The organism is Pseudoalteromonas sp. TB41 (genome assembly GCF_000497975.1).
Lineage (GTDB): Bacteria > Pseudomonadota > Gammaproteobacteria > Enterobacterales > Alteromonadaceae > Pseudoalteromonas > Pseudoalteromonas tetraodonis.
The window spans coordinates 1-57,671 of sequence record NZ_AUTH01000067.1 but is presented as its reverse complement, the minus strand read 5'-3'; the positions used below and the strand labels follow the sequence as shown (position 1 = coordinate 57,671).

Sequence of the window (57,671 nt, the reverse complement as noted above, 5' to 3'; positions counted from 1 at the left end):
TATTGATTTTAGCTTACTGAACTTTAGTGAAGGCATGCCACCTCAAATTATTTTTACTGAATATTACCAAGCTTTTGGCCCTGTGCGCATTCGAGTACCTGAAGGCGAATTTGCGTTATATGAAATCGATATAAATCAACAGCGACCGCTCTTTATTCGCTTAAGATTGTTGCCGGTTTGGTTAAAAATTTCTATCGCCATTATCGCCTCACTTACATTAAGCTTTTTATTTAGTCGTAACTTAATTGCCCCTATAAATAGTTTAAAACAAGCTGCAATTAGACTCTCAAATGGCGATTTAAGTGCGCGCGCGGCAATAAATAGTCAGCGAAAAGATGAGCTTGGAGTTTTAGGACGCGATTTTAACCGTATGGCTGATCAATTAGAGCAACTACTTAGCGCTCAAAAGCGTTTACTTGCCGATATATCCCATGAATTGCGCTCCCCACTAACACGCTTAAAAATGGCCACAGGGCTGGCGCAAATGCAAGCGAGTGAGGCCAGCCAATCGTATTTATTGCGTATTGAAAAAGAAGCAAATCAACTTGATAAAATGATAGCCGATGTATTGCAGGTATCGCGCTTAGAAGCCAATAGCCAACCTTTATCACTGCAGGCGCAGTCGTTACAAGTTATTGTTAACCATGTGATTAACGATGCTCAGTTTGAAGCAAAACAGCACAATAAAACGCTGCATATTCAAGGTGATGCTGAGGTAAATATAGAGTGCGACGAAATGCTGATTGCCAGTGCTCTAGAAAATATTTTACGTAATGCAATTAAATACGCACAACATACTATTAGCATCACCTTAAAACACAGTGATATCATTACTATACAAATATGTGATGACGGCCCTGGCGTTCCCGCAGCGCAACTTGATAAACTATGTGAGCCATTTTTTAGGCAATCAGACGCCCGCGATCGCGTCAGCGGCGGCACTGGGCTGGGTTTAGCCATTGCAAAAAATGCAGTGATTGCCCACGGCGGAAATTTAGCTTTATCAAATAAGGACGCTGGCGGGTTATGCGTTGAGATAAGCTTACCAATACAAAAGAGAGACCATGTTTTATAGCAATGAAAGCGAGCTTGAAAATAACCTGCCTGCCATTAATGAGTTTTATACTAATACACTCAAAAAAGCCTATTTAAGCACGGCTGCCGGTAAATTATTTTATGCTTACGCTAAGCCTAAACAGGCTCACACTGCCATTGTTATTAGTTCTGGGCGCATTGAAGGACTCGATAAATACAAAGAGCTGCTTTGGGAGCTTTATTGTAATAATTATGCTGTTTTTATTGTTGATCACCAAGGCCAAGGGCGCTCTTATCGGTTATTAAAAAACCCCCATAAAGGCTATGTCAAACAATTTGAAGATTACAGTCACGATCTCAATCAATTCAATCTTGAGGTGGTAAAGCAGCATTGGCAAGGTAAAAAACTACTGCTTAGCCATTCAATGGGCGGCGCTATTGCGTTTGATTACTTAGCACGTTACTCACATGACTTTAGTGGGGCATTTTTATCAGCCCCTATGTTTGATATTCATACTAAAGGAATACCAAAACCCGTAGCACAGTTTATCGCTGCCAGTGCGTCATTATTAGGGTTCTCAGGGTGTTATGCGTTAGGACAAAGCGATTATACACCTGAAGAGTTTGCGCTTAACACTTTAACCAGTAGCCAAATACGCTATGATCAATTTAGGGCAACTTATCAGCAAACGCCACTATTACAATTAGGCGGTGTTACCTATGGCTGGCTGCATACTGTTTTTTCATTTATTAAAGCGCTCGATAAACTATCCATAACAACCCCGTTATTTATAGCCAGCGCAGAAAATGACGAAGTGGTTGATAACCAAGCCCAGCATAAGCTTGCAAGCCGACATAAAAACACCCTAATAAAGCAGTTTAAAGGGGCTAAGCACGAGCTGTTTTTTGAGCGGGACGAAATTCGCCAACCATTGCTAACAAGCCTTTATAAATTTTGTGATTCAATAGGTTAACTACTAAGCGACAGCGGATCTAGGTGAATCAAAATATCAACTTCAGATTCAAATTGCTGAGTGATCATCAGCTCCACTTCATCTGCCACTTTATGGGCACGAATAAGCGGTAAATTGTCATCAAGCTCTAAATGCAGTTGAATAAACTTAACTTTACCGCCCTGTCGAGTGCGAATACCGTGAACGCCATAAACATCATTATGGTTACGCGCTATTTCAAAAATACTTTGCTTTTCTTCATCGGGTAGCTCTTTGTCCATTAAATGCGAGGCACTTTCGGTTGCTATATCCCAACTGTTATACAATAAATAACCTGCCACACCGATAGCAAACAATGGGTCGGCATACAGTACGCCATAGTAGGCGAGTAAAATAGCAAGCAATACCGCCGCATTTAAAATTAAATCGCCCTTATAGTGAACGGAGTCGGCTTTGATGGCGATTGATTCAGTGTGCTTCACGACTTTATTTTGCACAAATACAATTACCAAGGTACAAGCAATGGCAAAAATACTCACCCATACACCTAATAATGAGTGCGAAAGCTCTACTGGGTTTATTAATCGCTCGATACCGTGAAACATTAATAAACAGCCCGAGCCCGCAATAAATGCAGCTTGGCCCAACCCTGCAAGCGCCTCCGCTTTACCGTGACCAAACCGGTGGTCATCATCCGCAGGACGCAGTGCATACGATAAAACTAAAAAGCTCATTAGCGTCGCGGTAATATCCATTAATGAATCAGTGAGTGAGCCAAGCATCGACGCCGAACCCGACGCCAGCCAAGCCCATGCTTTGGTCGCAATCATTAGGCTCACCATGACCATGGTCACTATGCTTGAAGCTTTGACCCAAAATTCATAACTGCGATTATGCACGTATCTGTCCAAGTGTAAGATGTATTTAATGTTTGTAGTATATCATTTTTTATTCATTGTTCGTGTATACTGAGCCAGTCAAATTAAAGATTTTATAGGGCTTATTGTGCTGGATATTGTTTTATACCAACCTGAAATTCCGCCTAACACCGGGAATATCATTCGTTTATGTGCCAATACTGGCTATTCATTGCATTTAATTGAACCGTTAGGGTTTGAGTGGGATGACAAACGTGTAAAACGCGCTGGACTTGACTATCACGAATTTAGCCATGTACAACGCCATGCCTCATTTGATGCTTACTTAGAAAAGTGCCAACCTAAAAAAGTGTATGCTTGCACCACTAAAGGTAGCCAATTTCATCACCAAGTACAGTATGAAGCGGGTGATTGCTTAGTATTCGGACCAGAAACCCGAGGCTTACCTGATGACATGATTCAAGCACTGCCAAACGAGCAACGCGTGCGTATACCTATGCAAGCCGATAGTCGCAGTATGAATCTGTCTAATGCAGTAGCTGTGTTTGTGTATGAATCTTGGCGCCAGCTTGGCTTTGTAAACGCGCAGTAATTATTTACCAATAATAAAAAACCGACATTATGTCGGTTTTTTAATTTTTAAAGAATAGTGAAGCATTTATTCTGACTTTTGTTCACGACCTAATAACGCCATAGCAGCTGCTTTCATGTCTTTATTTTCATAGAGTACTTTGTATATTTGCTCGGTAATTGGCATTTCCACACCAGCGCGTTGAGCTAGTAAGTACACTTCTTTGGTATTTCTAAAGCCTTCAACCACTTGGCCGATTGATGCAATGGCATCATCAACACTCTCACCTTTGCCTAAGGCTAAACCAAAACGGCGGTTGCGCGATTGGTTATCGGTACAGGTCAGAATTAGATCACCTAACCCGGCCATACCCATAAAAGTTTCAGGTTTTGCACCCAGTGCACACCCTAAACGCGACAACTCTGCTAAACCACGAGTAATAAGCGCGGTACGTGCATTTGCACCAAACCCTACACCATCAGAAATTCCCGCACCAATGGCAATCACGTTTTTAACCGCACCACCGAGCTGTATACCAATAAAATCATCATTGTTATACACCCTAAACGAGCGCCCGCAATGCAATAAATCGGCTATTTGTTTAGCAAATGCCGATGATGTTGATGACACCGAAATTGCAGTTGGTGATCCCATCGCCATTTCTTTGGCAAAGGTTGGCCCAGAAAGCACCGCTAGTGGCACCTCTTCACCTAGCTCTTGCACTGCTACTTCTTGTAACAAACGCCCAGTATTTGGCTCTAGTCCTTTGGTGGCCCATGCTATTTTTGCATTTGGGCGCAAAGCAGGTTTGATTTGCTTTAATGTGTCAGCAAATGCGTGGCTTGGCACAACAACCAAAACAATATCGCTACTTTGCGTTGCACGCTGTAAATCTGCTTCAAGGATTAAGGTGTCAGGAAAAGGAATATCAGGTAAGTAACGTTGATTTTTTCGCTCAGCTGCAAGCGTCGCAACGTCTTGGCTATTGCGTCCCCATAAAGTCACTTTGTGACCATTTCGGGCTAAACAAATAGCAAGGGCGGTGCCATACGACCCCGCCCCTAAAACAGTAACAGCTGATGTGGCTGTATTCATAAATTAAGCGTCTGCTGTAGCCTGCTCAGCTTGCGCTGTGCGTTGCTGCATGTACTGTGCAAATAATGCGTCAAAGTTAACTGGCGCAAGATTAAGTTGTGGGAACGTACCACGATTTACTAAGTTAGATACCGCTTCACGTGCGTATGGGAATAACACGTTAGGGCAAAATGCACCTAGCATGTGCGCTAATTGCATTTCTTCAACGTCAGCAATCGTAAAGATACCTGCTTGTTGAATTTCACATAAAAACGCAGTTTCTTCACCGATAGATGCCGTTACAGTTAGTGCAAGCACTACTTCGTAAACACCTTCATCAAGTTTGTTAGAGCGTGTATCTAAATCTAATTTTACTTCTGGAGCCCACTCTTTTTGAAAAATAGCTGGCGAATTTGGCGTTTCAAACGATACATCTTTAGTGTAAATACGTTGAATAGTAAACTGTGCACCTGCATCAGCTTCTGCGTTTTGATTTTGTTCGTTCATTGTTATTCCTAACCTGTTATTTATTATAATTAATTAAATTAAGCACTGAGCTTAGCATCAAGGTGACCTTGCGCTTCTAGTGCCATCATGTCGTCACAGCCACCGATGTGTTCATCGTTAATAAAAATTTGTGGAACCGTGCTTGCGCCACCGGCTTTGGCGATCATTTCATCGCGAAGCTCTGGCTGAACGCCAATATCAATATTTGTGTATTTTACACCTTTACTGTCTAACAGCGCTAATGCGCGATGACAAAAAGGACAATATCCTTTGGTGTATAAAACAACGTTACTCATAATTAATCCTTAATCGGTTTAGCTAAGAGATATTAGCGACCGCTTGTTGTTGGCAGACTTGCTGATTGCCACGCACCCATACCGCCAGATAAAACATAAACTTGTTCATAGCCTGCTTTATGCATTGCGGTTGCAACACCTGAGGCAGTCATGCCTGCAGCACATACCACTATAATGGGTTTGCTCTTATACTTTTCAAGGGTCGAGAAATCAGATTCTTTAGCTTTTTCTGGGTTTAAGTGCACAGCACCGGCAATATGGCCGGTTTTAAACTCTTTTTGCCCACGCATATCAACAACCTGGCCGTCTTCGCGGTTAATAAGTAACGTTAACTGCTGAGGATTGATTTGACGAATTGCTGAAAATTTACTTTTTATTGCGCCACTAATAATAAGAAACGCAATCGCAACCCAAGCTAGGCTTAGAATTGGATGGTTTGAGACAAATTCAATATATTGATCCATTCGACTTCCACTATAAAGTTACATACTAAAACGGATGTTTTAGATATTTTAAATTCTTACCAATTGCACTTGCACAATGAGCAGTTACTCATCAGCAAATCAATAGAGCGCTGTTAGGCTACTCTGAATTTTCACCTACAAGATAGGCTTAACTTACCCCACAACCCTATTCAATACTTGAATAAAATAGAGATTAGCCGCGCAAGTATACCCAAATCAGCTAAAAATGCGAGTTTAAGCACGCTTGAAAGCCACAATGCCCTGCTCTTTTTAACTGAAAAATAACCTAGCCCTTTAAAGTTTTCAATTTAGCCAATCCTAATTGAAAATTTTTAATATCTACTTTTCATTGCTGATCCTAGCTATAAAACGCGGTATGCTAAGGCTTGGCATGTTGGCATTAATGTTAGCGTGTATTTTAGCAACGCTAGGGTCTGTTGATCTTTCAAGGTTAAATTTGCAGCAGTCTGTTTGGTATTTAGGTAAGGCAGAGCCTATGTGGTGTGGTTATTCCCCATAAATAGGCGATAACGCAGCATCAATGCCAAACAGGTGCTGCCCGAAGGGTTCTGCCTAGGGGCGATTTACTCTTTGTTGCCTACATGGATGTAGGTAAGGGGCGTGAGCAGGACGCGGAAGCTTTGCTCGGTTTTTACTTAGCCCACTAGGTTACAAACCTCGCGCCGCGATTAAACCGCCCCTAGTTTGAACAAATTTTAATCCGCAAAGGTCAACAGACCCTAATAGGAGTGACTATGACAGAGCATAAAAAACCACTGGTATTAATGATTTTAGATGGCTGGGGATACAGAGAAGATGAGCAAAGCAATGCCATTTTAGCTGCTAATACCCCTGTGTTAGATGAGCTTTGGGCAACGCGCCCTCATACATTAATTTCAGCATCGGGTTTAGATGTGGGTCTTCCTGATGGTCAAATGGGTAATTCTGAGGTTGGTCATGTTAACTTAGGTGCCGGTCGTATTGTTTATCAAGACTTTACCCGCATCACTAAAGCCATTGATGATGGCGAATTTGATACAACCCCTGCACTGCTTGAAAACATTGATAAAGCCGTTCATGCCAACAAAGCTGTACACATTATGGGACTGTTAAGTCCAGGTGGCGTGCATAGCCACGAAGATCATATTGTTGCCAGTATACAACTGGCTGCAAAACGCGGCGCTAAAGAGGTGTACTTTCATGCCTTTTTAGATGGACGCGATACACCACCGCGTAGTGCTAAAGCGTCTATTGAGCGTATTGAAGCCTTATTTAGCGAACTTAAATGTGGCCGTTTAGCCTCACTAATTGGCCGTTACTATGCCATGGACAGAGACAACCGCTGGAACCGTGTTGAAAAAGCCTATAATTTAATCACCTTAGGTGAAGGTGATTTTGATTATGAAGAAGGCGTAAGTGCACTAAATGCCGCTTATGAGCGCGATGAAAATGACGAATTTGTAGCAGCCAGCACGATCACTCCTAAAGGCAGCGAACCTGTAAAAGTAAATGATGGCGACACCGTTATATTTGCAAACTTTAGAGCAGACCGCGCACGCGAAATAACCCGCGCCTTTGTAGAACCAGGCTTTGACGGCTTTAATAAGAAAAAATCGCCCGAGCTTAGTGCCTTTGTGATGATGACTGAATACGCAGCCGATATAGATGCGCCTGTTGCTTTTGGCACCACGCCGCTTAATAACGTACTTGGCGAATGGTTTGAAAAACAAGGTAAAACTCAACTGCGTATTTCTGAAACTGAAAAATATGCTCATGTTACCTTTTTCTTCAGTGGTGGACGAGAAGATGAGTTTGACGGCGAAACCCGTGAACTTATCCCATCACCTCAGGTTGCAACTTATGATTTGCAGCCAGAAATGAACTCAAAAATGCTTACCGATAAGCTAGTAGAAGCAATAAAAAGTGGAAAATACGATGCCATTATTTGTAACTACCCTAATGGCGACATGGTCGGTCATTCAGGTGTATTTGAGGCTGCAGTTAAAGCCTGTGAGGCAGTAGATAACTGTATTGGCCGTGTAGTGGATGCATTGAAAGAATATGGCGGCGAAGCACTTATTACCGCCGATCATGGCAATGCAGAGCAAATGGCAAACCTTAAAACAGGCCAAGCGCACACAGCACATACCAGTGAGCCCGTGCCGTTTATTTATGTAGGTCGCGATGCACAAGCTTATTCAGGCAAAGCCTTGAGCGATGTTGCACCTACTATGCTGCATTTAATGGGGTTAGAGCAACCTGCAGAAATGACAGGGTCGCCAATTATGGTGTTGAAATAACCTATGAAAAAAAGCGCATACCGCGTCATTGCGTGTATCTGTGTACTGCATTCATTAGTCACTGGCGTTGCCGTGGCTAATGAAGATCGTACCAAAAAAGACCTATCCCAAGTTCAAGTGGCTTTAGAGCAAAGCCAAGCTGAATATCAACAACAGCAAAAAGAAATAGCTAAACAGCAGCAAAAACTAAAAGCACATGAACTCGCTATAGCGAAAAACGCTAAAGCACTCAATATGGCTGAGCAATCAGTTAAAAAAACACAACAACAGCAAGCAGAGCAACAACAACGCGCGATAAAGCTTGAAAAACAACAAGCCCAATTTCAGCGTGTGTTAGCAGCACAGTTAAAAAGTGCTTATATGGCAGGTAGTGATGACTATTCAAAAATGCTGCTTAACCAAGAAAATACCGCTAAATTTGAACGTACGCTTAGCTATTACAACTACTTAAATAAAGCCCGCATAAAGCAGCTTGATGAACTTAAAGCGCTGCAAATAGAAATTGCGAAAAACCAAGCTGAGCTTGAAAAAACAAAAGAAAAGCTAGTTGCTTTATTTGATGAACAAAAAAGGCGACAAGCAGCGCTTCTTGACGCTAAAAATGAGCGCCAAGCCAGCCTAAAAAATCTAAAAAAGCAGTTAAATAAAACAAAAAATTCAATTAGTTACTTAGAAGAGAACGAACAAACGCTGATCGCAACTATTAAAGAACTTGAAGAAGAAAAAACCACAAAAATTGAGCTATTGGGCCTAAATAAAAATAAAGGAAGATTAAGCTGGCCGAGTAAAGGCAAACTAACGCACAAGTTTGGCCAACGTAAGCACGGCGGAATTAACTGGAAAGGCGTATTAATTTCTGCTGCAGAGGGCACTTCAGTAAATAGCATTCATAACGGTCAGGTGGTATTTGCAGATTGGTTAAAAGGTTACGGCTGGGTGATTGTTGTGGACCACGGAGAAGGCTTTATGAGCTTATACGGGCATGCACAAACCTTGCTAAAAGACGTGGGTGATATGGTCAGAGAAGGTGAAAGTGTTGCATTAGTTGGGCAAAGCGGTGGACAAGCTGATTCTGGTCTATACTTTGAAATACGTCATAAAGGGCGTGCTGTTAATCCCATAAAATGGTGCAGGCGTATTTAATATCAAAATAACTGCATCCTAGTAGAGGCAGTTATGATAAACACACACATTTGCCAAAAAAAAGTATCGCAAACAAAACCAATGTTTTGGTTTTGTTTGCAGTTGTTTTTTTTATTGGCACTTTTTGGCTTTATAAATAATGCTCATGCCAGTTCGGTCAAAGATTTAGAAAGCCAAAAAATAAATGAAATACTGTTTAATATTCATACCTACTACGTTGATGATTTAGCACTGCATAACAGTGAATACATTGAATACAACTCGTCTCAATTTGAACGCTTATACTCTAAACTCGATCCCTACTCTAAATATTTAGATAAAAATGAGCTAAATGCGTTATTTGATAATACCAATGGTCGCTATACCGGCCTAGGTATAGAAGTAAAAAGCATCGAGCAACGCACCACGATTGTTAAAGTAATTAATAATTCACCAGCCAAACAAGCAGGACTTCGCTCAGGCGATATAATTACTGCCGTTAATCAGCACTATGTAGAAAACAGTCCGATTGATTTAGTTGCACAATACATCAAAGACAGCTCCAACAATAAAGTACAACTAAGTATTATCCGAAATAACAATCTAAAACCGCTCATATTTAACCTCAGCAGAAAACAAATAAAACTGGCCAGTGTAACTAAGCAACTACTTGATGCTGGTAGCGGTTATATTGCTATAAATACCTTTTCAAACCACACCTTGCATGAAGTTGCCTTACAAATAGCCGCTATGCAAAACCATTATGGCCATTCATTAAAAGGCCTAATTATTGATTTAAGAGATAACCCGGGAGGCACTTTAAAGAGTGCAGTTGCGGTAGCAGACCTGTTTCTTCAAGATGGCTTAATTGTAACGACCAAAGGACGTTTTTATGATTCTAATCAGTCGTTTTACGCTAAACGCGGCGATATTTTAAAAGGCGCACCTATTGTTGTACTGATTAACGAAAACTCAGCCTCTGCAGCAGAAATACTGGCTGCAGCACTAAAAGAAAATATGCGTGCAAAAATAGTGGGGAGTCAGTCATTTGGCAAAGGGTCGGTACAATCACTCATTCCATTAGGCGATGGTGATACCGCCTTAAAACTAACTACCGCACGCTACTTTACGCCATCAGGGGAATCGATTGAAGGTATTGGCGTGACCCCGAATGTGGCGATTAATCAAACAACGCTTCCACAAACAAATAAAGCCGTTATAATAAAAAATGAACAATTAGAACAAAACACCGTTTTTAGCACTGAAGATTTAGCCGATATCCAGTTAACCAAGGCAAAACAGCTACTCAACATGCACTAAATTCGGTAAATTATTTTAAACACGACAAAGATAATAAAAATTATAAAACGTGAAAACTATAAATTTAATGGTGTTAGCTGGGCTGTTTTTAGCCTTATTTGCAACATCGAGTGCTGTTAAAGCCAAGCAAATAGCCATAGTGATCGATGATATAGGTTATCATCAACGTGATTTAGAATTCCTGAGTTTACCTGGGCAGTTGTCCTATTCAATATTGCCCCACACCCCCTATTCTCAAATATTTGCAACCCTTGCTAGTCAGTCAAATAAAGAGCTCCTGTTGCATGTTCCTATGCAGGCTTTAAATGGTAAAAAACTCGGGCCTGGTGCGCTCACTTTAAATATGGATAAAGCACAACTTCAACAAACGCTCGGGAATGCGCTGGCCAGTTTACCGCAAGTTAAAGGAGTTAATAACCATATGGGCTCTGCGCTGACTCAACAAAGCCAAGCAATGAAATGGACCATGGAAGTACTCAAAAAACGCCAGCTGTATTTTCTTGATAGCCGTACAACTGAATTAAGCCAAGCTCAGAATGCAGCCAACTTTTTGGGAGTGGAAAACATTAGCCGACATGTATTTTTAGACAATATAACGACCACCGAGCAGCTACAATTAAGATTAGAAGAGCTAAAATCAAAAGCAACTAAGTATCAGTTTGCCATTGCAATAGCGCATCCCTATCCCGAAACCATCGATTTTTTACGCCACGCTTTGCCGCAATTAAGTGAGCAAGGATTTGAACTGGTGCCAGTATCGCAACTGGTCGAACGTAAATATGTACAAATAGCTCAACAACAAGCTATTTCATTAAACTGATGGGGTAAGTAAACACCCTACCCTGTCAGCTAATTTAACTCACTTACGCGCATTATATTTATAAAATAAACGTCGCTACTTTAGCATTTAAATCTGTAGCTCTGTCTTTTAATACTTCAGCTTGGCTTAAATGCGCAGTTGCTGAGGTAGTAATTTCATCGGTTACATCTTTAATGGCGACCGTATTTCGAGTAATTTCATTAGTCACTTGCGTTTGCTCTTCTGCTGCAACCGCTATTTGACCCGCCATATCAGAAATTTCATTCACTGCTAAGGTGATTTCCTCTAGTGCATGAGCTGCTGCATTAACATCATCCACACTATTGTTAGCATACCCCTTACTGCTGTCCATCAAGCTCACTGCTTTTTTGGTCGTATTTTGTAAGGTTTCTATGGTGGTGTAAATTTCTGCTGTGGAGTTTTGCGTTCTTCTTGATAGTACACGCACCTCATCGGCAACCACTGCAAAGCCACGCCCTTGTTCACCAGCACGGGCAGCCTCTATTGCGGCATTGAGTGCTAAGAGATTTGTTTGCTCAGCAATTTCTTGAATGGTAGTCAAAATACTCGATATAGCCTGAGCATGTAAGCTTAGTTCGCCAATGACGGTGGTTGTTTGGTCTATTTCACTCGCAAGTGAATTAATCGTATTTCTGGTTTTATCAACTAACAGTTTACCTTCACGACTACTTTGCGCTGACTGCTGTGATGCCGTCGCGGTATTTTCGGCATTAGCAGCAATCTCATGGGTTGCACTTGCCATCTCTGTGACCGCAGTGGCAACCATCGCTACTTCTTGTTGCTGACGCTGCAACTCACTGACACTGTTTTGATTGGTGATTAAGCTTTTCTCTGCATCAAAATCTAAATCAGTAGCTAACTGGCGAATATGGCTTATAAGTTCATGCTGGCTACTTACAAAGCGATTAAAACTATCAGCCAGCACCCCAACTTCATCTTGTGTATCAACACTAATACGCTGGGTCAAATCACCGTTACCATCAGCAATTGTTGATAACGCTTGAGATACTCGGCTTAACGGCGCAAGCAACACACTTAATAACCATGAAATAGCCAACACGCTCAATAAAAGTGCTACTGCAACCAGCACTAATTGGGTCAGCAATAAACTAATAAGCGGAGCCTCTAAAGTTTGTTTATCCAATACAAATAGCAACTGCCAATCGGTATTATTTATATTTTCACCCCAAACAAGCTTCTCTCGGCCTTCATCTTTAAAATAAAGGGGAGTAAATTCACCGTTTTGACTATTAGATAAAATGAATTGGTGATTTATTTTCGAGTCAATATGCGTAATATCTGCCATTACTTTTTTAGTGTCTTTATAGGCAATCACAGTGCCATCTTGATGCATCATGATGGCATACCCATTTGCCGGTAAAGACATAGTATTAACATCATTAACTAAAGACTCAATCGATAAATCACCCGCTACCACGCCACTTTGTGTGGTTTTAGCAATAGAAACAACCAACTGATTAAACGCAGTATCTAAATAAGGTTTGGTAATTACGGCGCCATTTTTCAGCTGTGCTTGTTTATACCATGGACGAGTGCGCGGGTCGTAGCCGGTTCGATCAATACTTGGATCAGAGTCAGTCATTTTCCCGATACTATCTCCAAAGTAAGTTAATTGAAAACCACCCGACACTTTGGCTTGCTGTAATGCGCTGAGCGTATTGCCCTCAACCTTACTCGCAACTGACTCTATGATCTGCTGACGACTAGCTAGCCAATCTTCAATACTCGCAGCTTGTTGCTTACCAGACTGACTTACATTATCAATACTGCTTTTTAACAGTAACGCTTTTTGAGAGGTGTAGCTATTCCACGATAGCAATACAATAATAACGGCTAGGGCAAGAACCACCGATAGCAAGATCTTTTTCTTTAGTGAATATGAGTTCATATTGAGTGTAAATACTCGCGTTAAATGAAATTGAAAGGCAATAAGCACAGCAATTAATAATTTAATTTAGGCTACGGTTTGAACGACAAGTCGCTCAGGTGCGCGAATATTTTCATATACCCAAATTAAAAACAAACTAAAATCATGTATTTAAATTAAAACCAAACTTATTCATTAACTTTAACTAGGGTATATTTAATTAAAAGATATACAGATGTGACTAGAGGTAAGCAAAATATGAAAAACGATACTTTTTGTTAACCTCTTTTTTTAACTAAAAAAAAGCCCCGCATTTTCATGCAGGGCTTTATAACTTTTAAAGTACGATTAACTCATCGCACTTTGTAATTTTTTCATTGCTGTTTTTTCCAGCTGGCGAACACGCTCTGCTGATACGCTGTATTTTTCAGCCAACTCTTGCAGTGTTGCTTTATCATCTGACAACCAGCGTGCGCTAACGATATCTTGAGAACGCTCATCGAGGGTTTTCAAAGCACTAAATAATCGCGTATGCGACTGCTCTTGCCATTGTTGCTGTTCAATATCATCGGCTAAGTCAGCAGAACCATCCGTTAAGTATTGCACTGGTGAGTAAGTACTCGTTGGCGCATCGTCGTTATCGTCGCCTGTTAAGTCAAAGCCCATGTCTTGGCCGCTCATACGCGACTCCATTTCACGAACTTCTTTTTCACTCACACCTAGCTCGCTCGCTACTGTGCTCACTTCAGCTTGGTTAAACCAGCCTAAACGTTTCTTGTTTTTACGAAGATTAAAAAACAGTTTACGTTGCGCTTTGGTCGTCGCAACTTTTACGATACGCCAGTTTTTAAGCACAAACTCATGAATTTCGGCTTTGATCCAATGAACCGCAAATGAAACCAAACGTACACCCACTGATGGGTCAAAACGTTTTACTGCTTTCATCAGTCCGATGTTACCTTCTTGAATTAAATCAGCTTGAGGTAACCCGTAACCCGAGTAGCTTTTAGCTATGTGCGCTACAAAGCGCAAATGCGACATAATGAGTTGCTTTGCAGCACTAAGATCGCCTTCTTCCTGAAGTTTTTTTGCAAGTTCCTGCTCTTGCTCAACTTTAAGCATAGGAATAGTACTAACAGCTTGAAGGTAGCCGTCCATACTTGCGCTTTGTTGCCCAACTGTAAGTGCCATTGCGTATAAATCTTTACTCATTTTTCACCTCGGTGATAAACATTTGAAACCATCTTAGCACTCTTTTAGTAAGAGTGCTAACTTGAATTTAAAACTTTTTTGAATCATAAATCAAGTGGTTTTTTTAGTGTTAAGTCAGTCTACACTAGACGACTGAATAACCTATGAATTGGTTTAGCCAAAGCAAAGATTAATCTTTTTGCTTTGGCTTTTTATAATTTTAAACTTAAAACATGACAGTTTTAAGAATTATATTAGGGCCCTAAACCTTATCGGGTTCTATTTCTGAGATGTAACGGTTAACCGATAAGTAAGAACCAATAAAGCCTAAGCTAGTGGCCAACAATACCAACGCGCCAAATTCATTAAGGCTAAGCCCTATTAGCGTAAAGCTGGTTTGATATACCCCTGCAACACTGCTTACCGCAGCAGATAGCCACCACATCATTAATGCTACACAAATAAAGGCAAACAATCCGCCAATCACGCCATACCAAATGCCAGTCCATAAAAAGGGAGCGTGTATAAAGGTATTGGTTGCCCCTACTAGCTTCATTACCTGTATTTCTTCTTTTTTATCCATAATAGATAAACGAATTGTATTGCCTATAATAAGCGTCACTGAGGTAAGTAATAATAGCGCAATAGTAATTACACTCTCTTTTAACAAACTTAGTAATGCATTTAGGCGCTCAAGCCAAGCAATATCAAGCTTACCAAAGTCAACTTCGCGTTCGGCTTCAAGTTTTTTAAGCAATTGCTTAGCTGCATTAGGTTGGCTATGTCGTTGTGTTGGTGTGACTAAAACTACATTCGGTAACGGGTTGGTATCTAAATATTCTAAAGCCTGACCAAAGCCAGACATTTCTTTGAACTCATCCAAAGCCTCAGTGCGAGAAATAAAAGTCACAGTTTGTATTTCGGGATATAGCGCTAAACGTTTAACTAAGGTTTGCGTTTCTTGCTCGCTCATATTTTCTTTTACAAACAAGGATATTTCGCTGGCTTGCTCAAAACCACTACTCACTTGCTGCACATTTTTTACCACTAAGTATAACGTTGCGGGCAAGGTTAAACTCAAACCCAGAACAGCAATGGTCATCATAGAGGCTAATGGCGTGCGCCACATTTCCCCAAGACTGTACACACCTTGGCGAAAAATATTAATAATGAAAAAGTAACCGCCAGAGAATACGGATTTTTTTTGTTTATCATTACTATTTTGACGGCTTTTGAACAGTAAACTCATAATACACCCTCAGCCAGTGGATCTTGGCTCATCCGGCCATCATGAAGCGTTAAGCTACGATACTTCATTCGTGATACTAACCCCAAGTCATGGGTGGCAATTAAAACCGTGGTGCCATGCTTATTAAAATCTTCGAACAGGCGTAATATTTCCATCGATAACTCAGGATCAAGGTTACCGGTAGGTTCATCAGCTAATAGTATAGGAGGAGAATTAACAATGGCTCGTGCAATCCCTACACGTTGCTGCTCACCGCCAGAGAGCGTGGAGGGATGACAGCGTACTTTATCTAACAAGCCCACTTTATCGAGCGCGCCATGCACACGCTTGGCAATTTGCTTGTGGTGAGTCCCTTCAATAATTAAGGGCAAAGCAACGTTATCGAACACCGTGTATCGTTCTAATAGACGATGATTTTGAAAAATAATACCAATGTCGCGGCGTGCATACGGAATTTGTCGTGAATTTAACTTATTTAAATCCACGCCATTGATAAACACATTGCCCGCAGAAGGGCGTTCCATCAAGCTAATAAGCTTTAAAAGTGTACTTTTACCGGCACCACTGTGGCCCGTTAAAAAAGCCAGTTCGCCTGGTTTTATATGAAAACTCACTTTTTCAAGCGCGCGATGCCCACCGGCATAGGTTTTACTTACTTGCTGAAAATTTATCATTTTTTATTATGCCAACCTCATTAAACGTCCTAACGCAATTGGTATTCCTTGCAATTAAAAAGGGAGCAGGCTCCCTTTTGGTAAATTAAACGTCGTCCTCATCTTGGCTAAATAGCGCATCAATAAAGTCATCGCTCTTGAAGGTGCGTAAATCATCAATACTTTCACCTACACCAATGTAACGAATAGGAATATTAAACTTATCAGCAACAGCAAAAATAACCCCGCCTTTAGCGGTGCCATCAAGCTTTGATAGTGTGATACCGGTTAGACCTACACATTGGTTAAATAAGTTTACTTGGCTAATAGCATTTTGGCCTGTGCCAGCATCAATTGTCAGCATCACTTCATGCGGTGCATCTGGGTCTACTTTTTTCATCACACGGGCTATTTTTTCAAGCTCTTGCATTAAGTTATCTTTATTTTGCAAGCGCCCTGCTGTATCGGCAATTAACACATCAACATTACGCGCTTTAGCGGCTTGAAAAGCATCAAATACCACTGAGGCGCTATCAGCACCAGTGTGCTGAGCTATAACAGGAATACTATTACGCTCACCCCAAACTTGAAGCTGCTCTACTGCTGCGGCTCTAAATGTATCACCGGCAGCAAGCATTACCGATTTACCTTGGTTTTGAAATTGTTTCGCCATTTTACCAATAGTGGTGGTTTTACCTACGCCGTTTACACCTACCATAAGGATAACGAAAGGTTTTTTGTCTGCTGGTATTTCTAAAGGCTGCTCTGCTGTTTTCAGCATAGTTGCCATTTCTTGCTTCATTAATTCATAAAGCGCATCACCATCTTTAAGCTGCTTGCGATCAGCGGCGTCGGTCAGGCTATCGATTAGCTTCATGGTGGTATCAACACCAAGATCGGCAGTGAGTAACTGAGTCTCTAATTCTTCAAATAACTCATCGTCAATTTTTTTACCGCTGAAAATTGAGGCAAAGCCAGAACCAATATTAACGCGTGTTTTCAGTAAGCCTTTTTTGAGGCGAGAGAAAAAACCTTCTTTTTTAGGTTTTTCCGCTTTTTTTGCTTCTTCCTCTGCAAGCTCTGTGGTCAGTCGCTGTTGCTCTAGACGCTCAGCCTCTTCTTCAGCTGCAATACGTTCTTGCTCTAAACGTTCATTCTCTGCTTGCTCTGCTGCAATGCGCTGTTGCTCTAAACGCTCATGCTCAGCTTGCTCTGCTGCAATACGCTGTTGTTCTAAACGCTCATTTTCAGCTTGCTCTGCTGCAATACGCTGTTGCTCTAAGCGCTCATTCTCAGCTTGCTCTGCTGCAATACGCTGATGTTCTAAGCGCTCATTCTCAGCTTGCTCTGCTGCTATGCGTTGTTGTTCTAAGCGCTCATGCTCAGCTTGCTCAGCTTGCTCTGCTGCAATACGCTGTTGTTCTAAGCGCTCATTCTCAGCTTGCTCTGCTGCAATACGCTGTTGTTCTAAGCGCTCATTTTCAGCTTGCTCTGCTGCAATACGCTGTTGCTCTAATCGCTCATGCTCAGCTTGTTCAGCCGCGATACGCTCTTGCTCTAACAACATTTTCGCTTCTTGTTCAGCTAAACGTTTAGCTTGCTCTTGTCTTTGCTGCTCTGCATCCGCCTGTTGTTTAGCTAATAGCTCAGCGTTAGCTTGTTCAATCGCTCGTTTTTCTGCCTCCGCCGCGCGTTGTGCTTGCGCCTGTTTTTCTTGTTCTAAACGTTCAGCTTCTGCTTTTTCAGCTGCTATACGCTCTTGCTCTAACAACATTTGCGCTTCTTGCTCAGCTAAACGTTGAGCTTGCTCTTGTCTTTGCTGCTCGGCATCTGCCTGTTGTTTAGCCAATAGCTCAGCGTTAGCTTGTTCAATCGCTTGTTTTTCTGCTGCCGCAGCGCGTTGTGCTTGCGCCTGTTTTTCTTGCTCTAAACGCTCTGTCTCTGCTTTTTCGGCAGCTATTTGTTGTTCGGCTTTTTCAGCTTGCTCTTGCGCTAAACGTTCTGCTTCAGCTTGTTCAGCTGCAATTCGGGCTTGTTCTAAACGTTCGGCTTCAGCTTGCAAACGCTCTGCCTCGGCTTTCTCTGCTGCTAAGCGCTCCTGTTCGGCTTTTTCTGCCTGCTCGTTTGCCAATGCTTGTTGTTTATCAGCTTCTGCTTGTTTTTTATCTGACTTGCCAAAACCGAGCCACGACATGAATTTACTTTTTTTTGCCATACTTGCTAATAACCACTTATAAAAATCTGATAAACTAACGATAATGATAGCGTGCTTTTAAGCCTAAATAATTGCTTTTTAGCAACACGTTATCCTCGAGGGTGCATAATAGTAACACTTTTAGCGCAGTTGAAAAATGACACGCCGTGATATGATTGCAATATTATCTGAGCTAGATCATAGATACCAATTTTTAGTGAGTTAAATGAGAAAAAAAATCACACCAAATAACACCACCCATAAATCAGTCGATGGCGTTATTAGAATCATTAGCGGCCAATTTCGCGGTCGAAAACTGCCAGTAAAAGACGTTCAAGGCTTGCGCCCTACAACCGACAGAATAAAAGAAACAGTATTTAATTGGTTAATGCACGATACCCGCGATGCGCGTACTCTCGATTGCTTTGCCGGTTCCGGAGGTTTAGGGTTCGAAGCGCTATCTCGCTTTGCTAAAAACACCACATTTTTAGAGCTTGATCCGTTAGCAGCAAAACAGCTAACGCAAAATGTTGCCACCCTTAATGCGCAAAATGCACAGGTACTCAATACTAATACCCTGACCTTTCTTGAAAGCAAAAACACCAATGACACATTTAATTTAGTTTTTATTGACCCGCCATTTCGCAAAAATTTAGCCCAATCATGCTGTGATTTATTAGAAAATAATCAATGGCTCGACCCTGACGCACTAATATATGTTGAAGTAGAAACCGAGTTAACTTCGTTCAAAGCACCTAATAACTGGTTGTTAATAAAAGAGAAAAAAGCTGGGCAAGTTTTTTGCAGGCTATACCAACGGCATATAAATTAGCACTGTTTTAGCGGTCGGGTTTCTGTTAATATTATCCTTTACATGTGGTGTTGCTTCGGATTACAATACCGCACCATTTTTGAACCACTTGATCAATGTTTGATCAACTTGAGCAACGCTCATAATTTAGGTAGGTGAATTTTTAATGCCAGTAATTAAAGTAAGAGAGAACGAACCGTTTGACGTAGCACTTCGTCGCTTCAAGCGTTCATGTGAAAAAGCAGGTATCCTTTCAGAAGTTCGTCGTCGCGAGCACTATGAAAAACCAACAGCTGAGCGTAAGCGTAAAAAAGCAGCTGCTGTTAAACGTCACATGAAAAAACTTTCTCGTGATAACGCTCGTCGCGTTAAATTATACTAATATATTAGGTCTTGTATAAATGAGCCTTTTAATAACGCTAAAAGATGCGCAAAAAGATGCGATGAGAGCTAAAGACAAACAACGTCTTAATCCTATTCGCATGGTACTTGCTGCAATCAAGCAACGTGAAATTGACGAGCAAATAACACTAGACGACGCAGGTATTACCTCCGTTATAGTGAAGCTTGTTAAACAACGTCGCGACTCTTACACTCAGTACAAAGATGCTGGGCGTGATGATTTAGCTGAAATTGAAGCCAATGAGATTACAGCACTTGAAGCTTTTTTACCTCAACAATTGAGTGAAGAAGAAATCATTGCTCTCATTGACGCGGCTATTGCTGATACTAACGCAGCAGGTATGCAAGACATGGGTAAAGTAATGGGTATAATCAAAAGCAAAGCCGAAGGTCGTGCCGATATGGGTAAAATCTCAGGTTTAATTAAGCAACGATTAACTGCCTAATACTCCCACATACATTAAGTATGATTGAAGTAAACCGAGCCTTGAGCTCGGTTTCTTCGTTTAGAGCACTTCAAAAAAATATGCATTTGTGTTCCAATCTCTGCGTATTATAATTCGCTTTTAACACTTTTATATTTACCTTAGGGCTGTACTTTAAACAATGGCTGGAAAGATCCCACGCAACTTTATCGATGATTTATTGGCACGAACCGATATTGTCGATCTGATTGACTCAAAGGTAGGGTTGAAAAAAGCAGGCAAAGACTATCAAGCTTGCTGTCCTTTTCACAATGAAAAATCGCCTTCGTTTACTGTATCGCAAGATAAACAGTTTTATCATTGCTTTGGCTGTGGCGCTAACGGCAATGCTATTTCTTTTGTTATGGAATATGACAAACTTGAGTTTGTTGATGCAATTGAAGAGCTAGCCAGTTTACTTAACCTAGATGTTCCTCGCGAACAAGGAAGTAGTAATGGCCCAGAACGCACCGCAGCACAAAAACGTTCTGACTACGATTTAATGCTCCATGCAGCGCGTTTTTATCAACACCAGTTAAAACATCATAGTAATTCTGAAACAGTAATAGACTATGTAAAAGGTCGCGGCTTAAGCGGCGCAACAGTTAAAAAGTTTATGATGGGCTATGCGCCCAGCGAATGGGAAGGCCTCTGCCAACAGCTTGGACGTAATCAAGAACAAAAAGAGCAATTAGTTGAGCTAAAGCTCGCATCTGAAAAAACGCCAGGTAAGCAATTCGATTTTTTCCGTGATCGTTTAATGTTTCCTATTCGTGATAAACGCGGTCGCGTCATTGCTTTTGGTGGCCGTGTAATGCAAGCAGATCAGGGGCCAAAATATTTAAACTCTCCTGAAACACGAATATTCCACAAAGGCTTTGAACTTTACGGCCTTTATGAAGCAAAACAAGCACATAAAAAACTCGATCATGTACTCATAGTAGAAGGTTATATGGACGTTGTTGCGCTGGCTGAACAAGGCATAGAATACGCAGTTGCCGCACTCGGCACAGCGACAACCAGCGAGCATATGCACACCTTATTTAGAACCACTGACAAAGTTATTTGTTGCTACGACGGTGACCGTGCAGGTAAAGATGCCGCGTGGCGTGCACTGGAAAATGCACTTCCTTACTTAAACGATGGCAAAGCACTGCATTTTGTATTTCTACCTGATGGTGAAGACCCTGATTCACTCGTTCAACAAGAAGGTAAAGAGGCTTTTGAGCAGCGGCTAGAAAACGCCGATGACTTCACTAAAGTGCTGTTTAATAAACTCAGTAAAGAAATTGATTTAACGCTCGATTCCGGTAAGGCTAAGTTACTCAGTGCAGCACTGCCATTAATTGAAAAAATCCCAAGTGAGTTTTATCAAGAAAATATCTTGGAGCAACTTGGCAGATTAATTGGTCGCACCCGTGAGCAACTCAATAATCACTTAAAAACACCAAAACAGCAGCAGGCAATTGAACGTAAATTTAAAATTACACCGATGCGCCAAGCGATAGGCATTTTAGTTCAGCACCCTAATTTGGCAAAAAGCGTGCCCTACTTGCCTGATTTAGCACAAATGAATATTGCAGGAATCGGCTTGTTATTACGCCTACAACATCAAGCGTTACAAAAAGATGGCATTACCACTGCACAAATTCTCGAATCATTTAGAGACACTGATGACTATGAGCCATTAACTAAGTTGGCGACATGGCAACATCAAATAGATGAAGAGCGTTTAGAGACTGTTTTTCAAAATACTTTTAAATTTATTGAAGATCAGTGTTTAAATTATCGACTAGAGACCCTATTAATAAAAGACAAGACACAGGGCCTAAATAGCGACGAACGACTAGAATGTCATTTACTAATGACAGCGTTAAAAGCAACGAACAGCTAGTCAGATTTGATTTAGGCTGTTATACTGTGCTATTAACTGCGTCACATTATTCTGGTTAGCCTTTGAGCAAACTCCATGATGGCGCCTGTTGTATCAACTTATCAGAGTGGAAGAAACAATCTCTATGGATCCAACTCCTCAGTCACAATTAAAACTTCTGATTCAAAAAGGTAAAGAGCAAGGTTACTTAACTTTTGCAGAAGTTAATGATCACCTTCCACAAGATATTATCGACTCAGATCAAGTAGAAGATATCATTAGCATGATTAATGACATGGGTATCAAGGTTAGCGAAAACGCGCCTGATGCCGATGAATTAATGATGCAAGAAACCACGACAGACGAAGACGCAGCGGAAGCTGCCGCTGCAGCCCTTGCTACTGTAGAAAAAGAAATTGGCCGTACAACTGACCCTGTTCGCATGTATATGCGTGAAATGGGTACTGTTGAACTTCTTACCCGTGAAGGCGAAATTGTTATCGCTAAGCGTATTGAAGAAGGCATTAACCAAGTTCAAATTTCGGTTGCTGAATACCCTGAAGCGATCACTTACCTACTTGAACAGTGGGATAAGTTTGAAGCAGAAGAGATGCGTCTTAGCGATATTATCTCTGGCTTTTTCGATCCTGATGCAGAAGAAGCACCACCTATTGCTGCCACCAACATTGGTTCTGAATTAAGTGAAAAACAGCTTGATGATAGCGATGACGATGACAGCGATGATGAAGACGAAGAAGAAGTAGATACAGGTCCAGATCCTGAAGAAGCGCGCATCCATTTCGAAAATTTACGTGATTTATATACTAAAGCACGTGAAACATTCGATAAAAAGGGTCGCTCTCACCCAGAGTCTCAAGCCGCTATTTTAGAAATTGGTGAGCTGTTCAGAACCTTTAAACTCGTGCCTAAACAGTTTGATCGCATGGTTAATAACATGCGTGAAATGATGGACAGAGTTCGCGTTCAAGAACGTCTTATCATGAAGCATGCAGTACAAGTTTCAAAGCTTCCAAAGAAAACCTTTGTTAAGCACTTTGCAAACAACGAAACTGACACAGCATGGCTTGATATTGAAATTGCAGCAAACGAAAAGCACTCAGCTAAACTTGAAGAAGTGAAGCCTGAAATACTTCGTTGTATTAGCAAACTTACTTCAATGGAAGAAAGCACTGGCTTAAGCATTGAACGTATTAAAGATATAAACCGTCGCATGAGTATTGGTGAAGCGAAAGCGCGCCGTGCTAAAAAAGAGATGGTAGAAGCAAACTTACGTCTTGTAATTTCAATCGCTAAAAAATACACCAACCGTGGTTTACAGTTCTTAGATTTAATCCAAGAAGGTAACATTGGTCTGATGAAAGCGGTTGATAAGTTTGAATACCGTCGTGGTTATAAGTTTTCAACTTATGCTACGTGGTGGATCCGTCAAGCAATTACGCGCTCTATTGCTGACCAAGCAAGAACCATCCGTATTCCAGTACATATGATTGAAACGATCAATAAGTTGAACCGTATTTCACGTCAAATGTTACAAGAAATGGGTCGTGAGCCAAATCCAGAAGAATTAGCTGAACGCATGATGATGCCTGAGGATAAAATCCGTAAGGTACTTAAGATTGCAAAAGAGCCAATTTCAATGGAAACACCAATTGGTGATGATGAAGATTCGCACTTAGGCGACTTTATCGAAGATACGACTATTGATTCGCCAATCGATTCGGCAACAATGGAGTCTCTTCGTGGCGCAACTAACGACGTGCTCGCTGGCTTAACAGCCCGTGAAGCGAAAGTACTACGTATGCGTTTTGGTATTGATATGAATACCGACCACACGTTAGAAGAAGTAGGTAAACAGTTTGACGTAACACGTGAGCGTATTCGTCAAATTGAAGCGAAGGCACTGCGTAAATTACGTCACCCTTCTCGCTCTGATTTACTGAAAAGCTTTTTAGACGCTAAATAATCTAGCGTTACATTATGAGTTAACTTAAAAGGCCGCTGTAGCGGCCTTTTTTCTATTTCAAGGAAATAAACATGGCTTGGATCCAAATCCGTATCAATGCCAATGCTGCAACTGCTGATGCAGTCAGTGACCTATTAATGGAAGCAGGCAGTGCTTCTGTTACTTTTATTGATGCAAAAGACACGCCTATCTATGAGCCTAAAATTGGCACTGTTGTATTTTGGGCTGACACCACAGTGATAGGTCTATTCGAAGCTAATCACGACATGAATGCAGTGGTTGCGTTATTGAAGCGCCATGATGAGCTAAAAGACAATTTAGTTTACAAAATTGAGCAACTCGAAGATAAAGACTGGGAACGTGAGTGGATGGATAACTTTCACCCTATTCAATTTGGCGAAAAACTCTGGATTTGTCCTAGCTGGCGCGATATTCCAGACCCTGACGCAGTCAATGTACTGCTTGATCCAGGCCTTGCATTTGGAACTGGCACACACGCCACCACGGCACTGTGTTTAAAGTGGCTTGAAAGCCAAGACTTAACTGGTAAAACCGTGGTCGATTTTGGCTGTGGCTCAGGCATATTAGGCATTGCAGCAATTAAATTAGGTGCTGAGCGCATGATTGGGATAGATATAGACCCACAAGCGCTAGAAGCAAGCCTAGATAACGCTAATCGTAATGGCGTTGCTGACAAGCTTGAAGTTTACCTTCCAGAAAACCAACCTGAGTTTACTGCTGACATTGTAGTAGCAAATATTTTAGCGCAACCACTGCGTGAGCTTCATAGTGTTATTTTAGGATTATTAAAGCCAGGCGGTAAAATTGCGATGTCGGGAATTTTAGAAGAACAAGCACAATCGGTTGCTGACATATACGCGCCCTTTATTGAGCTCGATGAAATTGCCATTGAAGGCGATTGGACCCGAGTAAGTGGCACTAAAAAAGCGTAATAGTGCGTTATTAAAAAATTTAGAGTATTAACTCAAAAGTCTTATCTAAAGCCTGTATTTAACAGGCTTTACTATTTTTTTACATAATAAAAAATAAAGATTTTTTATTATAAAAGTAACAGCCGTTCAAAATTCACACAAATAAACCGCTTCGTCATACGGTTATCAAATGTCAATACGAAAAGAGCAAAAAAAAGTCACTTTTGTTCAATTTATAGCCTTTGATTTTTGCGTAAAAAGCCGTAAACTTAGCGCCCCTTGAAAAGAGGCCTATTGAATATCGTGCGTATCGGTTCATACCAACTTGAGAATAATGTCATTGTCGCGCCTATGGCGGGCATAACGGACAGACCATTTAGACAGCTATGTCGTCGTTTAGGCGCTGGCCTTGCTGTGTCTGAAATGCTGTCGTCTAATCCGAAGGTTTGGAAAACCGAAAAGTCGATGAACCGAATGGATCATTCTGGTGAGTCGGGTATACGTGCGGTGCAAATTGCAGGAGCAGACCCTGAGCTTATGGCACAGGCCGCACAATTCAATGTTGCAAACGGTGCACAGATCATAGATATCAATATGGGGTGCCCAGCAAAAAAAGTGAACAAGAAACTTGCAGGCTCAGCCTTATTACAGTTTCCAGAACTCGTGGAAGAGATTATTGATGCCGTAGTAAATGCGGTTGATATACCTGTGACACTTAAAATCCGTACCGGATGGGATCAGGACAACCGTAATGGTGTAGAGATTGCAAGAATAGCTGAACGTTATGGCATTGCATCACTGGCTGTACATGGGCGCACGCGCGCATGTATGTATAAAGGTGATGCTGAGTACGCCACAATTAGGGATATAAAACGTTCAGTGTCGATACCTGTCGTTGCTAATGGTGATATTACATCACCTGAAAAAGCAAAGCAGGTTTTGGACTATACGGGTGCAGATGCCATTATGATTGGTCGAGCCGCCCAAGGTCGCCCTTGGATATTTAGGGAGATAGACCACTATTTGCGAACTGGTGAACATATGCAGCCACCTGCTATAGCAGAGGTGCGCAGTATTTTAATGGAGCATTTAACCAACCTCCATGTGTTTTACGGTGAGCCAATGGGAGCACGAATCGCTCGCAAACATGTATCTTGGTATTTGCAAACCCATGACAGTGACGGTCAGTTTAGGCGAGTATTTAATGCGCTCGACAATTCAGAGGCACAGGTCGTCGCATTAGAGCAATACTTTAAAACACTAGCAGCTAACTAAGAAAGAAAGAGACTTTATAATGTTCGAACAAAACGTGACTTCTCCATTTATCACTAACCCTCATGTTCAGTCACACGAGAAACCGCAGCCATTGCGTGATGCAGTGAAAAAAGCTGTTCACCACTACTTAAAGCAGCTTAACGGTCAAGATGTGCAAGACGTTTACGACCTTGTTCTTTCTGAGCTAGAAGCGCCATTGCTTGAAGAAGTAATGACTTACACACGTGGCAATCAAACTCGTGCGGCAATTTTACTAGGTATCAACCGTGGTACTTTACGTAAAAAGCTTAAAAAATACGGTATGAACTAATACCAGCTATATTGAAACCGTAATCATTCTAACGAGCTAAATAAGCCCCTAACTGCGTTAAAAATTTTTTATGTAGAATAACTACACAGCAAATTTTTGCCTTGTTATTGACTTATTTCTTTGTCGTTATAATTGCTTACTAATCCAATACAGCTGGTATAAAGTATTTTGAGTAAAAAGCACCTTAGGGTGCTTTTTTTATTTGTAAAATTTATTAACGAAATTGCAAAATGCTCACGCTTTATGGGTCGTTATAAGTCGTTTTTTGAGTCGTAATCAGTTAAAATACGCGCTTCTAAGCTAGCTCATTAACTGAGGAAATCAAACTACAATGGATACACATCGTCCTATACGTCGCGCACTTTTGAGTGTGTCAGACAAAACCGGTATTGTTGAATTTGCCCGTGCACTAGAAGCACAAGGTGTTGAAATACTTTCAACTGGCGGCACGTGTAAACTACTTGCTGACAATGCAATTAAAGTAACTGAAGTATCAGATCACACCGGTCACCCTGAGATCATGGATGGTCGCGTAAAAACCCTACATCCAAAAATTCATGGCGGCATTCTTGCTCGTCGTGGCCAAGATGAAGACGTAATGGCAGATAACAATATCTCTGCTATCGACATCGTTGTAGTTAACTTATACCCCTTTGCGAATACTGTCGCTCAAGAAAACTGCAGCCTTGAAGATGCTATTGAAAACATCGATATTGGTGGCCCAACCATGGTACGTGCGGCAGCTAAAAATCACAAAGATGTGACGATTGTTGTTAACGCAAGCGACTACGACCGTGTTATTAGCGAAATGCAAAATAACAACGGCTCAACAACTTACAAAACTCGCTTTGACTTAGCTATTGCAGCGTATGAGCATACAGCGCAGTACGATGGCATGATTGCTAACTACTTCGGTAAAATGGTTCCTGATTACACAGAGGAAGCTGCTATCGATACTAAGTTCCCGCGTACTATCAATATGCAATTCACTAAAAAGCAAGATATGCGCTACGGTGAAAATTCGCATCAAGATGCCGCGTTTTATGTTGAGAACGACATCACTGAAGCGTCAGTGGCAACAGCGACTCAACTGCAAGGTAAAGCATTATCGTTTAACAATATTGCCGACACCGATGCTGCACTTGAGTGTGTAAAAGAATTTGATGTACCTGCGTGCGTAATTGTAAAACACGCTAACCCATGTGGTGTTTCAATTGGTGATAATATCTTAGAAGCATACGATCGCGCCTTTAAAACTGATCCAACGTCAGCGTTTGGCGGCATTATTGCTTTTAACCAAGAACTTGACGCAAAAACTGCACAAGCGATTGTTGAACGTCAATTTGTTGAAGTTATTATTGCGCCAAGCGTGAGTGCAGAAGCCGCTCAAATAGTATCAGCTAAACAAAACGTACGTTTATTAGAGTGTGGTGAGTTCTCTGCTAAAGGCACAGGCCATGACATTAAACGCGTTAATGGCGGCGTTCTAATTCAAGACCGTGATTTAGGTATGGTAACGCAAGGCGACTTAACGGTTGTTTCTAAGCGCCAGCCTTCTGAGCAAGAGCTTAAAGATTTATTATTCTGCTGGAAAGTGGCTAAATTTGTTAAATCAAACGCCATTGTTTATGCCCGCGACGGTATGACAATAGGTGTAGGTGCGGGCCAAATGAGCCGCGTTTACTCAGCTAAAATTGCCGGTATTAAAGCCGCTGATGAAAGCCTTGAAGTAAAAGGCTCAGTGATGGCATCAGATGCATTCTTCCCATTCCGCGATGGTATTGATGCAGCTGCAGAGGCTGGCATTACTGCTGTTATCCAACCAGGTGGTTCAATGCGCGATGAAGAAGTGATTGCGGCCGCTGACGAAGCTGGAATGGCAATGGTGTTTACCGGTATGCGCCATTTCCGCCATTAATCGCTTAAAGAGCTAACTGCTTCAGTTAGCTCTTTTTGTTTGCACCAAATTCACGTATTCTGCTTATTCTATAACCATGACTAAAAATTATAATGTGAAGGATTAGACGATGAAATTTGCACTAAAATCTCTACTGGTTGCCACACTGTCATTAAGCTCAACAATGGCGTTGGCACATAACCATGGCCACGACTCAGCATTAACAAATGCAGTTAAAGCAAGCGAGCGTAGCAGTGAGCGCGATCAATACCGCAACCCTGTAGAAACACTCGAATTTTTTGGCTTTAAACCATCTATGACCGTGGTAGAAATTGCCCCAGGTGGTGGTTGGTACAGTGAAATTTTAGCGCCAGCGCTGAAAGAGCAAGGCACCTATTATGCTGCGCACTTCCCTGCTGATTCATCGGTTGGTTATTACCAACGTTCTCTTGCTGGCTTTAAGGCTAAAATCGCTGAAGATGCCCGCTTTAGTCACGTTAAACTCACTGAGTTTGCCCCATCTACACATTTAGATATTGCTCCTGCGGCTAGCGCCGATATGGTACTGACTTTTCGTAATGTTCATAACTGGTACATGAGCAAAGATAAAGAAGCTGCAAGCAATGCGTTTAAGTCTTTTTACAAAGCACTTAAACCAGGCGGCACTTTAGGTGTGGTTGAACACCGCCTACCAGAAGAGCAAGATGATGAGATGCAAAAATCATCAGGTTATATGAAGCAAAGTGTGGTTATTGCACTTGCTGAACAAGCTGGTTTTGAACTTGAAGCAAAAAGCGATATTAATGCAAACCCTCTTGATACAGCCGATCACCCTAAAGGGGTATGGACCCTTCCACCGAGCCTTAGACTTGGCGAGCAAGATGCCGCTAAATATAAAGCCATAGGTGAAAGCGACCGTATGACGCTGAAATTTAAAAAACCGCTTTAAATAGGATATTCGCCATGAATGTATTAGTCATTGGCAGCGGCGGCCGCGAACACGCACTTGCGTTTAAGGCCGCTCAAAATACAAAAGTTAACACTGTTTATGTTGCTCCAGGTAATGCGGGCACAGCCCTTGAGCCAAAACTTGAGAACGTAGCAATTAACGTTGAAGACCTTGATGGACTGCTAAGCTTTGCACAACAAAATAATGTTGAGCTAACCATTGTTGGCCCTGAAGTACCGCTAGTATTAGGGGTTGTTGATAAGTTCCGTGAACACGGCTTAGCTATTTTCGGCCCAACCGCCGGTGCTGCCCAGCTTGAAGGGTCTAAATCGTTCACTAAAGACTTTTTAGCACGCCATGCTATTCCAACCGCTGATTACCAAACGTTTGAACAAATCGACCCTGCGCTTGCCTATTTAAAAGAAAAAGGCGCACCGATTGTTATTAAAGCCGATGGTTTAGCGGCTGGTAAAGGCGTGATTGTTGCTATGGACGAACGCGAGGCTGAAGAGGCTATTCGCGATATGCTTGCGGGTAATGCCTTTGGTGACGCCGGTAGCCGTGTGGTCATTGAAGAGTTTTTAGAAGGTGAAGAAGCGTCGTTTATTGTCATGGTTGATGGTAAAAACGTACTGCCGTTTGCAACCAGCCAAGACCATAAACGCGCTTACAATGGCGATCAAGGTCCTAACACTGGCGGTATGGGTGCATACTCACCAGCGCCTGTAGTAACCGATGAAATTCATCAGCGCATTATGAACGAAGTGATCTACCCAACGGTAGAAGGTATGGCTAGCGAAGGCCATCCGTACACTGGCTTTTTGTATGCAGGCTTGATGATAGATGAGACAGGCACACCAAAGGTTATTGAATATAACTGTCGTTTTGGCGACCCTGAAACACAACCTATGATGCTACGCTTACAATCAGACTTAGTTGAATTGATTGAAGCTGCTAACCGTGTAGAGCTTGATAAAACCACCATTGAGTTTGATTCACGCGCTGCAGTAGGTGTTGTTTTAGCCGCTAAAGGCTACCCTGATAGTTACCCGAAAGGCGATGCTATCAGTGGCTTGAAAGTAACTTACCCTGAAGGCGAAAAAGTCTTCCATGCAGGGACTAAGCAAGACGGCGATAGCATAGTGACTGCCGGTGGTCGTGTACTGTGTGCTACTGCACTGGGTAATACAGTTACACAAGCGCAGCAGCGTGCCTATAAACTGGTTGATGAAATCAACTGGGATGGCATGGAATACCGTACTGACATTGCTTATCGCGCAATTGCTCGTGAACAATCATAACGATTGATAACTAACGAGTAAATTTTATAAAAGCGCAGATTATCTGCGCTTTTTACTGCTACACTATAAAAAAGTAATCTGGACATAGATTAATATTGGAATTTAAAACCTTGCGCTACCATGCGGTAGCAGTTGTAATACTTATTTTTATCTTTTTTATTATCAGCACATTGGCAACAAACTTTGTGATGCCATCACGCTATACCATAGATAAAATAACCCCTGTTTACCTCGATCATGCGTATTACATAGACAAAAGCAAAACACAAAGTTTTGAAGAAGTAATGACCAAGCAGGCGCTATTTACACAGCAAGAATTTAACGATATACCTTGGAGCTTTGAACAGCAAAATTATTGGTTACGCCTCGATTTAGAAAACAAAAGCAGCCAACAAGAAGATGTGGTTGCCCACTTTGATAACCCGATGGTAGATCATCTCACCATATATCGGCTCAATAGTAACAACCAACTACTCGACACTTATAAGCTTGGCGATAAAGAGCCACGTCTTACTTTATTTAAGTACAGCGTGCCCCACATTCGCTTTAACCTCGATGGCCAATCTACACAACGACTAATTATAAAAATAGATACTGTGGGGATCAGTAAAACTCCAATTCACTTATATCGCCATAATGTATTTGTTGACTTAGTTCGCTCACAAACAGGCATTTGGGGAATTTTCGCGGGTGTCTTATTAATGGCCTCACTATATAACCTATTACTCTATTTTGGCATTAAAGACCGCGTGTACTTAGTTTATATTGGCTACATTATTAGTGCTATAGCATTAATGGGCACCGTTCTGGGGTTTGGTTTTTATTTATGGCCGCTAGAATGGCAGTTGTTTATTCACGAAAAAATAATTGTCGTTAATTACACTATTGCGTTTTTCACTCTCGCTTTTTGCACCATGTTTTTGCGATATCATAAAGACCGTTGCTGGCGTTATAAATTAAGTGTTGGTTTACTCTGGCTAATGCTAGTGCTCGGTACATTAAGCTTTTTTATTCCCGAAAATATAGCTGCCCCCATATTTTTTGTAATTTTGGGATTACTTTATATCGTCTGCTTTATTTTAATTTATAACAAATTAAAAAGTGGCTTTAGATGGGCTAAGTTTTACGTATTTTCATGGGTGCCATTGATTATTGGTGCAGCCATTCAGCCTTTAGAGCTTACAGGCGTTATCACTTATAGCTTTTCAATACGTCATGCTTTTTTAATGGCCATCTTATGTGAAATTGTCCTCATGGCCATGGCACTTGCCGATCGGGTTCGTTATCAGCGTGAGCGCGCTTTATATCATGCCACGCATACCCAGCAAACAAAACTGCTCAATAGCGCAAAGTTAAAGTATGCCTTTATGGCACTCAAAGCCCAGCAACGTTCCACCACTTTATGTTTGGTTAAAATACGTCATTTTAACTCGCTAAATACCATTATTACGCCCTCCCAAGGATATGAATTAATTAAGCATGTTGCGCACGAATTAGAATGCCAATTGAGCTTTGAGAGAGAATTTTTTAACTTAAGTAATGGCATTAATCAACCCGCTAAAATTGCTGATTTAGGTAGCGGTGTTTTTGCCTGTATCTCGACTAAAAACCAAAGCCCACACACGCTCGAAGAGTTATTAAAAAGGGTAGTAAATAAGTTACCAAAAACCTATCAAATCAAAGGGCTAGACTTACAACTCAATTACAGCGTGGGGATTAGTGCCTTTGGTAAACGTGATGACTTTGAATTTTGGTTGAAACGAGGCTACTTGGCATTACATAACGCTAAACATAGTCTAAGTAAGGTAAGCTCATCATCTGCGGACAGCAGTTTAGCTATGGACGTTGCGCTTGCTGCTAAGCTTCAACAAGCGATAAGAACGGATCAGCTCGCTCTGTTTTATCAACCACAAATTAGTTTAAAAGATAACAGTGTCAATGGTGCCGAAGCCCTACTACGCTGGCCTAATACTGAGTTTAAAAACATTTCCATAGAAAAACTAATTCTACTTGCCGAACACACCGGTATTATTAATGAATTAACACTTTGGGTGATAGAGCAAGCCTGCAAAGACATTGCAAAACTGGCAAATGAGGGCGTAACTGAACATAGTATTAGCGTTAATTTAAGTGCAAAAAACCTAGCCATTGCCAATTTAACCGAAAAAGTAGAAAACCTTTTAATAAAGTATCAGGTTGCCCCTCATTTATTGAAGTTTGAGCTGACTGAATCAGCGTTTGTCGAAAATCAAGATGCGTTAGTCACCTTAGTTGGTGAACTCGCCACACTTGGCGTTAAGGTGGTGTTAGACGACTTTGGTACTGGTTATTCATCACTTAGCTACTTAGTTAACTATCACTTTAATGAACTTAAAGTAGATAAGTCGTTTGTGTATGATTTAACCGATAACCGGGCTCATCAGGTCATTGTGCAAACAGCTATAGATATGGCGCATAACTTGGGCCTTACTATCACGATTGAGGGCGTAGAAACTCAAGAAGTTCACCAGTTGCTCAACACCATGAAAGCTGACCGTACCCAAGGCTATTTGTACGCAAAAGCACTCTCTTATGATAATTATTTAGACTTCTTGAACAGCCAATACCGCCTAAAAATGTTAAGCTCCCCTTTTTAACATCTTTGGGGCCAAGTAAAGATGCAAGGTACACTGCGTAAATTAAAGTCGAGCTTAACAGAACCCGTTCAATATCATTTACCTGTAGGTGATGAACTGGTTGATTTAAATGCTTTAATAGGTAAACAATTGACTCTCACTTTTAGTGGCACAATTTTGTGTTCTAACTGTGGCAAAAAAACAAAAAAAAGCTATTCTCAAGGGCATTGCTTTGTATGTATGCGCAAGCTTGCAAGTTGCGACATGTGTATCATGAAACCTGAAACCTGCCATTACGATCAAGGCACCTGCCGCGAGCCACAATGGGGTGAAGAAAACTGCATGATCCCGCATTATGTGTATCTAGCTAATACATCAGGGTTAAAAGTAGGCATTACTCGCCACACCCAAATACCTACCCGTTGGATTGACCAAGGGGCAACCCAAGCATTACCTATTTTTAAAGTACAAACTCGTTTACAGTCGGGCTTAGTGGAAGTGGCGCTCGCGCAGTTTATTGCTGATAAAACCAATTGGCGCAATATGCTCAAAGGACAAAACGACGTTCTTGATTTAAAAGCAGCGGCTGCTGAGCTTATTCCACAAATTAGCGAAAAACTAACCGAGCTGAGTGAGTTATTTGGCGCAACCGCTATTGAACAGCTTGACCAAGACGTTGTGAATCTTGATTTTCCTGTAAGCGAATACCCAAGCAAAATCAGCTCATTTAACTTCGATAAAAACCTCGTTGTTAGCGGTATTTTACAAGGTATAAAAGGTCAGTACTTAATTTTTGATAGCGGCGTTATTAATATTCGTAAGTTCACCTCTTATGAAGTGAGTGTAGACTCAGAATAACCTTTTGCTGCTTGGTTATAAAATGCTATCCACTGCTGCTGCGTTAATGGATGGCAATAATAATAGCCCTGAATAACATTGCAGCCTATTTCGACTAAGTGTGCCTCTTGCGAGGCATGCTCAACGCCCTCAGCAACCACATCCAATCCTAAACTTGTCGCCATGGCTATAATGGCCGCCACAATTTGGCTATTGCCATACTCATCAGGAATCTTAGCAATAAAGCTCGCATCAATTTTTAATGTATTAAACGGTAATTTGGTTAAATAACTGAGTGCAGAATACCCCGTACCAAAATCATCCAGCGCAATATGCACGCCCAGCGCTTTGAGCTGTTGTAGTTGCTCTTTTGCCTGTGAAAACGAGCTAATAAAGCTGCTTTCGGTCAGCTCAATTTCAAGTAAGCTGCCAGGTAATTGGTAACGAGTAAGCATAGCTTTAATATTATCAGCCAACTTACCTTGGCTTAAATGACACGCAGAGACATTAATTGCTAAACGTCCGGCATCAATCCCCTGCGCTTGCCAAAGGGTTAACTCTTTACCTGCTTGGTTTATAACCCATAAATCTAAACGCACCACTAAACCTAGCTCTTCAGCAAGCGGAATAAACTGCGCTGGTGAAATAGTGCCTAAATCAGGGTCATGCCAACGCAGTAGTGCTTCAGCTCCCATAATCAACCCTGTTTTTAAACATTGCTTAGGCTGAAAATAAAGCTCAAACTCATTATTTTCTAGCGCATGTTGAAAGCGACTCATCATCGCTAAACGCTCTAAAGATCGTGCATTCATTGAGGGTTGAAACAACTGAAACGAATTGCGACCGACATCTTTTGAGCGGTACATGGCAATATCAGCATGCTTTAATAATGTTTCACTGTCTAAGCCATCATCAGGGTAAACAGCCGCCCCTATAGACGCGGTAACACCAACCTCAAATCCTTCAAGCTTAAACGGTGTATTTAAGTGATTTAAAATACTCTCAGCAAGGGTGATAGCACCTTCTACATTGTTTATTTCGCACAATACAATAAACTCATCTCCCCCTAATCGCGCCAGCGTATCTCCCTCATTGAGGGTGTTAATAATGCGCTCAGAGACTAATTTTAATAAGGTATCACCGGCATTATGGCCTAAGCTGTCATTCACCTCTTTAAAACGGTCAAGGTCAATAAACATTACCGCTAACATTTGTTTATCTCTGTGTGCTGAGGCGAGTGCCATAGAGAGTCTATCGTTAAATAAACGCCGGTTAGGTAAGCCAGTTAGCTCATCAAAATACGCTAACTGCACCACTTTTTCTTCTGCGCTTTTTCGCTCAGTTATGTCACTAAAAATAGCGGCGTAAATCACCTCACTATGACTTGGCTCTTTTATTTCTATAATACTGAGCCACTCAATATAAATATCACCACACTTTTTACGATTATGAATTTCCCCCTGCCATACCCCTGTTTTGGCAAGCGAATCCCACATTTTTATATAAAAGTTTTTATCATGACGCCCTGAACTCAACATATTAGGCCGCTTACCTATCACCTCATATTCTTTGTAACCGGTTAGATGAGTAAATGCAGGGTTTACTTGCATAATCACTCCATTCGAGTCGGTGATCATGATGCCATCTAGGGAGGAGTCGATAATTTTATTGGCTAAAAATAAGTTACGCTGCGAATGCTGCAATGCAATATCACGCTGCTGAAGTACTTTTTCAAGCTCACAACAATAAGCCGTTTCAATTTCATTAATTAAGTTTTCAAGCGATAATACACCGTTAATTTGATTATTTTCGCTAACCACCAAATGCCGAATATTACTTTCAGACATCAACCTGTACGCATCAAAAAGGCTGTCTTGGGGGCTTATCTGATAAAGGGGGCGGCTAGCTAAATCCCAACAAACAAGATGATTGTGCTGCTCGGTGATGAGCTTTAGTAAGTCGCGCTGGGTAATAATGCCATGAACATTTTCATCCTCATTAAACACCAAAATCACTTTCTCTGCATATTCACGCATCATGCTCACCGCGTCATTGATTGCCAATGAACTCGGTACTATCCGTATGTTTTTATTATATTGATCATTAATAGGTCTAAATTGTAAGTAATGCTCTAGCCCTTGATTGTTTACAATATCTGTAATGCTGATCACGCCGCTGGGAATGTCATTTGTATCAGTGACTAACAAATGCCTTACACCCTGCTTATTAAACACCATGGCCGTCTCGGTTAATAATTGTTGGCTGGGCACACTTAGTACAGGGCTCGACATAACGCTTTCAATCGCTAACTGCCTAAGTGAGTGATTAGAAAAGTTAAGTGTTAAACAATCGGTTTCAGTCCATACGCCTATTATTTGTTGCTGTTGTTTTACAAAAATAGCGCTAACATTGTGCGCTCGCATTAGTTTCACCGCTTCAATTAAAGGGGTATCCTTAGCGCAGGCGATCACCTTATTGGTAAAAACATCGCATACTTTTTGATAGCGGCTAGTGTGAGGCATTGCTTCTACTTCCAAAATTAAACCAATTAATGATTATAAATTATTCAGTAAAAAACAATTTGATTTAGGACAATAGATGAGCATCAGTTACCCACAAATTATTATTTATAATAATGAAATTGAGCTAATAGAGCACGCCAATGATTTACACGACTTTATTTACACTATGGAAGCAAGTGAACAGCAAAAAGTCATTATTTTAGATAAGGTTAGTGGCTATCAAAGCTTAAGCGGCCATTCGCTCACGGCGCTCAGTGCAAGCCAATTAGCAGAGCTAGTAAAAGAATATTTAGCAAAAGAAGGGCAATGCTGCTTAAGTAAAATAGAGCAGCTCACACCAAGCCAAGCGTTTGCGTTACTCGCCGAAATCAACTAACGCTTTAACGTGTGCAATCGCGCTGCGCCCGAGGGCCGACAGTGAGTACCCTCCCTCTAAATAAGAAATAATACCTAAACAATGATGCTGTTGGCTAAATTGCGCTAACTGCTCAGTAAGCCATATATAATCACTTTCAACAAACTTAAGACTGGCCATGTCATCTTCTAAATGTGCGTCAAATCCCGCGCTTATAAAAAGTAGCTCAGGCTTAAATTCTGTTAATTTTGGTAGCCATTGTTGCTCATAAAGTGCTTTTAAATCAGCACCATCACTAGCTATCGGTAAAGGTGAATTTACCAGTGTGGCATTATTTTTAATGGCGGTATTAGGATAAAATGGATATTGAAATAACGAGCACAGCAACACATTTTCATCATCCATAAAAATATCTTGAGTACCATTGCCATGGTGTACGTCAAAATCAACAATGGCAATGCGTTTTACCCCTTTGCTTTGTGCATATTTAACTGCAATCGCAAGGTTATTAAACACACAAAAACCAGAAGAGCTATCTCGGTTAGCGTGATGCCCTGGCGGGCGTACTGAACAAAACGCAGCGTCTAACTTACCCTCTAAAATCTCATCAACAGCGAGTAAGCCTGCTCCGACTGCACGCTCAATGGCCTTTAAAGAGTCGGGGCATAACCACGTATCTCCATCTAGATCGCTGAGCCCCTCAGTGGGGATCATGTCTTCTACATGCTTAATATGCTGCTCACTGTGCGCCAATAAATAATGTTCGCGCAGTGCTTTAGGGGCTTGTTTTTGCTCTATAGCCACATCCAGTCCACTAGCAAGTAAACGGTCATTAATCGCATCTAAACGCTCAGGGCATTCTGGATGATCTTCAATCATTTTATGTTTACGACAGTGAGGATGAGAAATAATCGCAGTGCGCATAGCTAACTCCAAAAATAAGTTGCTCATCAAGTATAACAAAGCCACCTTGTGGTGGCTTTGCGACTTTGGTTGATACTAAACGACTCTTTAACCAAAGTTATGGTTATTTAGCTTTTAAGTCGAGGTTTCTAAAATCAAAGCTAAAGTCGGTTACCTGCGTTGAAACTGCATTCATTTTTGCTGATTCTACGCGGTTATCGGCGCTCATAGAAAAGCGAATAAAGGCATCTGCCTCTAATAACTTTTCATCCCACTTAACAATAAAGGTATTGCCTGTGTAATGCTTCAGCTCACCTTTAAGGCGTTTTGTATGGGTAAAATCAATGCGTAATTTACCATCTAGTTCTTCAACGATTACATCGCCATACCAATCATCATGTAATGTACCGGTGTAGTTTATATTAGGCAATTGCGGTTGAGTGTCTGTTGGCGCTTTTGGAGCGGCGTTAGCATAGGCTTTTTCTTTACCTGCAAAATGCTTTTTAGCTAACTCTTCAACCCAATCTTTATCTTCAAGCTCGAGTACATCTTCAAGTACTTCATGAGTCACTGCCGATAATGCAGAAAATGCTTGTTGGTTGCTTAATATCACAATCCCCACGTTTTTTTCTGGTAATAAAGTCACCTGCGATACCATACCTAAAATGCCGCCACCATGTGCCAGCTTTTTAACGCCGTGGTAATCTTCTATACTCCAACCTAATCCGTAACCTCTAAATTGTTGATGATACGCTTCATAGGCACTTTTAGATGCCAGTGACGTAATATGTGGATGCCACATTTGTGCTTGCTGCTTTTCACTAAATAACTGCTCGCCATTAGGCATTTTGCCACCCGCAAGTTGAGTACGGAGCCATTGGCTCATATCATTTACGCTTGATGCAATGGCGCCTGCCCCTCGAAAGTCTTCAAGGTAATTAACAAAAAAAGGATGCAATTTGCCATCCATTGGGATGTGTCCAATCGCCCAGTTTTTGTTGTTTTTTGCGATACGCGAAAAGCCAGCGCGCGAGTTGGTCATATTTAGCGGCTGTAGAATGTTTTTTTCAATGTAGTCGTTCCAGCTAACCCCAGATACACGCGCAACAACTTCACCAGCGGTAACAAACATTAGGTTGTTATAAGCATATTGACTACGAAAACTGCTCGCAGGCTTTAAATATTTCAGCCCCGATAAAATATCGGCTACCGATTTATCTGTACTTGGCCAAATCATTAAATCGCCTTGACCAAGCCCTAAACCGCTACGGTGGCTAAGTAGATCGCGTATGCGCATTTCACGAGTAACGTAAGGGTCGTACAATCTAAACTCAGGGAGATGGTCAATCACGCGGTCATCCCAGCTTAATTTGCCTTCATCCACCAGCTTAGCCAATGCTGCACTGGTAAATGCCTTGGTATTTGAAGCAATGCCAAATAAAGTGTCTTTATTCACCTTGCTATTCGTATCAAGGTTGGCAACACCAAAGCCTTTAGCGAATACGACTTTGTCATTTTCAACAATGGCAACGGCCATTCCGGGTACATCAAAACGTGTCATTGAGGCGTTGATCACCTCTGAAATTTTATCGGTATCAACTGCTGCAGAGCTCGTAAACGTCCAGCCAGCCAATAATGCGGCTGTGGCTAATTTTTTTAGTTTCATAGTGTTACCTTAGGTTATTATTTTTGTTTAATCTTGATGAACCGCAAACTCTATTTCGGCGCGCGCTTTATTAGTATCTTGCTTACTCGGGTAAGCTAAAATGCGTTGACTGTAGTGTTCGGGTACGCCCGCCTCAAGTGCGCCGCGATATACATGCTGCACGTACCAATCATAAGGTAGCAGTGTGTCGTCATGTGTGTTTGCTATGTAGCAGTGTACATTAATGTCATCGTCATCTAGAAGGCTCACGGTTAAATCAACACAGTCGTAATTAGGGCCTTCAATTTTATCTAAGATCTCTTTTTCGGCTTCATTAAGCTGATACACCACCCCATATACCACAGCATCGGGTTCATTGGTGGGCACAATAGTGCATTTACCTGAACCATCTGAAAAGGCCATATTAAAGGTTAACTTATAGCCCTTTAAAAGTGCCGTACCCACACGTTTTGCATTAGGTAAACGTGCCAATAAACGATTAGATGACATATTAGAGCCAAACGAAAAATTATATAACGCCATACTATTCCTTCTTTAAATAACAACTCGCACAGCCAGTGCGATTAAAATAATGCCAATGCCGCGGTCGAACCAATAACCACTTTGCTGAAAAAAATCACGTACACGCGCTTTTGATAACAATAGCGATAAAATAGAAAACCAAGCCCAGGTAGCAAGCGCCATATAAACGCCGTATCCCATTTGTATTATTACCGGTGTAGTTGGGCTAATCACCAAGGTAAACAACGACATAAAAAACAGTGTTGCCTTAGGGTTAAGTGCATTGGTAAAAAAGCCACGTCGAAACGCACGCCATGATGACTCAGCTGCAAGGCTGGGTTTTGCAGTCGGTTCTGATGAGGTATTTGTAGGTTTAGCAGCGCGCAGTGCCTGCACGCCTAAATACGCTAAATACGCGCCCGCTATATATTTAAGCGCCATAAACAACGCAGGTGATTGAGTTAACACCAGCGCAACTCCCAATACACAATAGGCTATGTGTAATAAAATAGCCGCACCAACACCTGCACTTGTCCATAAGGCATTGCGCCTGCCGTGTTGTACACTTTGTTTAAGGACTACCGCAAAGTCGGGCCCAGGGCTTGCTACCGCAAAAAAATGAGCCACCGCAATTAATAAAAATTCATCGATATAGTTCATACTTAACTGGCTTGCTCTGGCGAAAAAGCCAATAATAATGGGTTAGCCGATTGATTAACCAAGGCTTTTATTTCTTTTTGCGCTTTTTTAAATTGGCCGCGTAAATGCGGTTTTAAATGTTTTTTAGAGTGTTTATCTTGCTTAAAGTAGCTCACTAACGCATGCATAAATACGGTATGCGTTTCACTGAGCGCCGCTTCGCGATTTGCATACGGGTTATAACATGAGCCACAGCCACCTTTAAACTGGTACACGGTATTGCTCATCATTACCCCAAAGCCTAAAAAACACGCCAAGGCATCAGTGGCTTGCGGTAAATACTCTTTACCACCTGGGGGCAAAACCCCTACGTGATGAATTAATATGGTGGCAAGTGTACCGGCAAAACTCGCCACTAAGTCTTGCGGTTGATTAATTTGATTAGGGTTAAACGACACATTAATAGTATGACTGGCTGGTACTATTAAATGACACTCTTCGCCACGTAAATGCTGACTAAATTCAAAGTGTGGAAACACCTGTGGTTGTAATTGTTGCGGTGCAACCAAGGTTACTGGCCATTCATTCATACCAGCGTATTGCTTAACACGCGCAAACACTTTGCTGGCCATTTCCTCAATACTTGAAACCGAGTCAGGAAAAAACTCAACCGTTGGCAAAATAACTTGGCTGTGTTTGGTAAAAAAATCCAAATCAAAGTTTTCTGCTGCCCATATAAAGGTATCAACCAGCCATTGTTGTTCTTGTTCTGCCAATAAGGGCTTTGATTTAAATAGAGTTAACATAAACTACTCTTGCCCCTTCGCCCATTGCCATGCTTGTGTATTGTATAAAGGCACCGTAGAGAGCGCATGATGATGACTGCCCGTAGACTCTTTCGTTGAGTATGATAAATATAATAATGTATGGGTTTTAGCATCATAAATACGGCGCACTTTTAATGACTTAAACAAAATACTCTTAGATGATTTAAACACGACTTCACCGGATTTACTGCGGTCGATAGACTGTAATTGGTCTGGCGTTATTGGCCCGGTTTGACGACAGGCAATCGACATATCTGATGGGTCTGAAAAATCTAAATTCGCCTCAATATGGCTAATATGACAGGTTACACCGGTCACTAGCGGGTCTTGCTGTGAATTAACCACCACATCTTTAGTGGTAAATAGCCCAAGACTCACTGAGGCAACATCATCAGAACACCCTGCAAGCCCTGCTAAGCATACAATTAAACCACCCATTTTGAGATACTTCATAGCAAGTCCTTCGTTCATATTAAAAATTAAGTTACGCCTTATACTAAACGCTTTCACCGCGATAAAACAAATTTTATCCACCAACTCAATACTGTAATGGTTTAAAGGGTATTTCGCAGCAAGATACACAATAAAAAAGGCACGCCCGAGGGAGTGCCTTTGCAAACAAATACAGCTAAAGGTTATTAAAAGCTATATTGTGCACCTAGATAAACATAACGACCGGCACCGCCGCCGTAGCCACTATAAAAGTTACCACGACCACTTGGGTAAAATGCCCCTTTGTCGTCAAATACATTGTTAATACCGCCAAATACACGTAAGTCACTTTTATCAGTCAGTGCCAGAGTGTAAGACGCTGATAAACTATGCTTTAAAAATGAGCCATAATCTTGATACGCAAGTGGCTCTGGGTTTGCAATACAACCGGCATCGCCCGCAGCACAGCGCTCATCGTTTGCAGCAACATACTCAAGGTAGTCTTTCTCATCTTCTTGGCTTGCTTTAAACGCGCCTACGTAATTTGTACGCCAGCGGATACGTAAATCATCTATTTTCCATACAATCGACATAGCGGCTTTATCTTTTGAGCGCCCATAACCTGCATACTGTGAAGTAACACTGTTACCATCTAACCCTTCATAGGTTTGCGAGTTTTCAATAATGTGATTGTAATCAAGCTTGAATGACAAGTTGCCATAGCTGCCGATGTCATATTTGTAAGTTGCAACCACATCGTAACCGCGCGCAGTTAACTCATCCAAGTTATATTCACGCTGTAGAATTTTTACAATGTTACCTTCGTCGTTACGGGTAATATCGTTACAGTATTCGTTATCACTGCCCCACGCAGCCTCTGAGTCATAACATTCGCGCATGATGTTTTCGTTACTTATTTCATCAATTGCATCAACAATGGCAATATCGTAGTAATCCACCGCTAAGTTAAAGCCATCTAAAAACTCAGGAGATACAGTAATACCAAAGGTATAGGTATCGGCTGTTTCTTCTTTTAAGTTTGGATTACCAGTATTTGGCGAGTAGTTATTGTCTTCACTTTCAAATTCAAAGTTAGGATCATCAGCTAGCTTTTGTGCCAAGGTTGGCTCTAAACGACAGTTATCGTGTCCTGGGTTTGTTGATGTTGCTGTTAGACCATCACAAATATCATCAAATGAATCAAAATCGCCGCGAGGGGGTGATAATAATTCCGTGATAGTCGGCGCACGCTGTGCACGTGCATAATTGGCACGTAACATGTACCCATCAATTGGTTGCCATAAAAGGCCTAGCTTATAACTGGCAACAGTGCTGATATTATCAATGCTGTAATTTGCTAAACGCAGCGACGTTTCTGCCGACAAACTTTTAGCAAATGGCGCATCTTTAAGTAGTGGCACTGCAAGTTCAGCAAATGCCTCATACACTTCTACTTCACCGTAAAAAGAAGGCACAACATTAAACGTAATACCGCCCGCTTTCATATCATCACTGGTATCTAGGCTTTGTGAGTCTTTACGGTACTCTGCACCAAATACTGCAGACACATTACCTGCTGGTAATTCGTATAGGTCACCAGTGATATAACCCATTACCGTATATTGTTGAATCTCAGTATCAATAATTGGGTTAGTACGGATCCAGTCAGCCATTTCAGGGGTAATAGACCCTTCACCAAATAGATTAAGCGGGACACATCCTTGCGCTCGCGCTTCGGCGTCTTTACATTGAATAGTGCCATCGGCTAGCTTTTCAGCTTGCAGTGCTTGATTAACACGTACCGTGTTTAACTCGTTACTACGAATTTGATGTTGCTTGAATTGCCCGTATCCAGCAGAGATATCCCAATCCCATGTATCATCAAACATCATGCCCTGTAGGCCTGCCCAAGTTCGGATGGTCGTACGGTCGTTATCAGTGCTGATATTACCTACTTCACCAAAGCGACGATCCCAATAAATACGGTCTTTGTATGGGTTGCTGTCAATAATTTCTTGTGGCACGTATGGGTTATCAATAGGAATGTAACCGGGCGCAATATCATCGATAGGGTCGCCAGTCACTGGGTCGTAGCGAGGTACGTAAGCCCCTTCGTATTCATCTTCAGGTGACTTATCGTTGAACGAGCCACTTTTGCTGTATTGAATTTGGAAGTAGCTCATAATGTCGTCTGTTACATCATAATCTACTTTTATCGCGGTCGAAAAGTTATCACTAGGTACATCAAGCATGACGTATTGTGACGAATTTATACCATAAATTTCTTCATTACCTTTCCAGTCATCACGCAGCGTTTGCCCGTCATACCAAAACTGGGTATCGTTTCGGCTGCTTTCTAAAAATACACCGCCTAAGGTACCATCGCTTTTGCTTGCCCAATCAGCTTGTGTAATACCACTCATACACTGATAACCATCGGCAGTGTACATTTGATTACACATCAACTCATCATCGTAACTATGCGCGGCTTCTATTTTGGCGCGGTCACGGTCGTAAAAGGTCATGCCAAAATCACGATCCCAGTTTGAGCTGACAAATACATAACCGCGGTCATCAGCAAATGACGTTCCGTAGTTTAAATCAAGCGTAAACTCACGACCGCCACCATCTGTTGTTTCACCGCCACGGGCTTGAAATTCAAAGCCTTCTTTTTTTGACTGGGTAATAATATTCACTACACCGGCTACCGCATCGGCACCATAAGTGGCCGACGCACCACCACTTATAATTTCAACGCGCTCCACCATGCCACTTGGAATGGTATTTAAACTCACATAGTTACCACCATAACTATTTGATACCACACGGCGGCCATCAATAAGCGTTAGCGTTCTGTTAGCGCCTAAGTCGCGAAGCTGCACCGTTGATAAACCGGTCCCCGAAATACTTGATTGGCTGGTTGTGTTACCAATACTTTCGCTCAGTGCAGGCATGTTATCGATTAATACATCTGAAAGGTTGCCTAGGCCTGTATCCTGAATCGACGCTCTATCCATGGTTACCAGCGGGGTTGTTACCGAAAAACTATCACGCTTTAAACGCGAACCCGTTACGGTTATTTTTTCTGGTGCTTCTTGTACCACTTCTTCGCTTGCTTTAGCGGTTGATTGACGAGCAATAGCCTCGTCATTTGCTATTGCATGTCCAGATAAACTCGCTGTTATAGCCAAAGCTAAAGCGCATTTTTTGGTTGATATTTTACTCACAGACTTCCCTCATTTTTTATTATGATCAGGGTCTGTTGATCTTTGCGGATTAAAATTTGTTCAAACTAGGGGCGGTTTAATCGCGGCGCGAAGTTTGTAACCTAGTGGGCTAAGTAAAAACCGAGCAACAAAGAGTAAATCGCCCCTAGGCAGAACCCGAAGGGCAGCGCCTGTTTGGCATTGATGCTGCGTTTTCGCCTATTTATGGGGAATAACCACACCACACAGACTCTGCCTTGCCTAAATACCAAACAGACTGATGCAAATTCAATCTTTAAAGGTCAACAGACCCTAGTACAAATCGCTTTTTTATTAACTTTTTAGTTATTAAATTTGTTTTGTACCAATTGGTTTATTTTACTAATAACATGTTGTAAGTAATCGTGAATAAAAGCACAATGAGAGGTGTCTCGTTTATATCCCTATTTTATATCTATTTAATATCTATTTATTTATAATCATACACTTAAGGTTTTCGTGTTAGAATGATGTAAAATCGAATGTTAACCAACTATCGCTTTATTTTGCATTAAACACTGCCTAGTAACGTAATTAATCAAGAGGTTTAAATACACAAACTATGAATACTCAACAGACATTTTCAATTGGAAAATGCCAAATATCGGTGTTTGAAAATAAGCTGTTTTGTGCCGATAAAACCTGTGTATTACAACCTAAATTTATAGAACTACTTGTTTACTTGGTAGAGTGTTATCCAAACGCAGTGACGCGTGAGCAACTAATAGAGAATGTGTGGGGTGGTAATCAATATGTGGGCGAAAAAGCACTGACAAATGCCATATGGCATCTTCGTAAAAGCTTTAAAGAACTCGACCCCGACAATACCTATATAGAAACACTGCGTAAAACGGGTTACCGCTTAGTACAAAAACCAACAACGCCAGAGCCTGTTAATAGCATTAACAATACGCCGCTTCGCTCTGGGTATATTTACGCTAGCGTACTTGCTATTGTTATATTATTAGGTAGCTATTGGGGTTATAGCGCCCTTTTTGAAAACGCAAAGCAGCCACTTGCTCAATCGCAACATGCAGCACGTTTGTACGATTACATTGAAACAATTACCACCAGCCCAGGAAGAGAGTTGTTTCCGGCTATTTCTAATGACAGTCATTTTTTAGCGTATTCGTGGCGTCGCCCAGGACACAAAGCTAATTTATACTTACGTGATCTTCATTTACCAGAGCAAGCTGCAATAGCACTTACCGACACCCCATTCATTGAGGGCAGAGCGGTATTTAGTCCTGATTTAACGTTTATTTATTATTACCGCCGTATAGCTGCTCAAGGTTGTGAAGTCATTCAGCAAAATATTGCCTCGGGCAATACCACTGTTTTAGGGCTGTGCGGTAGTAAAACAAGTACCGATATAGACATTAATGCCACAGGCACTAAGCTGGTTTATATTAGTGAAGATGAAAAAAATAATAATCTTACCCAGCTTAACATTGTCGATTTAACCTCATCGCCATACACAGTTACTCAAGTCCCTTGTACGTCGGCATGCCAATATACCGATGAGTCGGTCGTGTTTTCACCAGATGCGACACAGCTGGTGGTATCGCGTAATTTACCAACGGGTTTTGAAGAATTATTTTTAATCGACATAAAAACAGCTCATGCCAAGCAATTAACTTCAGGTTTTGTTGATATGAGAGGCGTTGATTGGCACCCTAATAAGCCACAACTCGTCTTTTCGGGTGTTAAAAAAGGCAAGCGCCAAGGTTATTTTTATAACCTTAAAACACAACAAATGATCAATGCGCACATCGATGGGTTAAGTTACCCAGAATATGCACATGATGGCAGTTTGTATTTTCATCAATGGAATATCGACTCTGCATTAATGCGTGTAGAAACCAGTAATGCGGTTGCAAGTTCCCCTTTTCCGGTATTATCAAGCGACTTTAATACGCGCTTTCCTGATTACAGTAAAGCCAGAAAAAAGTTAGTTTTTGTATCTAACGAATCGGGCTCAATGGAATTATGGACTGCAAATCAAGACGGCACCTCACGAAAACAGCTTACTAATCTCAGTGCAAATATTTACAACCCGGTGTGGTCACCTGATGGTAATTACATTGCCTTTGTTGCTTCTCATCTTGGTGAGCATGCGCTATACCTTTATGACTTTAACACCCAATCAAGTCAGTCATTACCCACAGGCTTTAGTTACCATGGAAAACCGAGTTGGGCTGCAGATAGTAAAAGCCTATTGGTAGCGAATGATAAACACGTTTATCGCTTCGACTTAAAGGGCAATAAACTCGCACAGGCCATAGATTCACCAACACTATACGCTTATGAAAACAAGCAAGGCGCTTTAATTTTTGCAAACCAAGCAACCAATCAGTTATGGATAAAAGACCCAGATAGCCAAACTGAGCAACCACTGGTTAGCGAAATTAATTTATCAAATCATAATTCGTGGTATTTTTTTGAAGGCGACACCTTAGCGCAATCGCGTATTTACTATTTTAATGTAAAACAAGGTGATTACCGTTTGAGTTATTACGACTTCTCAACCAACAGCCATCATGACGTAATACGCCTTCCCGAACGCGCATTTAGTCGCACCTCTGGCTTAACCTTTATTACAAATACCAACTGGCTTGTGTACTCTTCGTATAAGTCACCACAAATTGACATAAAACGTATCAACCAAAAATATTTGCCATAATAAATCTAAAATTAAACACGCTACAGGTCTTGTAATTGCTTAAATAGTTTATTGCTAAAAATATGTTCAAGCCAAATTTTTAAAAATTAAGCTCTATAGGGTTAGCGTGTACAAACCCGTTTGGTATAATTAAACAAACCAATCTAAAGAGGATACGCTAAATGCCACACATTATTATTGAACACTCAGAAGATCTGCCTTTATTACCTCAGGTTCTAGTGGAAAAAATCCACACAACAACATTTGAAAGTGGCTTATTTGATTTAGAAACAATAAAAACTCGTGCGATTGCGTATCAACATTACCAATTAGGTGTGGGTAAAGAAGGGTTTATTCATATTGCTGTACATATTATGGCTGGGCGCTCTATTGAGCAAAAGCAAAAACTAAGTGAGCAGTTACTAGCGTGCCTACAAACATATTGCAGAGCCTCTGATAGCTTAAGCGTTAATATTTACGAAATGAATCACGAGATTTATCGTAAAAATTAACGGCTATTAAAACATCATAGTTATAGGCAAGTGCTCTATAACTATGATGGTATCCCCGCTATGCTAATTTTTATAAAACCGCGGTTAAAGCGTAAACTTACCCAGTAAATCCCTTAAAATATTCGACTCTTTATTTAAACCATTACAAAGCTGCTCTGACTTTTTCATATTTTCTTTGGTTTGCTCTGCCGAGTCGGAGATCATTACAATATTTTGGCTAATTTCTGAGGTTGCTAACGTTTGCTCTCGCGTTGCTGTAGCCACTGAGTTATTTAACTCGCTTAACAGTACAATTTCCTGTGAAATACCATTTAATGTATGGCCTGTTTCTTTTAATCGTTCGGCATTTTCTAAAGTGTTTTTGCTGCCCAATTCAATCGCAGTTACCGTGCTTGAAGCTTTAGCATTTAACGAAGCAATCATCTCATTAATTTGCTCTGTAGACTCCGCAGTACGCTGTGCAAGCGTTCTTACTTCATCAGCAACTACTGCAAAGCCACGCCCTTGCTCTCCAGCTCTCGCCGCTTCAATTGCCGCATTTAACGCCAATAAGTTAGTTTGCTCAGAAATCCCTTTAATGACATCCAATACATGAGAAATTGATTTAATCTCTGTCGAGAGCTCTAACACCGAAGCCACAGAATTAGCCATTGACGCTTCTAACTGTTCCATTTGTTTAATTGTGCTTTGCACAAAACCAACGCCTTTATGCGTCGTTTCTTCGGTTTTAGTCGCAATATCTGCCGCATTGCTGGCACTGCCAGAAATATCCTGAACCGTAACTTCCATCTCATTAACCGCTGCCGCCACCGTTTGTGTACTCGATGATTGCACTTCAGCTAAATTAGCTGCTCCTTGTACTTGCTCAAGTACATCTTGGGAAATACCTTTAACATGAATTGCCGACTCAGAAACCTGTTTAAACATATAATGTAACTGCTCTAAAAACAGATTAAACTTAATCGCCAAATCTGAAATTTCATTATTATCGTCAGTAGGAAGTCGCGCTGTTAAATCGCCATCTTTTTCTGTTAACGCATTCACTGCTGCAGTAATGTTTTCGATTGGCCTAAATATTTGCCCTACCAACACGCGTGCTGACGCTAAACCGACAAGAGCAATAATTACACCAAAAATGATATTAGTATTAATAGCACTATTAATTGGGCCATATAATTGCTCTTGGGGAATTTCAGCAACTAGATGCCAACCTAATGAGTTTACAGGCGTACTTGATACAACATAGTCATCACCATCAATTACTTTACTTTGAATTGCCCCATTTTTAATCGGCGCCAAGTCAACAGATTGCCCTATTTTAGTTTTATTACCATGCAGCATAATCTCGCCACTACCAGAGACCAAATAAACAATGCCGCCCTCACCTATCCTATATTCACTTATGAGATCCACCATAGAATCGAGCGAACGGCCAATCCCGGCAATTCCTTGTCGTTGCCCATCAAGCTCAATGGCATAATTAATAAATACCATCACCTCAGAGCTGCCTTTATCTATGTCGAGCGCTACTTCAAATGGTCTATCCGATGCTAAAAAAGCATCAAACCAAGTATCACTACTATCTATTTGCCTGGAAATACCTTCATCGGTGTAATAGTTACGGGAGTTTTTAGAAATAATGTATGCGTTACTGGCTTGGTTTTTATTTTTTATATGTTTGAGGTAATCAATGAATTTACCTCGGCTTTGCGCATCTTCATTATTATTCATCCATTGTTGCACAAATAAGTTTTGCGCTATTTCTTTGCCAACAATAATAGGAGTCGATAACTCTAATTCGATTTGGCTTTTCACTTCACTAAGCGCTGTTGGTAAATCTACTTTGGCTAGTTTGTCTTCTGTATTTGAGCGAATACTATTTGAAAATATTAGAGTAGATATTGCTAAAGGAGCAACAACAGCCAAAATAAGGCTAAGGTATACTTTTCGTTTTAATAACATAGAGCACCTAAGGGGTAACAAAGCGGTATTTTATATACTGCACACAATTAACAGTAGCGACATTAAAGGTCATAAAATAAAGATTTTTATAATAAAATCCCATAACACTTTAATAGTAGATTCAACTGTGTTTATTGCAATGTATTCAATAAAATTAATAAAAAAATCAGTGCGCTGATAAAAATACAATAGAAGTAATAGAAATGAAGTTTTATAAACTAGGAAGGTGAGTTTCTATTTACTTGGAAAGCGTGTAAAAGTGGTGGCCCCTCCCAGACTCGAACTGGGGACCTAACGATTATGAGTCGTGTGCTCTAACCAACTGAGCTAAGGGGCCATCTTTGTATAACTGTAAGCAGTTAATTTTTGAAGCGTTTAGCCACAGAGCGACTAAAGCGGGTTGCAGTATAAAAAGTTTTTAGGGGCTTGTCACTAGCAAAAAGCTTTATTTTAACAATCAAGGGGCTAACTGCTCAAATAGTAGACTTTGAGGTTTTGTTAGTGATGAGTTTTGTAAAACAAATCCATTTATTAATAGCAGCCTGAGTAACTAATACACATACCTTTGGGAGCACTTAGCAACTCAGTATTAAATGTCCTGCTATGCTGCTACATTATTTTTTGGCAATAATGTAAATCGCATGAATTAATCCAGGGAAATAGCCGAGCAAAGTTAGCAAAATATTTAACCAAAAATGCATCCCTAGTCCTACCTGTAAAAACACACCCAGTGGTGGTAATAAAATAGAAAAAATAATTCTAATGATATCCATAATTTAATCCTTATAATGTTAGCAAAGCAAAAAGCCCAGCAGGGCTGGGCTTTAGTATAGTGTATTATTCTGCAATAACAGTTAATTCATCAACTACCTTGCGAACATCTTCAGCGTTTTTAGCAATTTCCATCGCTAATTGCTTTTCAGCATCAGACTCAACTGTACCTTTAAGAGTTACCACACCATTATCGGTATCAACATCAATGTCTGTACCACCTACTTCAGAATCAAATAAGTAACGTGTTGTGATCACTGTAGTGATTTTAGCATCTGTTAAATCACTTTCAGTGTCGTTACCCATCATTTCAGAATCATGCTTCTTCATGTCGGTGTTTTTTACCACAGTTAGACTGTTTTCAACGTCAGTTACACCATCTAGGCTTAGCACGAGTTCTTCAGCAAGCTCTTTATCTACTTCGCTGTTTACTTTACCTGTTAGCATTACCTTGCCGTTTTTTACGTCCGTGTTGATATCAAAGTTATTTAGATTGGTGTTCATAAGCAATACTGTTTCTGCTTTCCCATCAATCCAAGCATCTTTACTTTCGTTTTCCCAACTGCTTGCCTGAGCGCCCATTGCGGTTGTTCCTAATACTAGGGCTGCAATCATAGACTTATTAAATGTTTTCATAATCGTTCTCCTTTTGATTAAAGACACTTAAGCTAATGCGAGCATCGGGCCAACATTTTTTAACCTTTAATTTCAATAGGTTAATTTAAAATAGTAGATATTGGCTTAAACCTACTAAGTAAACATTTACAGACTATTGCGTAAAAGTTTCTCGAATAGCGAAACTTACTAAATAATTGTATATTTGGTTAATCTGTCGTTAATATAATAAAAAATCAAAAACCCAAAATCATAAACCACTGAATTTAAACAATTTAATATTTGGTATAAGGCTTGCTTTGAAATAACCAGCAATCATAAAAGGATAATTTAAATGTCTGTTAAAATTGAAGACCGCCCTATTGAGCAAGTTCGTGAGCAAGTGATTGATCAGCTCATTTATAACTACAGCCATGGTGTTATTTCTGTAGAAGCATTTGAAAGGCGCTTAGACGACGCCATGGCAGCGAGTGACAATAAAGCACTTATGGATCTCGTTGAAGATTTAACTTTAAATACTGACCAGCAATATAAGGCGCAAAAGCACTCTCAGTTTGCACCTAATTATAGCGCGCAGCATGAGACTGATGAAGAGCCACTTACATTAAGAAGCATTCTTGGTTCGAGTGAACGAACCGGCCAATGGGTAGTTCCTCAAAACATTTATATAGAAAACTACATGGGGTCAATCAATCTTGATTTTACGGATGCTATTTTTACCCACCAACATGTCACTATTCACGTTAATTGTTACTTTGGCAGCGAAGAAATATATGTACCAGAGCACGTTAATGTAGTTTCTAAAATGTTTTGTATTTTAGGCAGTTTTGAAAATAAAACAGTGTCACTTAATAAGCGCCAAGGGCCAACGATTCACATTGAAGGAAAAACTGTTTTAGGCTCTGTGGAAGTTAAAGTTAAGCGCACTATTAAAGAAAAATTTATTAGCTTTGCAAATGATCTAAAAACTCAACTTGGCATAAATGGTAAACAGTATTAAATATGCTAAACATTGAATGAAGCCATAATAGTTGGCTTCATACATATTATAAGTCGTTATTTCGCTCACTAGGTACATCACTCATGTACTCTACAAACTCAACTTCAAACCCTGCAGGGTCAATATAATAAATGTTTTTTCTAAATGGATTTACAGCACCTTCTTTACTTATTGCAAAGCCCGCATGTTTTAGGCGCGCTATTACTGCATTTAAGTTATTGGTTACATAGGCAAAGTGTGCCAAACCAATTTGATGTCCTGATAGGTTGCGGTTTTTCCCTTCACCGTGATCGCTTATAGCAATATATTGATCGTTATCACCAAAATGTACCCAGCGCCTTGCTTTACCATACCAAGTTCCTTCCCCCTCACTTCTAATTGACCAATAGGGAAACGCTGCTTGGTAAAACTTAAGCATGGCGTTTATGTCACTAACAACTAAATTTACGTGTTCTAATTTCATAACTTTCTTCCTATTAATTGAATATAGAACATCATAAAACCTCAAGTTAACTTTAGGTAAAGCGCTAATTTACAAATTTATTGTCTGTTTTTATTCCGATAAATATATTGAAAGATCATGGCTGTACAAAAAACACTCACAAGTATTTAGGCTTTATGGTTTACTTTATGGCAAAAACCGCTAAAATACGCCGGCTTAAATATATAAACGTTCTTTTACAACCCAAAGGTAATACCATGCATCCAATGTTAAACATTGCGGTTCGCGCTGCGCGTAACGCAGGCAAGCTTATTCTTCGTGCAAGTGAAGACTTATCAAAAGTTGAAGTGCAACAAAAAGGCACTAATGATTTAGTTACGAACATTGATAAAGAAGCCGAAGCCGTAATTCGTGACACTATTTTACGTTCTTACCCTGATCACTGCATCGTTGGTGAAGAGTTAGGCGAACACAAAGGTAAGGATGCTGATTACCAATGGATTGTTGACCCACTTGATGGCACAACTAACTTCATCAAGGGTATCCCTCATTTCGCAGTATCTATTGCACTTAAAGTTAAAGGTCGTTTAGACCAAGCCGTAATTTACGATCCAATTCGTGGCGAACTTTTTACCGCTTCTCGTGGTCAAGGCGCACAGTTAAACAGCAAACGTTTACGTGTATCTAAAACGGTTGAACTTGCCGGTTCTGTTCTTGCAACAGGTTTCCCTTTCAAACAAAAACACCACTTAGATGCCTATTCTGAAGCGTTTAAAGCATTATTCGTACATACCGCTGATATTCGTCGTGCAGGTTCTGCAGCACTTGATATGGCGTATGTTGCAGCGGGTCGTGTTGATGGTTTCTTTGAAATTGGTTTAAAACCGTGGGATACAGCAGCAGGCGAGCTATTAGTTAAAGAAGCTGGCGGCATGGTTGTTGATTTTGCTGGCGGTAATAACTACAACGTGAGCGGTAACGTTATTTGTGGTGCACCTAAGCTAACACAAGCGATTGTTCGTGAAATGCGCCCAGTATTATCTGAGTCGTTATTACGTTAATCGTAATACCGCACTAAAAAAAGGAGCCGAGGCTCCTTTTTTGCTTTTTGTTAGCCACTTTTTTTACTATTGGATAAACGCACAACAGCGGGTGCAGGCCTTCTTCGATTACAAATAAATAAGTAGCTGTGACGATAACGTTTTGCTTCTTTTTTAGCATCTGTGGCTAATGCCGCTACTTGATGGCTATTTTTACACTGCTGCAGATCCGGCTCAACTAAACCTATCGATAATGTAAGTAAAGGTACAAACTGCTTTTCGCCCTCTCGATTAGTTGCCCAATACCCTTTTCCAGCAATATGCTCTGGCGTAAAAAATACGCGTGACTGCAATTCAAATTGCGTGATAATGGTATGACAAACCTCCACCGCATCTTTTTTTTCAAACACCACCATAAAGTCATCGCCACCAATATGCCCGACAAAGTTAGCGCTGTGCGCACACGCTTTTACAGTCACATCGGCCAGAAGTTTTATCACGCTGTCCCCACTGGCATAACCATACAGATCGTTAAATTGTTTAAAATGATTTAAATCGATATAGGCTAGTGAAAATGGCTGTTTATGTTGCAGACGCTGCTCTATTACTTCACTAATTGCCACATTACCCGGTAACATGGTCAGAGGGTTAGCATGTTGGGCGTGGCGGATTTTTTCAGCGGTAATGTGCTTTAATATGTCCCTGAGCGGTGCCAAACCTAAATATTTATTATTACTTGTGATAACAATATGGCGACGAATATCAAAGTCTTGCTCTGTTATTTGCTGAGAGACAATATCAAGCATTTGATTTTCATCAACCACCAAAGGCTGTTTATCCATTAACTCTGTGACTTCACATTTATCATAAAGTGCATGCCCGTATGGCGCGGCAAACACTTCTGTTAGCTGATCTTTGTGTAACAGCCCTATTGGCTGCTGATTGCTATTTAAAACGGGTAAGCTAATTATGCGCTTGTCTTGCTCAAAAAGCGCATGAGCTTCTTTACAACGCGTGTGACTGCTAATGGCAGGCTGAGCAACAGCAAGCACCCCGATAGCCATTGATTGTTCAAACTTTGACCCTGCTTGAGTCGATGTAAATGCTTGTAACTGCTTACAGTTATAGTCATAGCTTGGTTGTTGGCTGGGTCTTTCTAACAAAAATCCCTGAACATGACTTATGCCTATACTTTTAACTAAATCGAGTTCTTCAGTACGCTCAATTCCCTCAGCAATCACCGCTGTATTTGTTGCCCGCGCTAACACCACAATTGATTTTAGAAATTCTTTTTTAACTTCGCTTTGATCGCAATGATCAATAAAGTAACGATCAATTTTTACAATATCTGGGCATAACTGAGACCATTGCTTTAGACCGGAATAACCTGCACCAAGATCGTCAATAGCAATAGTGAAGCCTAGCTCTCGATAATGAGCAATGGTTTTTAACAGTAAAAAGCCATCATCTACTTTTTCTTGTTCGGTGACTTCAATCACCACACGATTAGCCGCAAGACCAAACTGTTCAATTAAATGTAAGGTTTCGCCTTTAGGGTGGCTCGGATCGAGTAGAATTTTTGGGCTGACATTTAAAAATAACTTCCCTTGTAGATTTAGTTTTACAAAGTTTTCTATGGCGCGAGAACGGCATAAAAGCTCAAGCTCTGAGATAAATTGATATTTATGAGCCGTTTCGAATAGCTTATTTGGCATCGCTAATGGGCTATTTTTAGGGCCTCGACTCAGCGCTTCATACCCAATAATAGATTGCTTAGTTATATCAAAAATAGGTTGGAACAAGGTTGTTATTGCCCCTTGTTGTAAGATTGACTCTAAGGCTTTACGTTGCTCAGTCACTACTAGCTCTGATCAAAATTAAATAAGAGTGATAAAATATCAAGCTCGTATGACAATTATATGTCTTACACGCTAAGCAATAAAAAACCGCTCACAAGGAGTAATGCAGATCAGTTAAGAATATTTTTATGATCACTTGACTGATCTTTCCATGGCTTCAAAATCCGATATTAGAAATAATATCGGATTTTTTTATGTCTCTCATTCAGCACTTCGATAACATGTCTTCATTTTTAAATGATGTACATACACTAGATAAACTTAAACAGGTTCTTGACCCTGATATTCTTGAGCAAGCATTTAAACATGCAGGTGTTGCTACTGTGCGTAAAAGGCGATTACCGCTAGAAGCTGTTATGTGGTCTGTAATTGGAATGAGTTTATTCCGAAACGAAACCGTTTGGGATATCGCTAATAGACTCGACATCTCTTTACCCGGAAAAAACAAACTAGTAGCGCCAAGTGCGCTAGTTCAAGGTCGGCAAAGGTTAGGCTATGAGTCAGTCCAACATACATTTCAATTACTTGCACACAAAACCTTTTCCACCCAGTCTTTTGAACAATGGTGCGGACTTAATTTACTCGCTGTAGATGGCGTTAGTTTTCGAACTCATGATAATCAAGAAAACAGAGAAGCATTTGGCAGTGACAGTAATCAACATGGAGAAGTAAGCTACCCACAAGTACGAATGTGTAGCCTTATGGAAGTATCTAGCCATTTACTGTTAGATAGCAGCTTTGACTCCCGTCGCATAGGTGAAATGAGCTTAGCTCAACGACTATTACCAGCCGTACCAGATAATTCTCTTACCTTGTTTGACCGCGGCTATTACTCATTAGGACTGTTGTATCAATGGCAAAACCAAGGAGATAACACTCACTGGATGTTACCCGCGAGGAAGGATTTACAGTATCAAGTTGAACATAGTATAAATGACAATGATAAAATAGTGATTTTGTCCACAAGTCCTCAAGCCAGAAAGAAATTTGAGTCATTACCAGAGACCATGATGGCAAGATTAACCACCTATAAAGTGGATGGAAAAAGCTATCGTGTACTCAGCTCTCTCATTGACCCTTTACGATTTCCATATGAAGAATTAACAGAGGTTTATACTCAACGCTGGGAAATTGAGCTGGCGTTTAGAGAAATAAAGCAGGGATTGAATCATAGCAAACACACGTTACGTAGTAAGAAACCAGACATGGTACGTCAAGAGTTATGGGGGTTATTACTCGCTTACAATTTAATACGTATCATCATGCTTGATGCAACTAAAGATGAGGATATTTTGCCTACACAGCTAAGCTTTAGCCAATCTATGCGACAGGTTATCGCTTTCTTTATGTTTACGCCAATACATAGTGCAAGTAAGTTGCCTATTCATTACGATGAGTTACTGACAACACTTAGATTGTTTATTTTACCCGATAGATTACCAGATAGGCATTATCCAAGGGTGATAAGAAAGAAGCCGAATAAGTACCCCTATAAAAGAAAATGCCAGTCAGTTCTTAACTGACTGGCATTA

The 57,671-nt window shown here is 40.9% G+C and carries 50 protein-coding genes and 1 tRNA gene (1 of these 51 running past the window's edge); 27 read left to right on the top strand and 24 right to left on the bottom strand.

Annotated features, from left to right (window positions below):
• Together L641_RS0109100 and L641_RS0109095 are read left to right on the top strand one after the other, a co-directional pair.
• Window positions 1-1,075: the 3' portion of an ATP-binding protein gene (locus L641_RS0109100; RefSeq protein ID WP_024601726.1), read on the top strand. Its footprint begins 353 nt before the window's first position; only the last 1,075 of its 1,428 coding nucleotides appear in the window; its start codon lies off the left edge, out of view; its stop codon occupies window positions 1,073-1,075.
• Window positions 1,065-2,009, top strand: a complete 945-nt coding sequence (locus tag L641_RS0109095) for an alpha/beta fold hydrolase (RefSeq protein WP_024601725.1) — start codon at window positions 1,065-1,067, stop codon at window positions 2,007-2,009. The genes L641_RS0109100 and L641_RS0109095 overlap by 11 nt, the downstream gene beginning before the upstream one ends.
• Here L641_RS0109095 and L641_RS0109090 read toward each other — a convergent pair.
• Window positions 2,006-2,836, bottom strand: a complete 831-nt coding sequence (locus L641_RS0109090) for a cation diffusion facilitator family transporter (protein ID WP_076916062.1) — start codon at window positions 2,834-2,836, stop codon at window positions 2,006-2,008. The two genes, L641_RS0109095 and L641_RS0109090, sit on opposite strands and share 4 nt — an antisense overlap.
• Before the next feature lie 157 nt (window positions 2,837-2,993).
• Here L641_RS0109090 and trmL point away from each other — a divergent pair, with 157 nt between their 5' ends.
• Complete coding sequence (trmL, locus tag L641_RS0109085) at window positions 2,994-3,458, top strand: tRNA (uridine(34)/cytosine(34)/5-carboxymethylaminomethyluridine(34)-2'-O)-methyltransferase TrmL (protein WP_024601724.1); 465 nt, start codon at window positions 2,994-2,996, stop codon at window positions 3,456-3,458.
• Between the two features lie 66 nt (window positions 3,459-3,524).
• Here trmL and gpsA read toward each other — a convergent pair whose 3' ends face one another.
• From gpsA to L641_RS0109065, 4 genes are read right to left on the bottom strand one after another with little or no spacing between them, the layout of a single operon-like run.
• Window positions 3,525-4,532 carry an NAD(P)H-dependent glycerol-3-phosphate dehydrogenase gene (gene gpsA / locus L641_RS0109080; RefSeq protein WP_013465944.1) on the bottom strand — a complete coding sequence of 336 codons (1,008 nt, stop codon included), beginning with the start codon at window positions 4,530-4,532 and terminating at the stop codon, window positions 3,525-3,527.
• Window positions 4,533-4,535: 3 nt separating this feature from the next.
• Window positions 4,536-5,018 carry a protein-export chaperone SecB gene (gene secB / locus L641_RS0109075; protein WP_024601723.1) on the bottom strand — a complete coding sequence of 161 codons (483 nt, stop codon included), beginning with the start codon at window positions 5,016-5,018 and terminating at the stop codon, window positions 4,536-4,538.
• A gap of 38 nt (window positions 5,019-5,056) precedes the next feature.
• Window positions 5,057-5,314: a glutaredoxin 3 gene (grxC, locus tag L641_RS0109070; protein ID WP_016899746.1), complete on the bottom strand. Its 258-nt coding sequence runs from the start codon at window positions 5,312-5,314 to the stop codon at window positions 5,057-5,059.
• A gap of 32 nt (window positions 5,315-5,346) precedes the next feature.
• Window positions 5,347-5,778, bottom strand: a complete 432-nt coding sequence (locus tag L641_RS0109065; RefSeq protein WP_013465947.1) for a rhodanese-like domain-containing protein — start codon at window positions 5,776-5,778, stop codon at window positions 5,347-5,349.
• A 391-nt stretch (window positions 5,779-6,169) separates the two neighbouring features.
• Between L641_RS0109065 and L641_RS23730 the strand changes: the two genes are divergently transcribed.
• From L641_RS23730 to L641_RS0109045, 5 genes are all read left to right on the top strand, one after another.
• Window positions 6,170-6,298, top strand: coding sequence for a hypothetical protein (locus tag L641_RS23730; RefSeq protein ID WP_275450850.1), 129 nt, complete (start codon window positions 6,170-6,172; stop codon window positions 6,296-6,298).
• Between the two features lie 235 nt (window positions 6,299-6,533).
• Complete coding sequence (gene gpmM, locus L641_RS0109060; protein ID WP_024601722.1) at window positions 6,534-8,078, top strand: 2,3-bisphosphoglycerate-independent phosphoglycerate mutase; 1,545 nt, start codon at window positions 6,534-6,536, stop codon at window positions 8,076-8,078.
• A 3-nt stretch (window positions 8,079-8,081) separates the two neighbouring features.
• Window positions 8,082-9,221: a peptidoglycan DD-metalloendopeptidase family protein gene (locus L641_RS0109055; RefSeq protein WP_024601721.1), complete on the top strand. Its 1,140-nt coding sequence runs from the start codon at window positions 8,082-8,084 to the stop codon at window positions 9,219-9,221.
• 33 nt (window positions 9,222-9,254) lie between these two features.
• Window positions 9,255-10,520: a S41 family peptidase gene (locus tag L641_RS0109050; RefSeq protein ID WP_024601720.1), complete on the top strand. Its 1,266-nt coding sequence runs from the start codon at window positions 9,255-9,257 to the stop codon at window positions 10,518-10,520.
• A 67-nt stretch (window positions 10,521-10,587) separates the two neighbouring features.
• The gene (locus L641_RS0109045) at window positions 10,588-11,340 is read left to right on the top strand and encodes a divergent polysaccharide deacetylase family protein (protein WP_024601719.1); all 753 of its coding nucleotides are present in this window, start codon (window positions 10,588-10,590) and stop codon (window positions 11,338-11,340) included.
• A 58-nt stretch (window positions 11,341-11,398) separates the two neighbouring features.
• Here the strand turns inward: L641_RS0109045 and L641_RS0109040 are convergent, their stop codons facing one another.
• The 5 genes from L641_RS0109040 to ftsY form a co-directional block, all read right to left on the bottom strand.
• Window positions 11,399-13,270: a methyl-accepting chemotaxis protein gene (locus L641_RS0109040; RefSeq protein WP_024601718.1), complete on the bottom strand. Its 1,872-nt coding sequence runs from the start codon at window positions 13,268-13,270 to the stop codon at window positions 11,399-11,401.
• Between the two features lie 327 nt (window positions 13,271-13,597).
• On the bottom strand, window positions 13,598-14,461 hold the full coding sequence (gene rpoH, locus L641_RS0109035; RefSeq protein WP_013465954.1) for an RNA polymerase sigma factor RpoH: 864 nt from the start codon (window positions 14,459-14,461) through the stop codon (window positions 13,598-13,600).
• 241 nt (window positions 14,462-14,702) lie between these two features.
• Complete coding sequence (gene ftsX, locus L641_RS0109030; protein WP_008114892.1) at window positions 14,703-15,689, bottom strand: permease-like cell division protein FtsX; 987 nt, start codon at window positions 15,687-15,689, stop codon at window positions 14,703-14,705.
• Complete coding sequence (gene ftsE, locus L641_RS0109025) at window positions 15,686-16,363, bottom strand: cell division ATP-binding protein FtsE (RefSeq protein WP_013465956.1); 678 nt, start codon at window positions 16,361-16,363, stop codon at window positions 15,686-15,688. Before ftsE ends, ftsX begins: the two co-directional genes overlap by 4 nt.
• 85 nt (window positions 16,364-16,448) lie before the next feature.
• Complete coding sequence (ftsY, locus tag L641_RS0109020; protein WP_024601717.1) at window positions 16,449-18,557, bottom strand: signal recognition particle-docking protein FtsY; 2,109 nt, start codon at window positions 18,555-18,557, stop codon at window positions 16,449-16,451.
• 205 nt (window positions 18,558-18,762) lie between these two features.
• On the opposite strand from ftsY, the gene rsmD reads away from it, so the two are divergent.
• The 13 genes from rsmD to L641_RS0108945 all read left to right on the top strand — a co-directional run bounded on the left by rsmD (window position 18,763) and on the right by L641_RS0108945 (window position 34,207).
• A complete protein-coding gene (rsmD, locus tag L641_RS0109010; protein ID WP_024601716.1) occupies window positions 18,763-19,368 on the top strand; it encodes a 16S rRNA (guanine(966)-N(2))-methyltransferase RsmD in 606 nt (201 codons plus the stop codon).
• A 145-nt stretch (window positions 19,369-19,513) separates the two neighbouring features.
• On the top strand, window positions 19,514-19,729 hold the full coding sequence (rpsU, locus tag L641_RS0109005) for a 30S ribosomal protein S21 (RefSeq protein WP_002957797.1): 216 nt from the start codon (window positions 19,514-19,516) through the stop codon (window positions 19,727-19,729).
• Between the two features lie 19 nt (window positions 19,730-19,748).
• On the top strand, window positions 19,749-20,195 hold the full coding sequence (locus tag L641_RS0109000) for a GatB/YqeY domain-containing protein (RefSeq protein ID WP_008114877.1): 447 nt from the start codon (window positions 19,749-19,751) through the stop codon (window positions 20,193-20,195).
• Window positions 20,196-20,355: 160 nt separating this feature from the next.
• Window positions 20,356-22,107, top strand: a complete 1,752-nt coding sequence (dnaG, locus tag L641_RS0108995) for a DNA primase (protein ID WP_024601715.1) — start codon at window positions 20,356-20,358, stop codon at window positions 22,105-22,107.
• Window positions 22,108-22,231: 124 nt separating this feature from the next.
• A complete protein-coding gene (gene rpoD / locus L641_RS0108990) occupies window positions 22,232-24,070 on the top strand; it encodes an RNA polymerase sigma factor RpoD (protein ID WP_024601714.1) in 1,839 nt (612 codons plus the stop codon).
• Window positions 24,071-24,141: 71 nt separating this feature from the next.
• Entirely contained in the window at window positions 24,142-25,023 is an 882-nt protein-coding gene (gene prmA / locus L641_RS0108985) for a 50S ribosomal protein L11 methyltransferase (protein ID WP_008466387.1), read from the top strand.
• A gap of 282 nt (window positions 25,024-25,305) precedes the next feature.
• Window positions 25,306-26,277: a tRNA dihydrouridine synthase DusB gene (dusB, locus tag L641_RS0108975; protein ID WP_024601713.1), complete on the top strand. Its 972-nt coding sequence runs from the start codon at window positions 25,306-25,308 to the stop codon at window positions 26,275-26,277.
• Between the two features lie 19 nt (window positions 26,278-26,296).
• Window positions 26,297-26,587 carry a DNA-binding transcriptional regulator Fis gene (gene fis / locus L641_RS0108970; protein ID WP_002957804.1) on the top strand — a complete coding sequence of 97 codons (291 nt, stop codon included), beginning with the start codon at window positions 26,297-26,299 and terminating at the stop codon, window positions 26,585-26,587.
• A gap of 331 nt (window positions 26,588-26,918) precedes the next feature.
• Complete coding sequence (gene purH, locus L641_RS0108965) at window positions 26,919-28,505, top strand: bifunctional phosphoribosylaminoimidazolecarboxamide formyltransferase/IMP cyclohydrolase (RefSeq protein ID WP_024601712.1); 1,587 nt, start codon at window positions 26,919-26,921, stop codon at window positions 28,503-28,505.
• A 109-nt stretch (window positions 28,506-28,614) separates the two neighbouring features.
• Window positions 28,615-29,433, top strand: coding sequence for a class I SAM-dependent methyltransferase (locus L641_RS0108960; RefSeq protein ID WP_013465965.1), 819 nt, complete (start codon window positions 28,615-28,617; stop codon window positions 29,431-29,433).
• A gap of 14 nt (window positions 29,434-29,447) precedes the next feature.
• A complete protein-coding gene (gene purD / locus L641_RS0108955) occupies window positions 29,448-30,734 on the top strand; it encodes a phosphoribosylamine--glycine ligase (protein ID WP_024601711.1) in 1,287 nt (428 codons plus the stop codon).
• A 95-nt stretch (window positions 30,735-30,829) separates the two neighbouring features.
• The gene (locus L641_RS0108950; protein WP_024601710.1) at window positions 30,830-33,370 is read left to right on the top strand and encodes an EAL domain-containing protein; all 2,541 of its coding nucleotides are present in this window, start codon (window positions 30,830-30,832) and stop codon (window positions 33,368-33,370) included.
• 21 nt (window positions 33,371-33,391) lie between these two features.
• Window positions 33,392-34,207, top strand: coding sequence for a DUF2797 domain-containing protein (locus tag L641_RS0108945; protein ID WP_024601709.1), 816 nt, complete (start codon window positions 33,392-33,394; stop codon window positions 34,205-34,207).
• Here the strand turns inward: L641_RS0108945 and L641_RS0108940 are convergent.
• The gene (locus tag L641_RS0108940; RefSeq protein WP_024601708.1) at window positions 34,180-36,708 is read right to left on the bottom strand and encodes an EAL domain-containing protein; all 2,529 of its coding nucleotides are present in this window, start codon (window positions 36,706-36,708) and stop codon (window positions 34,180-34,182) included. The genes L641_RS0108945 and L641_RS0108940 overlap by 28 nt on opposite strands.
• Window positions 36,709-36,784: 76 nt before the next feature.
• Between L641_RS0108940 and L641_RS0108935 the strand changes: the two genes are divergently transcribed.
• Window positions 36,785-37,084, top strand: a complete 300-nt coding sequence (locus L641_RS0108935; protein WP_024601707.1) for a DUF4144 family protein — start codon at window positions 36,785-36,787, stop codon at window positions 37,082-37,084.
• Here L641_RS0108935 and L641_RS0108930 read toward each other — a convergent pair.
• The 7 genes from L641_RS0108930 to L641_RS0108900 all read right to left on the bottom strand — a co-directional run bounded on the left by L641_RS0108930 (window position 37,064) and on the right by L641_RS0108900 (window position 45,258).
• Window positions 37,064-37,987, bottom strand: coding sequence for a histone deacetylase family protein (locus tag L641_RS0108930; RefSeq protein WP_024601706.1), 924 nt, complete (start codon window positions 37,985-37,987; stop codon window positions 37,064-37,066). The genes L641_RS0108935 and L641_RS0108930 overlap by 21 nt on opposite strands.
• A gap of 103 nt (window positions 37,988-38,090) precedes the next feature.
• Window positions 38,091-39,632, bottom strand: coding sequence for a serine hydrolase (locus L641_RS0108925; protein WP_024601705.1), 1,542 nt, complete (start codon window positions 39,630-39,632; stop codon window positions 38,091-38,093).
• Window positions 39,633-39,659: 27 nt separating this feature from the next.
• Window positions 39,660-40,154, bottom strand: coding sequence for a gamma-glutamylcyclotransferase family protein (locus L641_RS0108920; protein WP_013465973.1), 495 nt, complete (start codon window positions 40,152-40,154; stop codon window positions 39,660-39,662).
• A gap of 12 nt (window positions 40,155-40,166) precedes the next feature.
• On the bottom strand, window positions 40,167-40,793 hold the full coding sequence (locus L641_RS0108915) for a LysE family transporter (RefSeq protein WP_024601704.1): 627 nt from the start codon (window positions 40,791-40,793) through the stop codon (window positions 40,167-40,169).
• A 2-nt stretch (window positions 40,794-40,795) separates the two neighbouring features.
• Window positions 40,796-41,578 carry a hypothetical protein gene (locus L641_RS0108910; protein ID WP_013465975.1) on the bottom strand — a complete coding sequence of 261 codons (783 nt, stop codon included), beginning with the start codon at window positions 41,576-41,578 and terminating at the stop codon, window positions 40,796-40,798.
• 3 nt (window positions 41,579-41,581) lie between these two features.
• The gene (locus L641_RS0108905) at window positions 41,582-42,052 is read right to left on the bottom strand and encodes a CreA family protein (RefSeq protein WP_013465976.1); all 471 of its coding nucleotides are present in this window, start codon (window positions 42,050-42,052) and stop codon (window positions 41,582-41,584) included.
• Between the two features lie 185 nt (window positions 42,053-42,237).
• Window positions 42,238-45,258 carry a TonB-dependent receptor gene (locus tag L641_RS0108900; protein WP_024601703.1) on the bottom strand — a complete coding sequence of 1,007 codons (3,021 nt, stop codon included), beginning with the start codon at window positions 45,256-45,258 and terminating at the stop codon, window positions 42,238-42,240.
• A 580-nt stretch (window positions 45,259-45,838) separates the two neighbouring features.
• On the opposite strand from L641_RS0108900, the gene L641_RS0108895 reads away from it, so the two are divergent.
• Both L641_RS0108895 and L641_RS0108890 read left to right on the top strand, forming a co-directional pair.
• Entirely contained in the window at window positions 45,839-47,959 is a 2,121-nt protein-coding gene (locus L641_RS0108895; protein ID WP_024601702.1) for a winged helix-turn-helix domain-containing protein, read from the top strand.
• Between the two features lie 161 nt (window positions 47,960-48,120).
• Complete coding sequence (locus L641_RS0108890; protein ID WP_008114843.1) at window positions 48,121-48,450, top strand: 5-carboxymethyl-2-hydroxymuconate Delta-isomerase; 330 nt, start codon at window positions 48,121-48,123, stop codon at window positions 48,448-48,450.
• Window positions 48,451-48,534: 84 nt separating this feature from the next.
• Here the strand turns inward: L641_RS0108890 and L641_RS0108885 are convergent, their stop codons facing one another.
• From L641_RS0108885 to L641_RS0108870, 4 genes are all read right to left on the bottom strand, one after another.
• Window positions 48,535-50,412 (bottom strand): methyl-accepting chemotaxis protein, encoded by a 1,878-nt coding sequence (locus L641_RS0108885; RefSeq protein WP_024601701.1) that lies wholly within the window; start codon window positions 50,410-50,412, stop codon window positions 48,535-48,537.
• Window positions 50,413-50,672: 260 nt separating this feature from the next.
• Window positions 50,673-50,749: transfer RNA gene (locus tag L641_RS0108880), tRNA-Ile, on the bottom strand.
• A 277-nt stretch (window positions 50,750-51,026) separates the two neighbouring features.
• Window positions 51,027-51,185, bottom strand: a complete 159-nt coding sequence (locus L641_RS22885) for a YqaE/Pmp3 family membrane protein (RefSeq protein ID WP_008466367.1) — start codon at window positions 51,183-51,185, stop codon at window positions 51,027-51,029.
• A gap of 64 nt (window positions 51,186-51,249) precedes the next feature.
• Complete coding sequence (locus L641_RS0108870; RefSeq protein ID WP_013465983.1) at window positions 51,250-51,819, bottom strand: BON domain-containing protein; 570 nt, start codon at window positions 51,817-51,819, stop codon at window positions 51,250-51,252.
• Between the two features lie 313 nt (window positions 51,820-52,132).
• On the opposite strand from L641_RS0108870, the gene L641_RS0108865 reads away from it, so the two are divergent.
• Window positions 52,133-52,798, top strand: a complete 666-nt coding sequence (locus L641_RS0108865; RefSeq protein WP_024601700.1) for a LiaF domain-containing protein — start codon at window positions 52,133-52,135, stop codon at window positions 52,796-52,798.
• 46 nt (window positions 52,799-52,844) lie between these two features.
• Here the strand turns inward: L641_RS0108865 and L641_RS0108860 are convergent, their stop codons facing one another.
• Window positions 52,845-53,261 (bottom strand): VOC family protein, encoded by a 417-nt coding sequence (locus tag L641_RS0108860; protein ID WP_024601699.1) that lies wholly within the window; start codon window positions 53,259-53,261, stop codon window positions 52,845-52,847.
• Window positions 53,262-53,497: 236 nt separating this feature from the next.
• Between L641_RS0108860 and suhB the strand changes: the two genes are divergently transcribed.
• Window positions 53,498-54,301, top strand: a complete 804-nt coding sequence (gene suhB, locus L641_RS0108855) for an inositol-1-monophosphatase (protein WP_010391751.1) — start codon at window positions 53,498-53,500, stop codon at window positions 54,299-54,301.
• 50 nt (window positions 54,302-54,351) lie between these two features.
• Here the strand turns inward: suhB and L641_RS0108850 are convergent, their stop codons facing one another.
• On the bottom strand, window positions 54,352-56,139 hold the full coding sequence (locus L641_RS0108850) for a bifunctional diguanylate cyclase/phosphodiesterase (RefSeq protein ID WP_024601698.1): 1,788 nt from the start codon (window positions 56,137-56,139) through the stop codon (window positions 54,352-54,354).
• Window positions 56,140-56,333: 194 nt separating this feature from the next.
• On the opposite strand from L641_RS0108850, the gene L641_RS0108845 reads away from it, so the two are divergent.
• Window positions 56,334-57,662: an IS4 family transposase gene (locus L641_RS0108845; RefSeq protein WP_024601195.1), complete on the top strand. Its 1,329-nt coding sequence runs from the start codon at window positions 56,334-56,336 to the stop codon at window positions 57,660-57,662.
• The last annotated feature ends 9 nt before the right edge of the window (window positions 57,663-57,671 follow it).

What these genes read in the sequence shown, in the direction of transcription:
- L641_RS0109095 (WP_024601725.1), top strand. Translation starts at nt 1,065, where the DNA reads ATGTTTTATAGCAATGAAAGCGAGCTTGAAAATAACCTGCCTGCCATT.
- L641_RS0109090 (WP_076916062.1), bottom strand. Translation starts at nt 2,836, where the DNA reads ATGGTCATGGTGAGCCTAATGATTGCGACCAAAGCATGGGCTTGGCTG.
- gpsA (WP_013465944.1), bottom strand. Translation starts at nt 4,532, where the DNA reads ATGAATACAGCCACATCAGCTGTTACTGTTTTAGGGGCGGGGTCGTAT.
- secB (WP_024601723.1), bottom strand. Translation starts at nt 5,018, where the DNA reads ATGAACGAACAAAATCAAAACGCAGAAGCTGATGCAGGTGCACAGTTT.
- grxC (WP_016899746.1), bottom strand. Translation starts at nt 5,314, where the DNA reads ATGAGTAACGTTGTTTTATACACCAAAGGATATTGTCCTTTTTGTCAT.
- L641_RS0109065 (WP_013465947.1), bottom strand. Translation starts at nt 5,778, where the DNA reads ATGGATCAATATATTGAATTTGTCTCAAACCATCCAATTCTAAGCCTA.
- L641_RS23730 (WP_275450850.1), top strand. Translation starts at nt 6,170, where the DNA reads ATGTTGGCATTAATGTTAGCGTGTATTTTAGCAACGCTAGGGTCTGTT.
- gpmM (WP_024601722.1), top strand. Translation starts at nt 6,534, where the DNA reads ATGACAGAGCATAAAAAACCACTGGTATTAATGATTTTAGATGGCTGG.
- L641_RS0109055 (WP_024601721.1), top strand. Translation starts at nt 8,082, where the DNA reads ATGAAAAAAAGCGCATACCGCGTCATTGCGTGTATCTGTGTACTGCAT.
- L641_RS0109050 (WP_024601720.1), top strand. Translation starts at nt 9,255, where the DNA reads ATGATAAACACACACATTTGCCAAAAAAAAGTATCGCAAACAAAACCA.
- L641_RS0109045 (WP_024601719.1), top strand. Translation starts at nt 10,588, where the DNA reads ATGGTGTTAGCTGGGCTGTTTTTAGCCTTATTTGCAACATCGAGTGCT.
- L641_RS0109040 (WP_024601718.1), bottom strand. Translation starts at nt 13,270, where the DNA reads ATGAACTCATATTCACTAAAGAAAAAGATCTTGCTATCGGTGGTTCTT.
- rpoH (WP_013465954.1), bottom strand. Translation starts at nt 14,461, where the DNA reads ATGAGTAAAGATTTATACGCAATGGCACTTACAGTTGGGCAACAAAGC.
- ftsX (WP_008114892.1), bottom strand. Translation starts at nt 15,689, where the DNA reads ATGAGTTTACTGTTCAAAAGCCGTCAAAATAGTAATGATAAACAAAAA.
- ftsE (WP_013465956.1), bottom strand. Translation starts at nt 16,363, where the DNA reads ATGATAAATTTTCAGCAAGTAAGTAAAACCTATGCCGGTGGGCATCGC.
- ftsY (WP_024601717.1), bottom strand. Translation starts at nt 18,557, where the DNA reads ATGGCAAAAAAAAGTAAATTCATGTCGTGGCTCGGTTTTGGCAAGTCA.
- rsmD (WP_024601716.1), top strand. Translation starts at nt 18,763, where the DNA reads ATGAGAAAAAAAATCACACCAAATAACACCACCCATAAATCAGTCGAT.
- rpsU (WP_002957797.1), top strand. Translation starts at nt 19,514, where the DNA reads ATGCCAGTAATTAAAGTAAGAGAGAACGAACCGTTTGACGTAGCACTT.
- L641_RS0109000 (WP_008114877.1), top strand. Translation starts at nt 19,749, where the DNA reads ATGAGCCTTTTAATAACGCTAAAAGATGCGCAAAAAGATGCGATGAGA.
- dnaG (WP_024601715.1), top strand. Translation starts at nt 20,356, where the DNA reads ATGGCTGGAAAGATCCCACGCAACTTTATCGATGATTTATTGGCACGA.
- rpoD (WP_024601714.1), top strand. Translation starts at nt 22,232, where the DNA reads ATGGATCCAACTCCTCAGTCACAATTAAAACTTCTGATTCAAAAAGGT.
- prmA (WP_008466387.1), top strand. Translation starts at nt 24,142, where the DNA reads ATGGCTTGGATCCAAATCCGTATCAATGCCAATGCTGCAACTGCTGAT.
- fis (WP_002957804.1), top strand. Translation starts at nt 26,297, where the DNA reads ATGTTCGAACAAAACGTGACTTCTCCATTTATCACTAACCCTCATGTT.
- purH (WP_024601712.1), top strand. Translation starts at nt 26,919, where the DNA reads ATGGATACACATCGTCCTATACGTCGCGCACTTTTGAGTGTGTCAGAC.
- L641_RS0108960 (WP_013465965.1), top strand. Translation starts at nt 28,615, where the DNA reads ATGAAATTTGCACTAAAATCTCTACTGGTTGCCACACTGTCATTAAGC.
- purD (WP_024601711.1), top strand. Translation starts at nt 29,448, where the DNA reads ATGAATGTATTAGTCATTGGCAGCGGCGGCCGCGAACACGCACTTGCG.
- L641_RS0108945 (WP_024601709.1), top strand. Translation starts at nt 33,392, where the DNA reads ATGCAAGGTACACTGCGTAAATTAAAGTCGAGCTTAACAGAACCCGTT.
- L641_RS0108940 (WP_024601708.1), bottom strand. Translation starts at nt 36,708, where the DNA reads ATGCCTCACACTAGCCGCTATCAAAAAGTATGCGATGTTTTTACCAAT.
- L641_RS0108935 (WP_024601707.1), top strand. Translation starts at nt 36,785, where the DNA reads ATGAGCATCAGTTACCCACAAATTATTATTTATAATAATGAAATTGAG.
- L641_RS0108930 (WP_024601706.1), bottom strand. Translation starts at nt 37,987, where the DNA reads ATGCGCACTGCGATTATTTCTCATCCTCACTGTCGTAAACATAAAATG.
- L641_RS0108925 (WP_024601705.1), bottom strand. Translation starts at nt 39,632, where the DNA reads ATGAAACTAAAAAAATTAGCCACAGCCGCATTATTGGCTGGCTGGACG.
- L641_RS0108920 (WP_013465973.1), bottom strand. Translation starts at nt 40,154, where the DNA reads ATGGCGTTATATAATTTTTCGTTTGGCTCTAATATGTCATCTAATCGT.
- L641_RS0108915 (WP_024601704.1), bottom strand. Translation starts at nt 40,793, where the DNA reads ATGAACTATATCGATGAATTTTTATTAATTGCGGTGGCTCATTTTTTT.
- L641_RS0108910 (WP_013465975.1), bottom strand. Translation starts at nt 41,578, where the DNA reads ATGTTAACTCTATTTAAATCAAAGCCCTTATTGGCAGAACAAGAACAA.
- L641_RS0108905 (WP_013465976.1), bottom strand. Translation starts at nt 42,052, where the DNA reads ATGAAGTATCTCAAAATGGGTGGTTTAATTGTATGCTTAGCAGGGCTT.
- L641_RS0108895 (WP_024601702.1), top strand. Translation starts at nt 45,839, where the DNA reads ATGAATACTCAACAGACATTTTCAATTGGAAAATGCCAAATATCGGTG.
- L641_RS0108890 (WP_008114843.1), top strand. Translation starts at nt 48,121, where the DNA reads ATGCCACACATTATTATTGAACACTCAGAAGATCTGCCTTTATTACCT.
- L641_RS0108885 (WP_024601701.1), bottom strand. Translation starts at nt 50,412, where the DNA reads ATGTTATTAAAACGAAAAGTATACCTTAGCCTTATTTTGGCTGTTGTT.
- L641_RS22885 (WP_008466367.1), bottom strand. Translation starts at nt 51,185, where the DNA reads ATGGATATCATTAGAATTATTTTTTCTATTTTATTACCACCACTGGGT.
- L641_RS0108870 (WP_013465983.1), bottom strand. Translation starts at nt 51,819, where the DNA reads ATGAAAACATTTAATAAGTCTATGATTGCAGCCCTAGTATTAGGAACA.
- L641_RS0108865 (WP_024601700.1), top strand. Translation starts at nt 52,133, where the DNA reads ATGTCTGTTAAAATTGAAGACCGCCCTATTGAGCAAGTTCGTGAGCAA.
- L641_RS0108860 (WP_024601699.1), bottom strand. Translation starts at nt 53,261, where the DNA reads ATGAAATTAGAACACGTAAATTTAGTTGTTAGTGACATAAACGCCATG.
- suhB (WP_010391751.1), top strand. Translation starts at nt 53,498, where the DNA reads ATGCATCCAATGTTAAACATTGCGGTTCGCGCTGCGCGTAACGCAGGC.
- L641_RS0108845 (WP_024601195.1), top strand. Translation starts at nt 56,334, where the DNA reads ATGTCTCTCATTCAGCACTTCGATAACATGTCTTCATTTTTAAATGAT.